The sequence below is a fragment of the Sulfitobacter sp. L-8 genome (assembly GCF_056859255.1).
Genome location: NZ_JBSXOD010000043.1, coordinates 1 through 56694 on the forward strand (window position 1 = coordinate 1; position 56694 = coordinate 56694).

The 56694-nt window shown below is 59.0% G+C and carries 57 protein-coding genes and 1 pseudogene (1 of these 58 only partly in view); 39 read left to right on the forward strand and 19 right to left on the reverse strand.

The window, feature by feature from the left end:
• Positions 1 to 248 precede the first annotated feature (248 nt).
• Entirely contained in the window at positions 249 to 479 is a 231-nt protein-coding gene (locus AC13DE_RS07120) for a hypothetical protein (RefSeq protein WP_483047486.1), read from the reverse strand.
• Between the two features lie 25 nt (positions 480 to 504).
• On the opposite strand from AC13DE_RS07120, the pseudogene AC13DE_RS07125 reads away from it, so the two are divergent.
• Positions 505 to 918 (forward strand): annotated as a pseudogene (locus tag AC13DE_RS07125) (transposase family protein); the annotation flags it as partial.
• Positions 919 to 1019: 101 nt separating this feature from the next.
• On the opposite strand, the gene AC13DE_RS07130 reads toward AC13DE_RS07125, so the two are convergent.
• From AC13DE_RS07130 to AC13DE_RS07150, 5 genes are all read right to left on the reverse strand, one after another.
• Positions 1020 to 1652: a glutathione S-transferase family protein gene (locus AC13DE_RS07130; RefSeq protein WP_027238702.1), complete on the reverse strand. Its 633-nt coding sequence runs from the start codon at positions 1650 to 1652 to the stop codon at positions 1020 to 1022.
• A gap of 20 nt (positions 1653 to 1672) precedes the next feature.
• Positions 1673 to 2569, reverse strand: coding sequence for an SDR family oxidoreductase (locus AC13DE_RS07135; protein ID WP_037931965.1), 897 nt, complete (start codon positions 2567 to 2569; stop codon positions 1673 to 1675).
• A gap of 28 nt (positions 2570 to 2597) precedes the next feature.
• The gene (locus AC13DE_RS07140; RefSeq protein ID WP_483047487.1) at positions 2598 to 3095 is read right to left on the reverse strand and encodes a luciferase domain-containing protein; all 498 of its coding nucleotides are present in this window, start codon (positions 3093 to 3095) and stop codon (positions 2598 to 2600) included.
• Positions 3096 to 3103: 8 nt separating this feature from the next.
• The gene (locus AC13DE_RS07145; RefSeq protein WP_037931959.1) at positions 3104 to 3919 is read right to left on the reverse strand and encodes a DODA-type extradiol aromatic ring-opening family dioxygenase; all 816 of its coding nucleotides are present in this window, start codon (positions 3917 to 3919) and stop codon (positions 3104 to 3106) included.
• A 63-nt stretch (positions 3920 to 3982) separates the two neighbouring features.
• The gene (locus AC13DE_RS07150; RefSeq protein WP_157802081.1) at positions 3983 to 4390 is read right to left on the reverse strand and encodes a DoxX family protein; all 408 of its coding nucleotides are present in this window, start codon (positions 4388 to 4390) and stop codon (positions 3983 to 3985) included.
• Between the two features lie 132 nt (positions 4391 to 4522).
• Between AC13DE_RS07150 and AC13DE_RS07155 the strand changes: the two genes are divergently transcribed.
• The gene (locus AC13DE_RS07155; RefSeq protein ID WP_224556225.1) at positions 4523 to 4876 is read left to right on the forward strand and encodes a winged helix-turn-helix transcriptional regulator; all 354 of its coding nucleotides are present in this window, start codon (positions 4523 to 4525) and stop codon (positions 4874 to 4876) included.
• Positions 4877 to 5113: 237 nt separating this feature from the next.
• Complete coding sequence (locus tag AC13DE_RS07160) at positions 5114 to 5716, forward strand: TetR/AcrR family transcriptional regulator (protein WP_036540318.1); 603 nt, start codon at positions 5114 to 5116, stop codon at positions 5714 to 5716.
• A gap of 141 nt (positions 5717 to 5857) precedes the next feature.
• On the opposite strand, the gene AC13DE_RS07165 is transcribed toward AC13DE_RS07160, so the two are convergent.
• Positions 5858 to 8809: a Tn3 family transposase gene (locus AC13DE_RS07165; RefSeq protein ID WP_483047488.1), complete on the reverse strand. Its 2952-nt coding sequence runs from the start codon at positions 8807 to 8809 to the stop codon at positions 5858 to 5860.
• A gap of 140 nt (positions 8810 to 8949) precedes the next feature.
• On the opposite strand from AC13DE_RS07165, the gene AC13DE_RS07170 reads away from it, so the two are divergent.
• The 7 genes from AC13DE_RS07170 to AC13DE_RS07200 all read left to right on the forward strand — a co-directional run bounded on the left by AC13DE_RS07170 (position 8950) and on the right by AC13DE_RS07200 (position 16404).
• The gene (locus tag AC13DE_RS07170; RefSeq protein WP_483047489.1) at positions 8950 to 9516 is read left to right on the forward strand and encodes a recombinase family protein; all 567 of its coding nucleotides are present in this window, start codon (positions 8950 to 8952) and stop codon (positions 9514 to 9516) included.
• Between the two features lie 53 nt (positions 9517 to 9569).
• On the forward strand, positions 9570 to 10124 hold the full coding sequence (locus tag AC13DE_RS07175) for a TetR/AcrR family transcriptional regulator (protein WP_483047490.1): 555 nt from the start codon (positions 9570 to 9572) through the stop codon (positions 10122 to 10124).
• Between the two features lie 13 nt (positions 10125 to 10137).
• The gene (locus AC13DE_RS07180) at positions 10138 to 11259 is read left to right on the forward strand and encodes an efflux RND transporter periplasmic adaptor subunit (protein ID WP_245737675.1); all 1122 of its coding nucleotides are present in this window, start codon (positions 10138 to 10140) and stop codon (positions 11257 to 11259) included.
• 31 nt (positions 11260 to 11290) lie between these two features.
• Positions 11291 to 14371, forward strand: a complete 3081-nt coding sequence (locus tag AC13DE_RS07185; protein WP_483047491.1) for an efflux RND transporter permease subunit — start codon at positions 11291 to 11293, stop codon at positions 14369 to 14371.
• Between the two features lie 37 nt (positions 14372 to 14408).
• Complete coding sequence (locus tag AC13DE_RS07190) at positions 14409 to 14816, forward strand: acyl-CoA dehydrogenase family protein (protein WP_348429968.1); 408 nt, start codon at positions 14409 to 14411, stop codon at positions 14814 to 14816.
• 49 nt (positions 14817 to 14865) lie between these two features.
• On the forward strand, positions 14866 to 15432 hold the full coding sequence (locus AC13DE_RS07195; RefSeq protein ID WP_074838768.1) for a biotin transporter BioY: 567 nt from the start codon (positions 14866 to 14868) through the stop codon (positions 15430 to 15432).
• A 138-nt stretch (positions 15433 to 15570) separates the two neighbouring features.
• Positions 15571 to 16404 (forward strand): MBL fold metallo-hydrolase, encoded by an 834-nt coding sequence (locus AC13DE_RS07200; protein ID WP_240672155.1) that lies wholly within the window; start codon positions 15571 to 15573, stop codon positions 16402 to 16404.
• Positions 16405 to 16467: 63 nt separating this feature from the next.
• Here AC13DE_RS07200 and repC read toward each other — a convergent pair whose 3' ends face one another.
• The 3 genes from repC to AC13DE_RS07215 all read right to left on the reverse strand — a co-directional run bounded on the left by repC (position 16468) and on the right by AC13DE_RS07215 (position 18855).
• Complete coding sequence (repC, locus tag AC13DE_RS07205) at positions 16468 to 17619, reverse strand: replication initiation protein RepC (protein ID WP_317389080.1); 1152 nt, start codon at positions 17617 to 17619, stop codon at positions 16468 to 16470.
• Positions 17620 to 17846: 227 nt separating this feature from the next.
• Positions 17847 to 18500 carry a hypothetical protein gene (locus AC13DE_RS07210; protein ID WP_111550074.1) on the reverse strand — a complete coding sequence of 218 codons (654 nt, stop codon included), beginning with the start codon at positions 18498 to 18500 and terminating at the stop codon, positions 17847 to 17849.
• An 85-nt stretch (positions 18501 to 18585) separates the two neighbouring features.
• A complete protein-coding gene (locus AC13DE_RS07215; RefSeq protein ID WP_068247338.1) occupies positions 18586 to 18855 on the reverse strand; it encodes a hypothetical protein in 270 nt (89 codons plus the stop codon).
• A gap of 197 nt (positions 18856 to 19052) precedes the next feature.
• Here AC13DE_RS07215 and AC13DE_RS07220 point away from each other — a divergent pair, with 197 nt between their 5' ends.
• The 24 genes from AC13DE_RS07220 to AC13DE_RS07335 all read left to right on the forward strand — a co-directional run bounded on the left by AC13DE_RS07220 (position 19053) and on the right by AC13DE_RS07335 (position 42789).
• Positions 19053 to 19394: a hypothetical protein gene (locus AC13DE_RS07220; RefSeq protein ID WP_009819929.1), complete on the forward strand. Its 342-nt coding sequence runs from the start codon at positions 19053 to 19055 to the stop codon at positions 19392 to 19394.
• Between the two features lie 82 nt (positions 19395 to 19476).
• A complete protein-coding gene (locus AC13DE_RS07225; protein WP_370001865.1) occupies positions 19477 to 20025 on the forward strand; it encodes a lytic transglycosylase domain-containing protein in 549 nt (182 codons plus the stop codon).
• Positions 20022 to 20306, forward strand: coding sequence for a TrbC/VirB2 family protein (locus tag AC13DE_RS07230; protein ID WP_037239483.1), 285 nt, complete (start codon positions 20022 to 20024; stop codon positions 20304 to 20306). Before AC13DE_RS07225 ends, AC13DE_RS07230 begins: the two co-directional genes overlap by 4 nt.
• 23 nt (positions 20307 to 20329) lie before the next feature.
• Complete coding sequence (locus AC13DE_RS07235; RefSeq protein ID WP_037239481.1) at positions 20330 to 20605, forward strand: VirB3 family type IV secretion system protein; 276 nt, start codon at positions 20330 to 20332, stop codon at positions 20603 to 20605.
• Positions 20595 to 22964, forward strand: coding sequence for a VirB4 family type IV secretion system protein (locus AC13DE_RS07240; RefSeq protein ID WP_317389034.1), 2370 nt, complete (start codon positions 20595 to 20597; stop codon positions 22962 to 22964). The genes AC13DE_RS07235 and AC13DE_RS07240 overlap by 11 nt, the downstream gene beginning before the upstream one ends.
• Positions 22965 to 23129: 165 nt before the next feature.
• Positions 23130 to 24218, forward strand: coding sequence for a lytic transglycosylase domain-containing protein (locus AC13DE_RS07245; protein WP_317389033.1), 1089 nt, complete (start codon positions 23130 to 23132; stop codon positions 24216 to 24218).
• A 79-nt stretch (positions 24219 to 24297) separates the two neighbouring features.
• Positions 24298 to 25017 (forward strand): type IV secretion system protein, encoded by a 720-nt coding sequence (locus AC13DE_RS07250; protein ID WP_483047492.1) that lies wholly within the window; start codon positions 24298 to 24300, stop codon positions 25015 to 25017.
• Positions 25018 to 25020: 3 nt separating this feature from the next.
• The gene (locus AC13DE_RS07255; RefSeq protein WP_072506894.1) at positions 25021 to 25509 is read left to right on the forward strand and encodes a hypothetical protein; all 489 of its coding nucleotides are present in this window, start codon (positions 25021 to 25023) and stop codon (positions 25507 to 25509) included.
• Positions 25510 to 25511: 2 nt separating this feature from the next.
• On the forward strand, positions 25512 to 26513 hold the full coding sequence (locus AC13DE_RS07260; RefSeq protein WP_089852530.1) for a TrbL/VirB6 family protein: 1002 nt from the start codon (positions 25512 to 25514) through the stop codon (positions 26511 to 26513).
• 2 nt (positions 26514 to 26515) lie between these two features.
• A complete protein-coding gene (locus AC13DE_RS07265; protein WP_238373086.1) occupies positions 26516 to 27160 on the forward strand; it encodes a VirB8 family type IV secretion system protein in 645 nt (214 codons plus the stop codon).
• A gap of 3 nt (positions 27161 to 27163) precedes the next feature.
• Positions 27164 to 27895, forward strand: coding sequence for a TrbG/VirB9 family P-type conjugative transfer protein (locus AC13DE_RS07270; RefSeq protein WP_111550066.1), 732 nt, complete (start codon positions 27164 to 27166; stop codon positions 27893 to 27895).
• A 2-nt stretch (positions 27896 to 27897) separates the two neighbouring features.
• Positions 27898 to 29355, forward strand: a complete 1458-nt coding sequence (locus AC13DE_RS07275; RefSeq protein ID WP_317389031.1) for a TrbI/VirB10 family protein — start codon at positions 27898 to 27900, stop codon at positions 29353 to 29355.
• A complete protein-coding gene (gene virB11 / locus AC13DE_RS07280) occupies positions 29352 to 30476 on the forward strand; it encodes a P-type DNA transfer ATPase VirB11 (RefSeq protein WP_483047493.1) in 1125 nt (374 codons plus the stop codon). Before AC13DE_RS07275 ends, virB11 begins: the two co-directional genes overlap by 4 nt.
• A 126-nt stretch (positions 30477 to 30602) precedes the next feature.
• Entirely contained in the window at positions 30603 to 30851 is a 249-nt protein-coding gene (locus AC13DE_RS07285; RefSeq protein ID WP_009819916.1) for a FitA-like ribbon-helix-helix domain-containing protein, read from the forward strand.
• Between the two features lie 3 nt (positions 30852 to 30854).
• Entirely contained in the window at positions 30855 to 31277 is a 423-nt protein-coding gene (locus AC13DE_RS07290) for a type II toxin-antitoxin system VapC family toxin (RefSeq protein ID WP_068247303.1), read from the forward strand.
• Positions 31274 to 34024 (forward strand): class I SAM-dependent DNA methyltransferase, encoded by a 2751-nt coding sequence (locus AC13DE_RS07295; RefSeq protein ID WP_370001806.1) that lies wholly within the window; start codon positions 31274 to 31276, stop codon positions 34022 to 34024. Before AC13DE_RS07290 ends, AC13DE_RS07295 begins: the two co-directional genes overlap by 4 nt.
• Positions 34021 to 34905: a hypothetical protein gene (locus AC13DE_RS07300; RefSeq protein ID WP_068247295.1), complete on the forward strand. Its 885-nt coding sequence runs from the start codon at positions 34021 to 34023 to the stop codon at positions 34903 to 34905. The genes AC13DE_RS07295 and AC13DE_RS07300 overlap by 4 nt, the downstream gene beginning before the upstream one ends.
• Complete coding sequence (locus AC13DE_RS07305; RefSeq protein ID WP_238373081.1) at positions 34902 to 35051, forward strand: hypothetical protein; 150 nt, start codon at positions 34902 to 34904, stop codon at positions 35049 to 35051. Before AC13DE_RS07300 ends, AC13DE_RS07305 begins: the two co-directional genes overlap by 4 nt.
• The gene (locus AC13DE_RS07310) at positions 35048 to 36520 is read left to right on the forward strand and encodes an ATP-binding protein (RefSeq protein ID WP_317389028.1); all 1473 of its coding nucleotides are present in this window, start codon (positions 35048 to 35050) and stop codon (positions 36518 to 36520) included. Before AC13DE_RS07305 ends, AC13DE_RS07310 begins: the two co-directional genes overlap by 4 nt.
• Before the next feature lie 1790 nt (positions 36521 to 38310).
• A complete protein-coding gene (locus AC13DE_RS07315) occupies positions 38311 to 38916 on the forward strand; it encodes a plasmid pRiA4b ORF-3 family protein (RefSeq protein WP_483047494.1) in 606 nt (201 codons plus the stop codon).
• Between the two features lie 116 nt (positions 38917 to 39032).
• Entirely contained in the window at positions 39033 to 39614 is a 582-nt protein-coding gene (locus AC13DE_RS07320; protein WP_114865614.1) for a recombinase family protein, read from the forward strand.
• Between the two features lie 23 nt (positions 39615 to 39637).
• The gene (locus AC13DE_RS07325; RefSeq protein WP_280323155.1) at positions 39638 to 41023 is read left to right on the forward strand and encodes an ISKra4 family transposase; all 1386 of its coding nucleotides are present in this window, start codon (positions 39638 to 39640) and stop codon (positions 41021 to 41023) included.
• 100 nt (positions 41024 to 41123) lie between these two features.
• The gene (locus AC13DE_RS07330) at positions 41124 to 41606 is read left to right on the forward strand and encodes a pseudomurein-binding repeat-containing protein (RefSeq protein ID WP_483047495.1); all 483 of its coding nucleotides are present in this window, start codon (positions 41124 to 41126) and stop codon (positions 41604 to 41606) included.
• A complete protein-coding gene (locus AC13DE_RS07335) occupies positions 41599 to 42789 on the forward strand; it encodes a GIY-YIG nuclease family protein (protein ID WP_168578274.1) in 1191 nt (396 codons plus the stop codon). Before AC13DE_RS07330 ends, AC13DE_RS07335 begins: the two co-directional genes overlap by 8 nt.
• Before the next feature lie 42 nt (positions 42790 to 42831).
• Here AC13DE_RS07335 and AC13DE_RS07340 read toward each other — a convergent pair whose 3' ends face one another.
• From AC13DE_RS07340 to AC13DE_RS07350, 3 genes are read right to left on the reverse strand one after another with little or no spacing between them, the layout of a single operon-like run.
• Positions 42832 to 44763, reverse strand: a complete 1932-nt coding sequence (locus tag AC13DE_RS07340; protein ID WP_168578273.1) for a type IV secretory system conjugative DNA transfer family protein — start codon at positions 44761 to 44763, stop codon at positions 42832 to 42834.
• Between the two features lie 12 nt (positions 44764 to 44775).
• Positions 44776 to 46650: a relaxase/mobilization nuclease domain-containing protein gene (locus AC13DE_RS07345; RefSeq protein WP_317389026.1), complete on the reverse strand. Its 1875-nt coding sequence runs from the start codon at positions 46648 to 46650 to the stop codon at positions 44776 to 44778.
• Complete coding sequence (locus AC13DE_RS07350) at positions 46643 to 47191, reverse strand: plasmid mobilization protein (RefSeq protein ID WP_121066454.1); 549 nt, start codon at positions 47189 to 47191, stop codon at positions 46643 to 46645. Before AC13DE_RS07350 ends, AC13DE_RS07345 begins: the two co-directional genes overlap by 8 nt.
• 677 nt (positions 47192 to 47868) lie before the next feature.
• Between AC13DE_RS07350 and AC13DE_RS07355 the strand changes: the two genes are divergently transcribed.
• Together AC13DE_RS07355 and AC13DE_RS07360 are read left to right on the forward strand one after the other, a co-directional pair.
• Entirely contained in the window at positions 47869 to 48660 is a 792-nt protein-coding gene (locus AC13DE_RS07355; protein WP_317389025.1) for a nucleotide-binding protein, read from the forward strand.
• Positions 48653 to 49342: a hypothetical protein gene (locus AC13DE_RS07360; protein WP_348429831.1), complete on the forward strand. Its 690-nt coding sequence runs from the start codon at positions 48653 to 48655 to the stop codon at positions 49340 to 49342. Before AC13DE_RS07355 ends, AC13DE_RS07360 begins: the two co-directional genes overlap by 8 nt.
• Here the strand turns inward: AC13DE_RS07360 and AC13DE_RS07365 are convergent.
• Positions 49299 to 49718: a hypothetical protein gene (locus tag AC13DE_RS07365; RefSeq protein WP_348429832.1), complete on the reverse strand. Its 420-nt coding sequence runs from the start codon at positions 49716 to 49718 to the stop codon at positions 49299 to 49301. The two genes, AC13DE_RS07360 and AC13DE_RS07365, sit on opposite strands and share 44 nt — an antisense overlap.
• Positions 49719 to 49821: 103 nt before the next feature.
• On the opposite strand from AC13DE_RS07365, the gene AC13DE_RS07370 reads away from it, so the two are divergent.
• The 3 genes from AC13DE_RS07370 to AC13DE_RS07380 all read left to right on the forward strand — a co-directional run bounded on the left by AC13DE_RS07370 (position 49822) and on the right by AC13DE_RS07380 (position 53880).
• On the forward strand, positions 49822 to 50001 hold the full coding sequence (locus AC13DE_RS07370; RefSeq protein ID WP_068247264.1) for a hypothetical protein: 180 nt from the start codon (positions 49822 to 49824) through the stop codon (positions 49999 to 50001).
• Positions 50002 to 50160: 159 nt separating this feature from the next.
• Positions 50161 to 50430 carry a hypothetical protein gene (locus AC13DE_RS07375; RefSeq protein WP_009819899.1) on the forward strand — a complete coding sequence of 90 codons (270 nt, stop codon included), beginning with the start codon at positions 50161 to 50163 and terminating at the stop codon, positions 50428 to 50430.
• A 471-nt stretch (positions 50431 to 50901) separates the two neighbouring features.
• Positions 50902 to 53880 (forward strand): TrlF family AAA-like ATPase, encoded by a 2979-nt coding sequence (locus tag AC13DE_RS07380; protein ID WP_238373074.1) that lies wholly within the window; start codon positions 50902 to 50904, stop codon positions 53878 to 53880.
• Between the two features lie 86 nt (positions 53881 to 53966).
• On the opposite strand, the gene AC13DE_RS07385 is transcribed toward AC13DE_RS07380, so the two are convergent.
• From AC13DE_RS07385 to tnpA, 5 genes are all read right to left on the reverse strand, one after another.
• Positions 53967 to 54197 carry a DUF6429 family protein gene (locus AC13DE_RS07385; protein WP_238373073.1) on the reverse strand — a complete coding sequence of 77 codons (231 nt, stop codon included), beginning with the start codon at positions 54195 to 54197 and terminating at the stop codon, positions 53967 to 53969.
• 31 nt (positions 54198 to 54228) lie between these two features.
• Positions 54229 to 54525 (reverse strand): hypothetical protein, encoded by a 297-nt coding sequence (locus AC13DE_RS07390; RefSeq protein WP_483047496.1) that lies wholly within the window; start codon positions 54523 to 54525, stop codon positions 54229 to 54231.
• Complete coding sequence (gene tnpC, locus AC13DE_RS07395) at positions 54525 to 56159, reverse strand: IS66 family transposase (protein ID WP_483047497.1); 1635 nt, start codon at positions 56157 to 56159, stop codon at positions 54525 to 54527. The genes AC13DE_RS07390 and tnpC overlap by 1 nt, the downstream gene beginning before the upstream one ends.
• A gap of 61 nt (positions 56160 to 56220) precedes the next feature.
• Positions 56221 to 56568: an IS66 family insertion sequence element accessory protein TnpB gene (gene tnpB, locus AC13DE_RS07400; RefSeq protein WP_483047498.1), complete on the reverse strand. Its 348-nt coding sequence runs from the start codon at positions 56566 to 56568 to the stop codon at positions 56221 to 56223.
• Positions 56565 to 56694 carry the 3' end of an IS66-like element accessory protein TnpA gene (gene tnpA, locus AC13DE_RS07405; RefSeq protein ID WP_483047499.1) on the reverse strand. Its footprint extends 227 nt past the window's final position, so the window shows 130 of its 357 coding nt (coding positions 228–357); the start codon falls outside the window, past its right edge; its stop codon occupies positions 56565 to 56567. Before tnpA ends, tnpB begins: the two co-directional genes overlap by 4 nt.

Consider the following 56694-nt stretch of genomic DNA (forward strand, 5'->3'; position numbering starts at 1 on the left):
TCGACCTGCGCCAAAACCTCCACGCGCTTCAACTCGCGCTCGCTCATAACCACCCATCCCATGCCCAATCTCCCTCAGTCTCGGAAGGGAGAGTGACATTCCTGAATTGCTCATGGGTGACATTTTAGCTTTGCGGCTACACGGCTCAAAAACGTATAAGCAAGCATATGTTAAGTTGGCTCTTGGCCAAGAGTGCGCATGACTCGGGCGCACCTGGGACGAATACTTCTCGGGCGAAAGCGGCGCGCCTAAGACCCGCAGCAAGAGTTAAGTCCGCTATCCGCGTCGGACCCGGGGTCATGCCAGCCAAGTTCGCAGAACGTCAGAAGGCCGCAAGCATGTGGACTAGGCCTTTTTCGATGTTCTTCCACGGCTTCTTGCCCACGGTATGTAAGAACCAATATCTGGTACCGCAGATATTTTTCGTAAAGAACTGCATGAAGCGACAACAGATTTTGTGACCCACAGGCCTGGATCAAGGACTTATGGAACTCCCAGTCATATCGGAATCAGGATCGGAGCGACCACGCCCTGCGCCAATGGCTGCGGGAACTGGCGAATAAACGTCGCCGGTTCGGATATCGTAGTTAGGGCATCCTTTTGGCCAGAGAGGGTTTTGAAGTGAACCATTAGAAGCTTTTCCGTCTCTATCGCGAGGAAGGGCTGGCCGTGCGCCGCAGGTGATCACGCAAACGCGCACTGGGTACGCGCAGGCCCATCCTAGTGCCGGATCGCGCCAATCAGCGTTGGTCGTTGGACTTCGTGTCCGATGCCTTTGCTAATGGCCAAAGGTTCCGTGTGTTGTGCATCGTGGATGACTGCACGCGCGAAGCCTTGGCGGCCACTGTGGTGGATCGCTCACTGTCAGGTGAGCGGATGATCCGCGAACTGGATGACCTGATCGGGAGGCTGGGTCAGTTGACTTTCTGACCCACGATCAGATCAAAGCGATGACAACGGCCGACCGTATCGTCAACCTCGGCACTCGTCAGGGGTATGTTACCCCCTGGATCACGACGTCAGCGGAAAAGCGCCCTTAGGGGTGCCACAGCCTCTTGCCAGCTGTCACGCGCTTCTAGCCGGTCGATCCAACTCGCAACTCCTGGGTACTGGTCCAGTAAAATCCCCGCTTGATCGCGATACATGAAGGTGGTCGCAAGATAGAAGTCGGCAAGGCTGAGTGCGCCTGCGATCCAGTCCTTGCCGTCGAGTCCGGTTTCCAGAACGGCAAGGAACTGATCTGTGGCTTTTCGTTCCGCTTCGACCACAGTCGGATCGGGATCGCCCATGCCGAATTTCTCTTTGAGAAACAGCTCAAAGGACAATTTCTGCATCGCCGGGCCAAGGTGGATCGCTTGCCACCAGGTCCATTGATCGACGAGGGACCGCGCCTTGCGGCCCTCAGGATAGAGGCCCGCCTCGGGCCGAAGCCCCGCCAGATAGGCACAAATTGCCCGGGATTCCCAAAGCACGAAATTCCCGTCCTCCAAAACGGGCACCTTTGCATTGGGATTGCGAGCGAGAAATTCCGCCGCGCGGTTGTCCCCGGCCCGGATGTCGACCTGGACGATTTCGAGGTCCACGCCCAGTTCGTGTGCCACCGCCCGCACACGCAGCGCATTGGGCGAGAAATTCGCGTTGTAGAGTTTCATGATTTTGTCCGCCTCTATAGTTACTGCGGCGCCCGAAGAAGCACCGCCCGGTTTTCGGTCAGGAAATCGGTAACCGACTGTCCGGACTTGCCGGTGAGCGTCTTGAGATCGTCGCTGGCCACATCAAGGTAGCCTTCGGCGATTGCCTGGTCGAAAGAGACGAAAACACGCGCCATGAACTCGGGCAGGCCATTTGCGATCATCGCCTGCACCATGTCTTCGGCCGGCATCGGAACGTAGGGGATGTCCTTGCCGGCGATGTCCGACAAAAGCGCCGCGATATCGGCCTGGCCGGTGGATTCGGGCCCGGTGATGTCCAGGACCTCGCGGTCGGTCGCATTCATCAGCGCGGCAGCGGCGGCGCGGGCGCAGTCGGCGCGCGTGACGTAACTCGCCCGTCCGTCCCCTGCCGCGGCAAAGAGCTGCCCCATGTCGATCGCCTGCGGTCCGCTCATAAGCAACAGATCCGTGTAAAGGTTGTTGCGAAGGATCGTGTAGCTGGCGCCGCTTTGCTCGATCAGCTTCTCGGTGTTCTGATGATCCTTGCTGAAAGTGATGGGGCTTTCGGGTACCGGGCTGGCAAGCGAGGTATAGACGATGTGGTCGATACCCGCCTCGCGTGCGGCGGTGATCGCATTGGAATGAGCCGCGAGCCGTTTGCCCGGCTCCAGATCGTCGGTGGAGATGATCAGGATCCGCTTGCCGCCCGCGATGGCCGGACCCAGTGTTTCGGGCGCGTTGAAATCGCCTTGGCGAACATCCACCCCCTTGTCCCTGAACTCGGCGAGTTTGTCGGCGTTGCGCGTGACCGCGATGATCGGACCGGCGCCCGCCTCGATCAGTTGATCGATTACCTGGCGTCCAAGCTGGCCGGAGGCGCCTGTGACGATAAATGGTCCGTTCTGAAAGCTTGCCATGGGCGTATTCCTGTTCTTTGAGAGAGAGTCAGCCGTGGATGTGAACCTGCGCGGGGTTGGCCAGCTTGCCGCGGGCGAAGTCCCAGCTCGTTGTCAGGATTTTGATCATGACGTCGACCTCTGACCCATCGCGCGGCGCAAAGGCCATGACGGCATTTGCCGGGATGTGTCCGGCCGACGCCATCGGGTGCGGTTCGCCCCATCCCTTGGCGATGAGTTCATCGACCGCCGCCAGCGGCAGCATCATGTGCGACGAACCGTCATAGGAGGGATGCACATGGGCCAATTCGCGTCCGATCATGAAGGCTTCACGCGGGCCGCAGGCATGCGCCACCGGCAAGACCAGTGCTTCGGCGCCGGGCACCGAGATGCCCGACCGGCAGCGCTCGACGAAGGGCAGGGCGAAGGCCTTCTCCTTGAAAAATGCGTGGATCTCTGCCGAGGAGTTCTGCGACACCTGCTCATGCGGGGCGCAATCGGTGGTGTCGGGGCGCGGGCCCTGCCGCGGGGGAAGTTCGAAGCTCATGGTTGGTCCTATCCAAATCTGAACGCGCTTTCGACCGCGCCCAACACGTGATCCTCGAGGGTCTTCTCCCCCCGATCCGCAAGCGCAGCCCCGGCCACGACGTGCAACGGGATCAGATGTTCCTCGCGCGGATTGGCATCGCGTGCGCCGGGCGCCTGATCCCACTCGGCCAGCATGGCATGGCGCACTGCGGGGTCTTCATGGGTCACCGCACTCGTGAGCCATCGGTCAAAGTCTCCGCCGTTCACCGGGCCGTCCGGTCCGCCCCTCATCGCCCGCATCATCTTGCCCATGTTATGATAGGTATTGCCGGATCCGATGATCAGCACCCCTTCGTCGCGCAAGGGCGCCAACGCGCGACCGACGGCAAGATGCGCCTCGGGGTCGAGATCGTCGCGCAGGCTCAATTGGACGGTGGGGATGTCGGCCTCAGGAAAAGCCACCTTTAGTGGAACGAATACCCCGTGATCGAAGCCACGCGCAGCATCGGCCCCGGTTTGGAATCCCGCGTCTTCTAAAAGTGCGCGTACGCGGGTCGCCAGCGCGGGCTCGCCCGGCGCGGGCCAGGTTAGCTGATAGGTATGCTGCGGAAATCCCTGATAGTCGAACAGCAGAGGCGGGGCGGGGTTGGTCTGCAAGGTAAAGACCCGCTCTTCCCAATGGCCCGAGATCACGAGGAGCGCCTTGGGCCTTGCCGGCAGGCTCGCAGGCAAGTCCTCAAGGAATTTGCGGTGCCGATCCCAGGCGTCAGGCGGATTCCAGTCCATGAAGAAACAGGGGCCACCCCCATGGGGAACAAACAATGTCGGCTGCTTTTCAGTCATGTTGTCGTCCTTTTAAACCCAAGTCCGAGGCTATGGGCACCCCCGTGGCAACTCCGCAGCAGATCAGATTGGCGCTGCCGGAACTGCCGGTGCATAGGCCGACTTGACCGCACGCACGCGATTGGCGGTCAGCCACGAGACGATCAGGAGTACCCAGGTCGCCAGAGCCGGCGACCAACCCGGATCGCCTGCGCCCACATGGGCCCCGAAGGCGAGCACCAGATGCCAGAACATTGCCGCATAGGCCCAATCTGCCAGCACCGCCGAAGGGCGCCAGAGGATCACAACGGCACCGACGATCTTCAAAATTGCGAGTGGCCAGATGATGTATGTGGGATAGCCCAACACCTCGCGATACATGCCCGCGACCATGTCGTGGGATGAGATGTAGAAGGCCGCCGCACCCAGATAGACCAATGCCACAAGGCCGGTCGCGATCCAGTAGACATATTTTGCCACGTTGTCACTCACTGCCGCTCTCCCGGTTTTCGGCGGGTTGTTAGGCTGCCGTTTTCCATATAGTATCATTAGGTGCCTTGCTTCATCAGTTAAAGTAGGCACTTAAAAGTAACTTACTTTCGTGGGCTGCGAGGGCTATCCACAATGAAAAGCGTCCAACCAGCTTCCTGCCCGATGGAGGCGCTGCTGCGTGTCATCACGGGACCTTGGACGATTTATATCCTTTGGGTTCTGTCCGAACAGGGTCCACAGCGTTTCGGCGCGACCAAACGGCTGGTGCCTGGAATTTCCACCCGGGTCCTGACTGAGAGGCTGAGAATGCTGGAACATGCCGGCGTGGTCTGGCGCGAGCAGGCCATGACCATCCCGCCCGCTGTCACATACGGGCTGACTGAACGCGGCGCGGAGCTGCGCGGTGTGCTGGACACCCTTGGATCCATTGCACGCCGCTGGGAGGCGGAGGGTGCTTTCGACGGGACGGCACGCTCGGCGGAATGATGACGTCCGTCCTGTTCGCGGAATAATCCCGCGCCAGAAAGCACCGCGAACGGAGCACGGCCCGAAGCTCATGACGAATTGAAAGCCGCGTTGGGTATGCCTGACAGGCGGCACTCACTCCGAACGATCCGCCCAGGTTTGCGGCTTGCCGCCACATAAAAATCAATTTACTGTACCGACTAGACGGTACAGTCAAGTTTGAAATCCCGCAATGCTGCACAGGACAGGAAGAGCGAGATGCGCGAGAGAAAAATGGCCGAGGTTTTGTTCGGCGCGCGGGAGGTCTTCTTCCGGTGCGGTTATGAAGGCGCCACCGTCGATGCCATTGCCGCCGAAGGGAAAGTGTCGAAGGCAACAATGTATTCGTATTTCCCGACCAAGGAGCAGCTGTTTCTGAGCGTCGTGGAATCCGAATGCGGTCGGCTTGCGGAAGAGATCCTCCGACCCTTGTCCGCAGGTCCCGAGCCGCGCGCCCAGTTGGAAAAACTTGCCCTGCGCATGATCGATCTCGTTCTGGACGAAACCTACATCCGCCTTCTGCGGACGTGTATCGGTGCCACCGAGATGCTTCCCGAGGTCGGGGAGGTGTATTTTCGTGCCGGACCGAAACGGGCACGCGAACTCATCAGTAAAGTTCTGGAACGCCTTTCCCGGGAAGGCGCGCTTGAGATCGACAACCCCCCGCGTGTTGCGGATCACTTCATACATCTTTGCGTTTCTGGACTGTTGATGCCACGCCTGCTGGCCGTGCAAAGAACAGTCGAGCGGGACAAGCATGCGGCCGATGCAGTCACTGCATTCCTGCGACTCTACGGGAGCGGACATAGAGTAGAGCTCTGAACTGACCTTGCTTTCCGACAACGGGGCAATGCTCCAAATCTCTCAATAAAATTGCCGAATGGACGGTGAATAATGACCATAGGCGGTATCGGAAGGTTTCTTCGTAGAACCACGCTAAGGGAGAACTTTCGAAGAACATCGTTAGGTTCCCCAGTCTCTGGTTGGCCTGATGTTCAGCGGCCGCGCAATTTTGCGGTCAGCGGCCCCAGAATGCCAATCGAAGTCGCCGGATAGGATGACGTGCTCCCACCCGAGCGGCGAGGTATGCGGAAGCAGCTTGGCGTCGTAGAGCGGGCTGGCCTGTGCGAGGTGGCTGGCCGCTTTGTCCATGTAGATCGTGTTCCAGAACGTGATGGCGGCGATGACGAGGTTGAGCGCCATGGCCCGTTTCTGTTGAGCCGCGTCAGAACGATCATGAATGCGCCCTTGTGAGTGGGCAAAGACGGCCCTGGCCAGCGAGTGCCGCGCTTCGCCCTTGTTGAGGCCTGCGTGGCATTCCATGCGCAGAGCGGCGTTCTCGATCCAGTCGAGCATGAAGAGCGTGCGCTCGATCCGGCCGATTTCACCCAATGCAAGGTAGAGCCGGTTTTGCTGGCGGTACGCCCCAAGCTTTCGCAGGATTTCAGACGGTTTCAGAGATCTGTCGCGGATGCTGGCCGCGAGTCGCATGACGTCGCCCCAATGCTGCCGGATCACCTCTTCATTGATAGGCTTCCCGATCAGAGGCGACAGGGTAGGCCACGCCTTCGCACCACCGAAGCACGCCAACCGCCGATCGGGAAAGTCGCGCAAGCGCGGGGCAAACGTCATCCCCAACAGATGGAACAGGGCAAAGACGTGGTCCGACACGCCGCCGGTATCTGTGTAGTGAACGAGGGGGTCAAAACTGGCCGGATTGCCCAGAAGACCGTCGAGCACAAAGGGCGCTTCGCCCGCCGTCGCCCCGATGACGCTGGAATGGAACGATCCGTACTGGCCCGACAGGAAAGAATAGATTTTCAGGCCGGGATCAGGCCCGTACTTGGCATTGATGAGTCCGCTGCCACGATTGGCAGAGAAGAACTGACCATCCGATGAGCTGTGCGCCGCTGCGCCCCAATGTTGCACGAAGGGCAGGCCATGATGACCATCGACAATGCGGCCCAGGGCATCCGCGAACGTCTCGGGCCGAAGGTACCATGTCTGCGCCCAAGTCAGCTGCGCATGGCTGACACGTGATGAGGCGTGGGCCATCCGCTCCAAGCCGAGATTGGTGGCCCCGGCCAGGATCGTGGCCAGAACGGCGGCGGGCTCATCGTGCTGCTTGCCAGACCGCAGGTCAGTGAAGGCATCGAGGAACCCGGTCTGTGCATTTACCTCCCAGAGCAATTCCGTGATGCGGATGCGCGGCATCAGGGCGTCAATCGCCCGTTCCAAGCGCGACGCAGCGGGCGGTGTGACCGCGTCATGCGGCGTAATTTTCAACCGCCCGCGCTCAATTCGGACACCAGAGATTGCATTGCGCTTCAGGGCACGATCCACTTGGCCCAAGCGTTTCGCCAGCGTGGCCCGCCGATCAGACAACCATGCTTCCGGATCTGTCTCAAAGCCCGCGTCCCGCATGGCAGTTTCCGCTGTGGCCCGTGGCATCAGGTAGCTGTCGAAACGGCGATACTCACGACTGCCGTCGACCCAGACATCCCCGGCACGCAGGCGGTCTCGTAAGATGGACACAATAGCGGTTTCATACATGCGCCGTTGTGGTTGGCCGTCCTGGATGATCAGCGATGGCCAATGCTTGGCGGCAAACGGCATGGGCAGATCATCTGGCAACTTGCGTTTGCCGGTGCGGTTCTGATCCCGCAGCAAGGCGATGGCGTCCTTGAGATCATCCCCCGCATCGGTCGCATTGAATTGGAAGGCCTCCAGAAAGGCAGGGGCGAACCTGCGCATATACGCATAGCGCTCGGCCGCCAGAGAAAGCGGGTCACTGGTTGCCAGCTCTCCGAAGCTGGCGATTTCGTCACGCTTGCCCAGGAGCGTATCCCACCCAACGTCCGCATCCAGCTCAGCAAAGGGATCTTGCCCCAGGTCTTGTGCGCGGGCCATGGCATCAATGGATGCGCCGAAGAGCTGCATCAGCTTGCCAACCTTGGTCTTACCCATACGCCAAACCTCCTCCTGATGGTTGCGGGATCTTGAGAAGAGCTGGCCGGTCAGTCGCTCGAACATGGCGATGGTCGCGTCGGTGATCGTGATGGATAAATCCGCCATCTGCGCCGCGAGTGTTGCGATCCGCCGCCGCTCGCCAAAGTCGTTCAGCAAGCTCACGGGCGCTACAGCACCCTCGCGCGCGAACTTGAGCAGCCGGTCCGGGTGCAGACCCTGGCCAAGATCTGGCGGTGGATTCAATGATCGCAGATATTTCAAACGGTCCAGAAGCGCGGCCATGCTGGCCAGGCTGGTCGAGTGCGGAAAGCCGCGCAACCACGTGAGCCGCGTTTGCCCTACGGACGGGTCATTCACCAAGAGCGCCTGCAAATGGTCACGCTGCTCCATTGAGAGGGCATCAAACAGCGCTGCGGCAGCCTCACGCCGGGCGCGCGCTCGGCCCTTCAAGGCGTGGCGCTCAAGCGTGTCTACGCTCGGTAATACCAGATGGTGCTTGCGCAAATCCGCAATCAGCGTCTCTACAATTTTCACGCCATGATCCGTTGCGAAAGCCGCCCTCGTGGCGATATCCTCTGCCTGCTGCACATGTTCAGGTCCGAAAGGGGACAGCCCCAAATGGCGCATCGCGAGGGCATGGTGTTCATGCCGCGTATTTCGCCTGACGGCATAGTCGTCGAGAGAACAGGTGCCGACCTGAAGTTGTTCGGCAAGCCAGGCGATCAGTTCAGCTGGCGGCATCATACCTTCGCTCCACCCCAAGCCGGGGTAGCGCAGCAAGCAAATATGTACCGCAACACCAAGGTGGTTTTCGGCGCGGCGGCGAGTACGGATCAGATCAATGTCATCTCCGCTCAGCAGATAGTGACGGATCAAGGCTTCAGAATCTGTCGGTACCCCGAAGAGGTCCGCATACGCGCGGGATGAAAGAAGTCTACGGCCCATAAGGTGTCCTCAAAACGTTGTTGCAAGTTTGAAGACACCGAATATTATAGAGACTGATAAAAAGACACATTTGACGTGCCAATCTGGGTTCAGAATGGTCATGTCAAATCAGGCCATAAAACGGCCGTTTTGGAGACACCATGCCACGCACTGGCGACATCCTTGGATACGCAAGGGTCTCAACCGCCGACCAAGACCTGTCCGGCCAAAAAGACCGGCTGCTGCAACACGGTGCCATTCGAGTGTTCGAAGACGTGATCTCCGGCAAGACGTTCAACCGGCCCGGTCTGGCGGCCTTGCTTGATCAGGCCAGACCCAACGATACCCTCGCTGTCATCCGCCTCGATCGCTTGGGCCGCTCACTCAAGGAACTTCTGGAAACCGTTGATGACCTCAAGGCCAGAGAGATCAACCTGATCAGCCTCGAAGAGCGGATCGATACGACTTCCGCCGCCGGAGAGCTCGTGTTCCATGTCTTCGGGGCCATTGCGCATTTCGAGCGCCGCCTGATCTCAGAGCGCACCAAAGATGGCCTGATCAATGCCCGAAAGCATGGTCGCAACCCTGGACGGCCGACATTGCCACCAGAGACAATCTCAGCCCTCCAAGATCTTGTCGGTGCCGGAAAATCCGTAGCCCAGGCCGCAAAACATCTCGGCATAGGCAGATCAACAGCTTACAAGGTCATCAGAAACACCACGCAGTAAGCCATGTTCAGGCTTCGTTCTCCCTTAGCGTGGTTCTACGAAGAAACCTTCCGATGGGGCCCATACAATCCAGAATGCAGGCAAAGAATGCGTCTCCAAGGATCCTCGGCGCTGCGCGGGCAATTGCGCACAGAGAGGGCGCGGGAAAGATTACGATCGACGCCGTCGCGCGTGAGGCCGATCTCAGTAAAGGCGGGGTCTTATACAATTTTCCGACTAAGAGAGCGCTTCTTGCCGGGCTGCTTGATGAGATGCTCGCAGAACATCGCGAACGCCTGGCATCAGTCCCGGAAGATCGCAGATCCCGCACCTTGCGCGGGCACCTGGAAGCGATCGTGCAAGCCAGAGCCGTCGATGACGACCTCTCGATGGCGATTCTCGCGGCTGCCGCGTCAGATCCGCGGCTGCTCGATCCGCTACGGGCTGAACTGACCGGCGACCTTGAGCGTATCCTGTCCGACACACAAGACACTTCGGGTGCTATGGTTGTCGTCCTAGCGATCCAGGGACTTCGGTTCCAGAAACTTCTGGGCCTTCCCGACGGTGGCGCGGGTCTCAGGGGGCGCGTCATCGAGCAATTGAGGGCCATGATTAATGAACTCGAATAGAGAGACACGAAGTTTGAAGCGGATCGTTTTTGTTATTGCGGTAGCGGCCGTGTCGGCCGTTGCCGTGCCGTTTGTTTCGCCGTTCCTGACCGATGTGCTGGCCCAGACCGCGACGAACACCGTGGAGGCAGAAGTCGACACAAGGCCTGCAGCGAGCGTGGAGCGACCAGTCACGGTCGAAGTGACCCGTGCGCTCAATCGCGTCGTAAGTCAGTCTCGCACCGTTGCAGGCCGCGTTGAACCTGCTCGAACGGTGGACCTTGCGTTTCAGATACCCGGGCAGATCATTCGCCTTGAGGTTGAGCCCGGCGACACGATTCGCGAGGGCGAGGTGATCGCGGAGCTCGACCAAATCGATTTCGAACTCGCCGTCGACCGGGCTCAGGCGTCCTACGACCTGGCGAATTCCGAACTCGCGCGCGCCTCGGACCTCGCCGATCGTGGCGTGGCGTCCGACGCGCGCCTCGACACGGCCCGCGCGCAGTTCTTCCAGGCAGAAGTCGCGCTCCGCGAGGCCGAGCGGCGCCTGTCCCAAACGAAAATCGTCGCGCCATTCGACGCGATTGTGGCGCGCACCTTCGTTGAAGAATATGTCAACGTCACGTCGACCGCGCCTGTCGCGCGTCTACAGGATGTCAGCGAGATGCGGCTCGTGATCTCCCTGCCAGAGGAACTTGCGGCCATTGCGCGGTCGGCACCCGATGCCTTCGAGATCGTTGCAACTTTTCCGGCTGTTCCGGGTTACACCGCGCCTCTGGTGCTTCGCTCGTTTGCGACCGATGCCGACCGGACGGCGCAGACCTACGACGTGGAATTTGCGATCACGGGTGATATCGACCCGCGTCTTTTGCCCGGAATGACCGCGGATGTGCGCATCTCCATCGCCGCTGAGGAAGATCGCCGGCGCTCCGTGATCGTTCCGGTTTCGGCGGTGGACACGACCAGCCGAACCGAACCGTCCATCTGGATCTACGAAGAAACGTCCGGCCAGGTCGAGCGTCGGACGGTCCGTCTGGGCCTTCCGATCGACAACGAGATCGTCGTTCAGGATGGCGTGGAGGCCAATGAATTGGTTGTTTCCGGCGGCTGGTGGCGGCTCAGGGACAATCAGACCGTGACAGTTTCTGGGCTCTGACCCCGGTTTTCGGCAGGACAAGAATAAAAACATGGCACTCAGCATCACACGAGCGAGCATCGAGCGTCCTGTGGCGGTCTGGCTCACCATCATCTTCTGCGTTCTCGGCGGCTATTGGGGGCTGAATACGGTCGGCCGCCTTGAAGACCCGAGCTTCACCCTCAAGACGGCACTCATCTTCGTGCCGTATCCCGGCGCCACGGCAATGGAGGTTGAAGAGGAGGTCGCAGACGTCGTCGAAAACGCGCTGCAGCAGATGAAGCAGCTCGACCGGGTGGAATCGAAATCGATGCCGGGCATGGCGCAGATCACCGTCGAGATCGAGATGACCTATGGCCCGGACGAGATCCCGCAGGTTTGGGACGAGATGCGCCGCCGCATCAGTGATATCGAGGGGGATCTTCCGGCAGGGGCGCAACCGCCCATCATCAATGACGATTTCGGCGACGTCTATGGCATGTTCTATGCGGTGACGACCGAAGGTCTGAGCCCATCGGAGCAAAGGGACTTGGCCACGACGCTGCGGCTCGGGCTGGTCACTGTCGATGGCGTCGCCAAGGCCGAGGTTCAAGGCCTCTCCGAAGAGGTGATCACCCTCTCGATCCCGTCTGCACGCCTCGAGAAACTGGGCCTTCCGCCGACCCAGATCCTGGGAATTCTCGCAGACGAAAACCAGGTGTTCTTCAACGGCGAGATCACCGAGGGCCCCGCCCGCATCGGCCTGTCCGTTCCGCCGGGCTATATCAGCCCCGAAGGCATAGAGGAGTTGCGGCTGGGCACGGCCGGAAATGTCGGCCAGATCGCCGTCAGCGACATCGCCACCGTCACACGGGAGGCGGCCGAACAGCCCAGCCAGATCATCCGGCAGAACGGCAAGGCGGCCTTCACCCTTGGCGTTTCCGCGTTGACGGACCGAAACGTGGTCGCTGTCGGCCAGGAGGTTTCAGCGCGGCTGGAACGGCTCAAGTCGGAGCTTCCCGAAAGTGTCGAGATCATTCCGATCTACGAGCAGCATGTCGTGGTGGACGAAGCCGTTTCAAGCTTTCTCGTCAGTCTCGGACAGTCGGTCGCGATCGTGGTCGGTGCCCTGATGCTGACCATGGGGTGGCGCGCCGGCCTCGTGGTGGGCGCGACCCTCGGACTTACCGTTTTCTCCACGCTGTTCTTCATGTCGGTGTTCGGGATACAGATGGAACGGATCAGCCTTGGCGCCCTGATCATCGCGATGGGTATGCTGGTCGACAACGCCATCGTCATCACCGAAGGCATGGTGATCGGCATGGCGCGTGGCAAAAGCGCGGAAGACGCGGCGGCCGAGACGGAATCCTCGACGTCCATTCCCTTGCTGGGGGCAACCGTTATCGGGATCATGGCGTTTTCCGGTATCGGGCTGTCGCCCGATGCGACGGGCGAGTTCCTGTTTTCGCTTTTCGCCGTGATCGCCATTTCGCTGCTATCAAGCTGGGTTCTGGCAGTCACGGTCACGCCGTATCTTGGCAAGCTGCTGCTCAAGGCCCCCAAGAACACCTCGGACGATCCCTACAAGGGCCCGTTCTACGGGATTTACCGCGGGGTTCTGTGGACGGCGCTGCGCGCCCGCATCCCGGTCGTTCTGACGATCATCGGGATCACCGTCTGGTCGGTCATGGCTTTCGCCCAGGTCAAGCAGGCCTTCTTCCCCGCCTCGAACACGCCTATTTTCTACGTCGAGTTCCAGATGCCGCAGGGAACCGATATCAACACGACCGACGAAGAGATGCTGCGGCTTGAGCGGATACTTCTGGATGAGGATGCTGTGACCGGGGTAACGGCCCTCGTAGGGCGGGGGGCAAGCCGCTTCATGCTGACATACAATCCGGAACAGGCGGATGCCAGCTATGGCCAGCTCATCGTCCGGGTTGCGGACGCCGCAACGATCCCGGCGATCGCGAGCAGGCTCAACCGGGATTTGCCAGCCGAATTCCCCCACGCTCTGATCCGTGTCGAAGAAATCGTGTTCGGACCGCCGGCCGGTGCCGATGTTGCAGTTCGTTTCTCGGGCCCCGATCCGGTCGTCCTGCGCCAGCTCGCGGATGATGCGATCAGGATATACGAGGAGGCAGGAACCATCACCAATCCGCGCACCAATTGGCGGCAGCGTGAAATCCTTGTCGAACCCGTCGTCGACGAGGCACGAATGCGGCTGGCCGGCGCGACGCGCGGAGCGATTTCGGATACCATCCGCTATGGAACGTCCGGACTGCGCGTTGGCGACCTGCGCGAGGACGACGTGTTGATCCCGATCCAACTCCGGCTTCCCGAGAACGAACGCGACGGGGTCGACCGCCTTCGTGACCTGTCGGTATGGTCCGATGGGGCAGGGTCCTATGTACCCATGGCCAACCTTGTCGAAAGGTTCGATCCCCGTCTTGTCGAGGCACTCATTCACAGGCGCGACCGAGAGCGGACAATCGCCGCCCTCGGCGGTGCCCGCAGCGATCTCACCGCGGATGAGGCATTCCGAAGCGTCCGCACCGAGATCGAATCCATCCCGCTTCCCGACGGTTATGCAATGGAATGGGGCGGCGAATTCGAAAGTGCGCAGATGGCTCAGGAGTCGCTTGGCAAGCAGCTTCCCCTGGGCTTCCTGGTCATGTTGACGATTTCGATTTTGATGTTCAACAAAGTCCGCCAACCGCTGATCCTGTGGCTCGTGGTGCCAATGTCCGTGACGGGCATGGTCCTGGGGTTGCTGTTCACCGGTCTGCCCTTCACATTTACGGCCCTGCTCGGCTTCCTGTCGCTTTCGGGAATGTTGATGAAGAACGCAATCGTTCTCATCGAAGAGATCGACTTTCTACGTGCACAGGGTGTGCCCGATTACAAGGCGGTGATCGACGGCTCAGTCAGCCGTCTTCGCCCTGTGGTGCTCGCCGCCGGCACGACGATCTTTGGCATGATTCCGCTTCTGCCCGATGCGTTTTTTGCCTCGATGGCGGTGACGATCATGGGCGGCCTCGCCTTTGCTTCGGTCCTGACGCTCGTCGCGGTTCCGGTGCTCTATGCGCTTCTGTTCCGGATACGGCCACCGAAACGGGACGCACAGTCGGACGGCCTAGCGGCGACCGCCTGACACAACGATCCTCCCTAAAATAGGATTTCGAGCCAATTTGAGGATAGCGGAATGGCCCAGAAAAAACAAAACCGGAGTGGATCGTCGCGAAGCTCCGGGAGTCCGACGATCCCAGGGCGCCTCGTGCGGTGTCCTATGGGACAAGCAGGTGGTGCGCCAGCGGCTGGCAGACTGCCAGACGAGGATCGCGGCGGGACGGCAGCTGGTCTATCATGCCGCAGGTCTGGACGCGGCGGGCCACGATTGCGTGCAAGAGGTCTCGATGGTCAAGGCCTATTGCGGCGAACTGGTAAACAGCGTGCTCTACGACTGCGTCCAGTTTCACGGCGGCATGGGCTATATGCGCGAAACCCCGGTTGAACGCATGTCGCGCGACGCCCGTGTTCAGGCCATCGGCGGCGGTGCGAGCGAGGTCATGCTGGAAGAAGTCGCCAAGCGCATGTGAGCTTCCCTATCCAGCAAATCAACGATCTACAGAAACAAGGACGAAACAGATGAATTTGGAAGCCACTCAACGCCAACCGGTCGCAAGACTGACCCGAGAGATCTCAATAATACTCATCGGCACAATACTTCTGACACTATCCGCCAAAATCGCGGTGCCGTTCTACCCGGTACCGATGTCAACACAAACCCTGGTGGTCTTGGGTCTCGGCCTTTTCCTGGGGCCGGTGCGCAGTAGTCTAGTTGTCGCTGCGTACCTTCTGGAAGGTCTGTTTGGCCTGCCGGTTTTCGCTGGCACGCCTCCCGCACCGGCGGGTCTGGCCTATTTTGCGGGTCCCACTGGCGGATTCTTGATTGGGTTTGCGCTCGCGGCGGCGGCTGCAGGATGGATGGTTCAAAAGCTGGCAGGGCTTCCGCCTTCAATCAGAGCATCTGTAGCGGTCCTCTCCGGTTCGATACTTATGTATTGCGCAGGGCTATTCTGGTTGGGTGGCTTTGTCGGCTATGGCGAAAAATTGCTGAACGCCGGGCTTTACCCGTTCCTGCTTGGAGACCTGACGAAGGCAGCAATTGCTGTAGTGCTGTATACAGGTTTCCATAATCGGGGTCACGCTTGACTGCTGGGCTTTGTTGCCTTGTTCCAGCGCCGGTTCTGACCGGCGCTGGACGCCAGCCCGAGGCTTCCAAAGCTATGCAAAGCAAAAGGCGGCTTTGCAAGTCCCAGACTTTTCACTGTCAGAAAGTGGTCGTATTCAATGACAAAACGCAGCATGTTTCACACAGAGCCGGAACCGTGTCGCGCGCGTGCAGAACAGGTGGCCGAGGGAATCCTGAGGATCGTTGCGAGCAATCCCGGGAAGATGACCTATCACGGGACGAACAGCTACATCATTGATACACCTGACGGTCGGTTCATTCTCGATCCGGGTCCAGCAGAAGACAGTGCACATTTCGAAGCAATTGTCGAGAATCTGGGAGGCAACCCGGCCGGAATTCTAGTGTCACACCACCATTCCGATCATTTCGGTGCCGTGCCGGGATTGCGCGAACGGACAGGTCTGCCCGTTTATGTTTCGCGTGCCTTTCCAGACGATGCATTTCAACCCGACGGGTTTTTGGAAGACGGGCAAAGGATTGCCGGTCTTACTGTCCTTCACACACCCGGTCACGCGAGCGATCACCTCTGCTTTGCGAGGCTGGATGGAGTGTTATTCACGGGCGACCACGTGATGAGTTGGAACAGTTCGATCGTCAGCCCCCCTGACGGCAACATGCGTGATTACTGCGACCAGCTTCAACGGCTTATTGATCGCGACGATAGGATCTGCCTGCCGGGTCACGGGCCCGTACTCCAGGATCCGCGCCCTTACATCGAACGGTTACTTGCCAACCGGATGCGCCGCGAGACCCAGATCCTCAAGCATCTCCTAAATACTTCCGATACAGTCCAGAATATCGCCGCTTCAGTCTACAAGAAATCTGACCCGCATATTGCAATGGCCGCCGAAAGGAATGTTGTGGCTCATTTACAGAAACTTCTTTCTGAATCGCGAGTGGCTCAGGAAGAAGGGATCTGGAGGGTAAATTAACATAAACTTCATTACCAGATTTTCAGCGCGTTTTTGGGCAAGTTCAGTTGCGGGTTGGAAACTCTACCTCACCCTATTGCGCCGTTTTTGCAGAGCCGCAACGCTTGCATTAAAGTCCAGCCTTCCTGCCTTGGCTTGACGGATCAGTTCGCGCATCAAACCGCCAGGATTGCGAACAGGGTAACTCGGGTGATCTCGCTGCGCATCAACCAATAGTAGGCAGAAAGCCAACCCGTGGTCGCCCAAGGTGCTCTGGCCCTCGTGCCAAACTGAAGCATGGATATCGAGCATCGGCAGCAACGCCCAGGCAGCCTCGATGATGTCGCGCTCTTTGAGAGGTCGGTTCTGATCTCGGCTCGCGTCAAGCATCATGCGTAAGCCGTCGCCGGCAATGCGATATAGATTCTCTGGCGTCAGAGCGGGTGGCGCGGGGCAGGGAATTGATGATGGCGGTTCACTCTGTGCGATTTCCGCGTGTCTTTCAGAGTTATCCACAGCGGGCGGCGTCTCTACAGTTTGAGTTTCTTCTCTGGTGTTTTGTGTAAAGGGCCGGAAGTTTTCCACTGGCTGGTCGGAAGAAAGCCCATGGTTTTCAAGCCAATCATCAAGGCTGTTGCACAGATCGGAACTGGCCTTCAAATGGGCGTTGAGCCGCTCCAGACCGAGACGGCTTAACGCATCGCTGCGTGGCCATTCATCGAAACTGGCCAGAATCTTGACGATCTCAGGATCGTTGATAGCCGAGGAGGGCAGGGCGGCGATGCACCGTTTCATGTGACGCAAACGAAGGGACCGAAGATCCTTCAAAGCGCGCAAATGCCTCCGTTCCGCACGGAGCCGATCGCGAAGGGCTATGAACTCTTCCAGTCGCGCGATCAGCGGAGTCAGTATCAAGCCTAGGCCAGCGCGACCAAAGCGGGCCCCATTCGCCGCGACACGTTTCACGATCAGCCCAAGCTTGGCCAGCGCGGCCTCATCCGTTCGCAACTGGCGCGACGTCTTGCCAAGTTCGACCGCTGCGAGATCTTGCGCGCCAAAAAACACCGGTTCACGATGGGGAGAGGTCCAGTCGGATGCGCGAGTCCGCCCGATGATGTAGTTCAGAACTGCGAGGCGCGCCGGGCGCAAGCCTATATGCGGGGCAACCTCTGAAATTAGTGCCATAACAGCACCTTTGGTCCAGCCTTCCGGCAGGGTGAGATGGGTTTGGATCACGTTCAATGTCTAGTCCTTGTGAATTGGGACAAGGCTGCAACAGGGCACCCGTGTCCCAGCGAGCGACACGTTTTTTCATTGCCTTGACTGTCGGGACTGCTAGAACGAGACCACGGTTTGATTTGATCTGGCGGAACGCCAATTCCGTTGTTCTTTGAGCCCCTCGCTTGGTTGCTGCCTTGCGGGGGTTTCTTCTTTTTTTTTCGTTTGCCTGTGACTGTTTGAGATCAGTAGTTGACTTGTTCGAAGCCATAGGTGCCCTCAAAATCCTCCCAATCGACGAACACAGCACGGACCCAGATATCGGGGCAGTTCTGGCCATATCGCTCGGCCCCTCGGAAGGCTGGAGGAAGGGCACTTATCGAGCTGTTTTGCCACCGGAATTGGCCGTCCTGATCATACGTGCCACGCCGCACAGAAGCATATCTGTTGCAATCGTCACGGCCCTCCCTCTGACGTGCCGTAACCTGAAAGACATCTATGGAGCGGATGAAATCAAAAGCAGGGTCCGTCACATCGATATCGGCGGCACGCCCGACAGCTTGGGCGAGCTGGAGCGTTTCTCGCTCTCGGGGCAGGGAGACTGCTGGACCCGGATTGAACCCCGCCAACCTGTAGAGGCGCTCAACCGGGTTCGGCGCTTCGAACTCAGCACGCATTGGACAACGCCAGATCTGCAGCGGTGGCTCAATTGGCCAGGGCGTGATCCGGCGGATAAACTCCGCGCGCGCCCGGGCACATGGGACCGAAGGCGGCCAACCGCCTGCGAGGCACAGGAGGATCGCACAATCGATCTGGTAGCCTTGTGCGGCGGCAGGTTTGGCAGCAAGCGGTGTAAGCCCGATCGCGATGATCGCGGCAGTTGACAGAAGCCGCCTCATGACAGAGCGCCGCCGCTAAAGCGTTGTCGTATAATCAGACTTATGTTAATTGTGTCATAATTACTGACATATTTTGCGCGTCGTTTCATTGGAACATCTCCTGGTAAGCGTCAAGCACAAGACGGACTTCGGCCTGCGCGGAAGCTGATGCTGCGGCGAGGCAATTCAGATAGGTTTGTGCCTCATCGAAGTAGGTGTTGAACTCGGCTCTGATGTCGTCGCCGTACTCGTTCAGGAGCGCAGGCGAGGCCGCCAGCTCCGGCCGCAACGGCAACACGCAGTCCATCGCCAGCGTCTCGGCATTTGCTGGGATCGCTAGGGCGATGAATGTGCTACATGCCAGCAACCGCGACATCTGGTGGTCTCCCGACAATCTGGGGGCGAATCGTGTGCCGGACCTATCACCGAAAAAATATCTTAATCAATCAAAAGATATCTATTGACCATCTAAAGGGTTTTCCGCTACGTCGCCGCATATCTTGTGACATGCACTGTTTGAAGCGGTGCAATAGCAGGTTACTTCCGTAGGAACTTCTTTCCTTCGGAGGCAAAATGGCAGGAACAAAATACCCCGTGATCCTAACATCGCACATGCAAGAGGCGATCGAGGGTGGGGCATGGATCGAGGTGGAATGCGTTGAAGCCCCGGAAAAGGGCGGCAACACGCATAGGGGTGGCTGGACGGTTTTCGTCTGCTCCAATGACGGTCAAGGCGGTGTGCACCGGTCGGTCTATGTGACCAACCGGGATCTGAAACCACGCGTCTTCAAGACCGCAGCAGGGCTCATGAGCTTCTGCCTGGAGCTCGACGCAAAGGTATTCAGCTGCCCTCTCCGAGAAGGTGAGAGAGGCACGTGGGAGTTTGAGACGACAAGGTATCCTACCAGCGGCTAGCCTCGTTCTCTGGGGGCTTTCAGGCCCTTCCACTTATGCACAATCCGTTATCGATCTCGATGCTCCAGACCGTGTTGGTCGACTGACCAGTAGCGTTCTCGACTTTGCAAGACCCCAACCCGAGCAAGGCGACATTGTCGCACGGTCTGAGGTCGTCCCTCTTGACTCACCACGCCTTTCTCCGCCTCGGGTCCCATCGGGCCGCCCTGCGGTCGAGACTATGATCCTTGATGTGGGTTCGGTCTACGCGGACCACCCGGCCCTGCGCAGGGCCGGGATGTCCTCTCGCGACTGGCTCGCATTCTTTCGCGCCAACATCGCTATCGAAAGCGCATTTGATCCAAGCGCGCGGTCGCATGTCGGCGCAATCGGGCTTGGGCAGTTGATGCCGGACACTGCACGCGTGCTTGGCGTCGATCCGCATGATCCTGAGCAAAACCTGCATGGATCCGCCCGCTACTTGCTGACACAACTTGATCGTTTTGGCACGCCGCAGCTTGCGCTCGCGGCCTACAACGCCGGCCCCGAAGCCGTGGCGCGCCATGGCGGGATTCCCCCCTACCGCGAAACCCAAGGCCATGTCCGCAAGGTCATGGCCGTCTATGCCCAATCCATCGGAGACCAGATATGAAACGCATCGACTATACCCGGGCGGCATTGGCCGCGTTGCTGATAGTGGCCGCAGCCCCGGCGCTCGCACAAGACCTTAGCCCGGTCTCTGACATGATCGACAACATCATCGACGCGGTGACGGGTCCGATCGGTCGTGGCCTCGGTGTGCTCGCTCTCGTGGGATCGGGTGTCATGATGTTTTTCGGGCGCCTCAACTGGCCGATCTTCGTCGCCGTGTTTGTCGGCGTGGTGCTGATCTTTTCGGCCGAGACCATCATCGACGGCTTTGCGGCTCCTTGATCTGACCGACCGCAGAGACCTCCATGCGCGACACACCACTCTTTCTGGGGCTGACCAAGCCGCCACGGATATTCGGTCTCCCGATCGGATATTTTGTGGCGCTGGTCTTCGCATCCGTGATCCCTTTCATTCTGGTTGACGACATGCGGTTCCTGCTGGTTTTCCTCGCGGGCTACCCACCGCTTTGGCTGGTCGCAGACCGCAATCCACATCTGTTTCAGATTTTGAACGTGGTGATGTCGCGCACCCCGCGAACGAGTGTGCGATCCTGTAATGGGGGCGATCTCTATGTCGCGTGAGTTTCGGGGGTTAATTGCCAGCAGCGCTGTTCGGGATGCACTTGGGGACAAGGTTTTGAAAGCCGAGCGTCTTGGGCGGCACCTACCTTACATTGCTGCGGTGCGAGACAATGTCATCCTGACGCGGCAGGGTGATCTAATGGCGTCGGTCACGCTTGGCGGGATCGACAGCTTCACCAGCGATGACGCCCGGATCGATGAGATCAGTGAAGGCTTTGCCCGGATCGTCAGTCAGTTGGGCGAGCGTTTCGGTTTCCACATCAACAAGGTATCACGCCCGGATGTCGCGGACCTTGCTGCGCCTGACGGTATGACTTTTGCAAATGCGGTAGACGCGGCGTGGCAGAGAAGCCTGCGCGCACGTGACCTGAAAGCCCGCACCTTGATGCTGACAGTATTGATGCGTCCGTCGATGCCGCAGGCCTTCTCGAAGGTTCTGGGCGCCCTTGGCGGCGGCCGCGATTTCCAGAAAGACATCGATACGCGAATTGTTGCCCTGGAAGAGGCCATGACGCTGCTCATGGCGATGTATTCCGACGCAGGTGCAGCGCGCCTGACAGTCTCGAGCGGGGACTGGCTTGCAGTGTTGGCCGCAGTTCACGGACAGAGCTACGGCAAAATCATCGCGGCCCCCGGGCAACTGTTGGCTGACACGATGAGCAATTTCGACGTCAGCTTTCAAGGCAAAACCATGCGGCTGGAAAGCGGCGACAGCGCACGATACGGCGCGATTTTCGGGATAAAATCCTATCCCAGTCGCACCTGGCCAACCATGCTTGATGCGTTGGAGCTGCCCTATGACATCACGATCACCAACTCTTTCACGCCGCGGCGCGCCAATGAGATGGTTGAGCGCATTCAACGCACCTTTCGTCAGCGGGGTGCCTCCGAGGATGCTGGTGTCAGCCTGACAGAGCAATTGATCGAAGCCGCCGACGCCGTGGCATCCGGTCGGTCGACCTTTGGGACACACCATGCATCCGTGCAGGTCTTCTGTGACAGCGCCGAGGAACTGGAACAGGCAGCTTCCGAGATCTGGCGGGCGGGGCAAGAGACCGGTGCCGTTCTGGTCCGGGAATCCTGGGCCGCAAAGGCACTCTATTTCGCGCAAGCGCCGGGAAACTGGGCCTACCGGATCCGTGACGGGATCGTTTCGTCGCACAATTTCGCGGAACTGGCCGCGTTTCACAAGACAAGGCCGGGGCGCGGACCCGAGGCCAGCCCATGGGGCAAGACGATCACGGCCTTCCCGACCGTGACCTCCAGCCTCTACCGGTTCAACTTTCACGAAGCGGGGCGCCGGACCGATGAGCCAAGCGTCGGGCACACGCTTGTTCTGGGCCGCACCGGGTCCGGCAAGACACTCGGCACGGCTTTTCTCATGGCGCAGGCCCGCAGAGTGGGTGCGCGGGTCATCGTTTTCGACAAGGATCAGGGGTTGGAGATGGCGATCCGCGCTTTGGGTGGCAGCTACAGCGAAATCAAGGTGGGCCAGCCCACCGGCTTTAACCCGATGACCACGGAGACCGATGCGCGGGGGGCCGCCTGGCTGACAGATTGGCTCGGCGACATTCTGGCCCGTCACCGTCCATTTGAGACGGTCCAGACCGCAGCACTGAACGAGGCGGTTCGTCAGATTGCCGCTGCGGAGCCGGGCCTTAGAACCTTTGACGGTTTGGCAAGCCTCGTGGCATCTACCGATGATGACGGCGACCTGGTGTCCCGCGTGCGGGAATGGACAGAAGCCGGCCGGTACGGTTGGCTTTTCTCAAGGCCCAGTGCCCAGTCGATTGCCATTGGCGAGGATGTCCTTGGTCTCGACATGACCGAACTTCTGGACCAGGACGCAGAACGCTCCGCCCTGCTCGCCTATCTCTTCCGCCGTATCGAGCGCGTGATCGAGGATCGCAGACCAACGATCATTGTGATCGACGAGGCGTGGAAGATGTTGGCTGATGATATCTTCGTCAAGCGCCTCCATGACTGGCTGGTTACCATGCGCAAGCGCAACTGCGTGGTGATGATGTTGACCCAGACACCGGGTCATCTGGACCAAAGTTCGGTCGGCCAGATCATCGCGGAAAGTGTGGCAACCCAGATCCTGTTTCCCAATCCACGGGCAAATCCGGAGGATTACAGCATCCTGCGCCTGAATGCGCGCGAGGCGGATTTTCTTTCCAGCCCGACAGCCGGGTTGCGGCTGGCATTGATCCGTTCCGGCGCCGACAGCGTGTTCGTCAATACGGATCTCGCAGGCTTGGGCGGTCTGGTTACTGTTCTTGGTGGCGGCAAGACCGGCGAGGAAAAGGCGCCTGCCAATTGGCGCAAGAAAGAAGAATTCTGGAAGGACATGATGTGAAAGCACGATTTTTTCTGTTGGTCGCCATGACGGTCCTGAGCGCTTGCGAAGGTGCATCAACAGGCGTGCGATCGCCCTGTTTTGAGCGGCCCGTTATGGCGTTCTCGGCCCCTGCTCCCGACCTTGCTTCACGGAATGCGCATTGTGATTTCCAGAGCTTCTAGAATGGCGATTCCGTTGGCCTTGGGTCTTGGCTCGCTTGCCTCCGCGCAGGGCGTGCCAGTGATCGATGGCTCCAACCTTGCCCGCGCTGTGTCTCGCGTCGAAGAGCTCGCACGCGACGCCTTGCGGCAGGGCCAGAAGCGCGACGCCCGCCAGGAACAAGCGGATATCTATCAAGAGCAGCTTGAAGCCTATGAGCGTTTCCTTGCGGAGACCACCGGTGTCACCGACCTGAGTGGGTTCGAGGCTGGTGGGCCCGGCTGGGCGAGCGCTGCAGAGACTTACCCAGCCCAGGAAGATCATCCTGATGCCGATCGCCTCTTCGGTGAGCCAAGCGACGTGGAGCGCATGATCATCACGGTGGCGCGGCGCTATGAGGGTCATCCCGGTGTTGCGGCCGCCGGTCTGACGCCACTGACATGGCGTATCCTGTTTCAGTCACTGATCAAGCAGGAAAGTCGTTTCAACAATGCAGCCGTCTCCCACGTGGGTGCGCGCGGTTTTTGCCAGCTGATGCCGGGCACAGCATCGGATCTCGGTGTGAACCCGTATGATCCTTGGGAAAACCTGGACGGTGGCGCACGCTACATTCTCACGCAACTGAACCGCTTCGGTCGGATCGATCACGCTCTGGCGGCCTATAATGCAGGTCCTGGCCGTGTTCTCGAGTATGGTGGTGTGCCTCCTTTCGAGGAAACCCAGACCTACGTCCGGCGCATCAACGGCTATTACAACGACTATCTTGGCACCATCACCGGCGTCGACATGACGGGGTCACTGGCGGGCTTCGATGGTGCCTCGGCCGCCTGGGGCAACTGGGCGGATGCCTCGGTCGGCTATGGCGCCTACATGGGCACCCAGATCGATCAGGCGATGACGAGGATCGCGGCGCTTTTGCGTGAAGATCCGCCCGGTAACGCAAAAGAGGCGCTGGACCGCTCCACCTATATGCTTGCTGAACGGGCGCGGCTCATGGCGCTGACGCTGCGTCTGCGCGCGGCCCACGTGAAAGTCGAAGCGGCACAAGGTTTGACCGAGGCCGCCGATCACCTGGAGCAATCCACTTTCTGGAGGTATTCCGATGAGGGCTGACACCCGCATTGCCGCAATTATTGTTGCGGGCACGCTCATGGCGGCACACCCGCCCCCAGCCTTCGCTCAGGGTGTGCCTGTGATCGATGGATCGAACCTCGCGCAGAATATCGAGCAGCTGCAGGCCGCGCTGCGCGATGCAGAAAACCAGCTCCAGCAAATCGAGGAATTGCGCACCCAGATCGAGCGCCTCACTGACATTCAGGGCCTTCTTGATGACGTCCTGGGTTCAATTACCGGCCTGAATGAAATCGCAGCCCTCTACAACGATGTGGAGGACCTGCGTGCCCGTGCCCAGAAGATCACCGATCTATCGGGTTTCATGGACAACCTGTCACTCGGGGATTTTGACAGCCTGCTGGACGATCTGCTCGATGGCGACGTCACCATGGGTGAGCGCCGCGCCGCAGATGCCATGCGCGAGACCATGGCCAGTGCGGGGTTCACCTCGGAAAAACTCACCGAGCTGAACGACGCCGGGAACCCGCAAGGTGCTGCCATAGCCGATCTGGCGGCTGCCAATGCCATGGTTATCGGGCAAGCCCAAATTTCCTACGAGGAAGCCGCCCAGAGCATCGAGCGTATCGATGGGCTGGTGGAAGCGATTGGCGAACAGGAAACGCTCAAGGAATCGATCGATCTCAACACGCGTATGGCCGCAGAGACGAATTACATGCTGGGCCAGATGTGGCGCCTGAATGCCGCCCAAGGCTTGGCGCAAGGTCAAAGCGGCATTGATTTCGCGGCCGAGCAGGCCCGCACACGCTCCTTCTTTGATTTCTCCGGCGCCGAGGACTGACCCTTGAATACATCACTCAAAGCACTTGCAGTTTTCATCGCCCTGGCAGGCAGTGCCTGGGCGGAAGACTTGCAAGACCTGCCCGACGATACGTTGCTCGGGGAGGTCGTCACTGCCACCGAAAATGGGGAGGAAGAGCGCCTCCTCGATCTCATGCGCGAGGTACAGGCAAGAGGGCTCTTGATGTTCCCGAAGCCGCAAACCTGCACCTTCAGCTATCCGGACACTGAGTTTTTCGGCAACGAGATTTTCCGTGGAGCGGTTCGATGGGGCTTCGGCACCGACCTGAGAGAGCTTGCAATGTCGCAGGGCTTCTGCGGCTGCATCTATGATCTCGGGTCGCTCGATGCGTTTACGCAGGAACGGATTGGTAAGGCGGCGCAGGATGCAACTACCAGCGATTTCAGCGTCTTTCGCAAATACCGTCGTAGCGATTGGTCAGATGTAAACGAGCGCTATCAGAACTTCCAATTGGAGCGGTGTGGTAGTTAAGGATGGCCATAATCGCTGAGGTTCTGGCATTGGTAGATGCCACTGTCGCGGGCGTGGCAGCTGACACGTATGCCGATACGGTTGCCGCAGTACGCCCGGTTGTACAGACCGCATCTGTGTTGGTGGTCGTTCTTGTAGGCGCAAATGTGGGTCTGCAAGCCGTGCCACTCTCGGTTTCCACAATCGTGTCGGTAGGGCTGCGCATTGTGCTGGTCAATGTGTTTTTGATCTACGCAAACCTTTCTGTTCCGTACGAAGCGCTGACAAATGCTCCTGCCGAACTTGGTGCAGGTATTCTCAACTCCCTCTCAGGTGGTGATGTCACAAACCTTTATGACGGCATAGACGATCTCTACTCCCAAGCTCTGAATGTCGGACAGGCGATCAGCCAGAATGGCGGCTGGCTGGCCGGTGCCATGACCAGCGTTGTCATGTTTCTTGTGGCCGCCGCCATGGCGACGATCACCATCATCGTTCTGTCGGCCGCCAAGATCATGTTGGCGGTATTGATCGCCATCGCACCTGTGGTCGTGGCTTGCACATTATTCAAACAATCGGCGCCACTGTTCGAGGCATGGGTCAAACTCGCCATCGGTTTTTCCTTCGTGCCGCTTTTCGTGGCTGCCATGGCTGGCTTCACCATAGCGACGGGTGAAGCTGTCGCACCTGATAGCCTCGACAGCGTCGAAACACTCGGGGACGCGATTTCGTTCGTCGTGGTGATGATGATCGGCGCTGGCCTGATGTTGCTCGTGCCAACTTTCGCGCAAGGGCTTGCCGCCACGAACATCGGCCTCGCCTCGATCGGTGCCAATGCCGCGCGGATGCCCGGGAACGCGTGGCGCAATACCGGTGCCGCGATCCGGGGCGGAGATGACATGCGACGGGGCTTCAACGCAGGACTTCAGGGACAAGGCGTCTCCGACCGATCGTCCAGCGCGGCCCGTGCCGGGAGCTATGCGGGCGGTGCGGTCAAGCTCGCCGGAAAGATGAAGAAGGGATAGTCATGAGTGATTTCGATATCGATTTGGTGATGGGTCCGCGCCGGGCAGCGCGCGCCGCATGGATCGTTGCGGGCTGTTCCTGCGCCGTATCCGTGCTGTTGGCCCTGACCATTACGGTTATGTTGCCCCTGCGCGAAACCGAAGTGTTTACGGTCCTCGTCGACAGCACGTCGGGTGCAGCAGAACGCATCTACCAGGTTCAGCCGACTGGTATCACCGATGAGGAAGCGATCAAGGAGTCCCTGCTTGTCAGCTATATCAGCGACCGCGAAAGCTATTTCAGGAACGGCATTCAAGAACGGCTCGAAAGTGTCCAGCGGCGCTCCAGCGGGCCCGCCCGCGCCTCGCTGATAGAACTCTGGACCGCGGGGTCGGAGAATTATCCACCGCGCAGCTACGGCGCGAATGCGCAGGTCGATGTCCGCGTGCGGGCGATCACCTTCCTGCAGGATGAAGTGGCTCAGATTCGGTTCGACAAACGTCTCACCCGACCCAACCAGACCCCCGTCACGCAAACATTCATCGCCACCGTAGGGTTTGAGTTTGCCCCCCGCCGCGAACGCTCCCTGACACGCGTTTGGGAAAATCCCCTTGGCTTCTCGGTGACCGCTTACCGGGTCGATGCCGAAACACTGACACGAGAATAGTTCATGAAAACCTTCATAATTGCCATCGCAACGGTCGGCGGGTTGCTCGGAACGCCCGCCTTGGCCGAGCGCGCACCGGTCACCATGGGTCAGGACGCCCGCGTTCGCCACGTGACCTTCAACCCTACGGATGTGATCCGGATCGACACCCACCTTCGGGTAAACACGTCAATCGAACTCGGTCCCGGCGAACGGATCAATCAAGTCCTGATCGGTGACTCCGCGTCCTATGAAGTGGAGGTTCTGTCAAACCGCAATACGATCTCGATCAAGCCTGTCGAGGCACGGGCCGCGACAAACCTGACGATCTTTACCAACCGCCGCGCTGTCGCCTTCTATCTGACAGAGGGACGCTCGCGGACACAGTCTTTCCGGGTCGTCGTAAACTTTCCCGACGAGCGACCCGCCGGGCGCCAGCTTGCGGCTGGAGGCCGAGATACCGGCTATCAGTTCGCGGGCAGCGGTGCGATCCGCCCGGTGCGGGTCTGGAATGATGGGCGCTCGACCTTCTTTGAATTCCGGCCCGGCGTGCGGCCCTCGATCTTCGGCTTGAACGCCCAAGGCTACGAGATCACCCAGAACAGCCAGACGCAAGGTGCGGTCGTGCGGGTCACCGGCGTGCGGGACGCCTACACGATCCGCATGGGCGACGATCATATCTGCATTACCCGTGAGACTGGCGGGTTCACGACCGAGGCTGCTGCCGTGGCCGCCCTGCGTGGACGGGAGTTCTGATCATGAGCGACGAGAAAACCGGGGAAAAGGAATACAGCTTCGCACCCAAGCGGCGCGCATCTCTCGGGCTCAGGCTTGGTTTGGGTGCGTTGCTTCTGGCAGGGACCGCCATCATTGCCTACCCGCTTGTGCAAGGCAGCGGCATCACGTCTGCCGTTGAAACATCGAAAGCCGACGACTTTCAGGATCAGGTCGACGGTGACGGGTTTGGCCGCATGACAACCGACGCGGAACCGACCGAACAAAGATCAGAGCCTAGGTTCGATCCCGGACCAATCGAGGATGAACTCGCGGCGCAGCGCCAAGCCCTCGAGGAACAGAACGCCAAGCTTGCGAGCGACGTGGTCGCCCTACAAGCCCAGTTGGCAAGACTGGCCGAGGCCCCTGCCCCCGACAATTCCGCCGAGCTGGCCGAAGCGCTGCGCTCGGTCCAAGAACAGAACACGGCGCTTATCGCCCAGATGCAAAGCGAGATGGACACCCGGTTGGCAGAAGCCGATCTTGAAGCGCAAAAGCGTATCGCTGATGAGGTTGCCGCACGCGCGCGTGTTGCCGATGGCCGGATGGAGCAGTTGATGGAGCAAATGCTCGGACTGCAGCGCCAGAACGACGCCCTGCAACAGCAGATCGATGACGGTATGAGTGACGCTCTACGCGCGCAAACCGAGAGGGATCAGCTCGCCGCCGAGGAAGCCGCGCGGCGGGCTGAACTGGACCGTCGGCGTGCCGAGGCGGCGGCGCTGCGCGACACACAAATCCGGTCCGAAGGGGTGATCTTTGATGCGGGCGGACAGACGGGCAGTCCGGCATCTGACCCCGAGAGGGGGCCCGCGGTCGGAGATGCGGCGGCGCGCGCCTTCGTGTTGGACGGTGCCCAGCCCGTTCAAGTCGCGACAGCGGAGGTAATCGCCAATCCTTCCAATACGGTTCTGCAGGGCACGCTCATTCAAGCGTCACTGGAAACCGCCATCGAATCCACATTGCCCGGACAGATTACCGCCATCGTGAACTACCCGGTCTGGAGTTTCGATCAGTCCCGCGTTCTCATTCCCGAAGGCTCCCGCCTCTTCGGGACCTACAATTCGAATGTCTCTTTGGGCCAGGCCCGCATTCTGGTTGGCTGGTCACGCATCGTCACACCCGAGGGGCAATCGGTTCAGCTCGCCGCATTTGGCGCGGACGATCAGGGCCGCTCGGGCGTGACGGGCTCCGTGAACTCCCGCTTTGGGCTGCGCTTTGGCACAGCTGCATTGCTCTCGATCATCGGCGCAGGACCGGCAATCGCCGCATCCGAGGCCAGCTCCGAGACCGGATCAGAAATTGCCGAGGATGTCGCGGGCAGTTTTTCGCAGGCCACCAATGCGGTGATCGGCGAATATGCCACCCTGCCTCCGGTTATCTCGGTCCAGCCAGGTGCTGCGATCAGTGTGATCGTCGACCGTGATCTCGAGTTCTATTGAGTGCGTTTCAGGTTCGACAAAATAATCATGTGCCGAAACACGCGTTCGACCGAAGGGAGAGGCCGCGTGTCTCAAAACAACACAAACCTGAAACGCACAGGCGGCCAGCCATGAACCCGTCGGCAGAAAAGACCAGTTTTCTTTCGACCTATCTAAAACCTCTGGCTGCACCGATCGCCGATCCCTGCGTGGTCGAAATAGCGGTCAATCCCGATGGAAAGGTCTGGGTGGAAACCCGGGGGGCTGAGCATATGGTCGGCCTCGAAGGTGTGTTTTTCTCCCCTTCCCAAGCTCGGGACCTTGCAACATCCATTGCCAGCGCCACCCACGGACAGATCAGCGAGAAAAAGCCGCTCGTCTCCGGCAAGATCGAGATGAACGGCAAGCCGATCCGGGCACAGGTCGTCTATCCACCGGTCGTGGATGGCGGGCCGTCGATCACCTTGCGCCGCTACAGTGAAGACCAACTCACCTTGGGCGACATCGGTCTGTTGCACGGTGCACTGGTGGATTTGGATGCCGAACGACAGGCAAAAGCCGAACGGGTGATCGCACTGACGCAGGCGGGGGATATTCGAGCCGCCATGAAACTCTGCATCGATGAGCGGTTGAACATCATGATCAGCGGCGGGACGTCCACGGGCAAAACGACTTTTGCCCGGGCACTTCTCGCGCTGGTGACCGAGGCGGAACGTATCGTGACCATCGAGGACGCATTCGAGCTCTTTCCTCCACAGCCCAATCGCGCGATGCTCAAGGCTGACCGTATCCCCTCAAGTGAACGCACCGCGGCCAAATTGCTGGAGACCTCTTTGCGCATGCGTCCTGACCGGATAATTCTTGGCGAATTGCGCGGCGATGAGTGCAAGACCTTCCTCGACGCGATCAACACCGGCCATTCAGGCTCTTTCACCACAATTCACGCCGATACCGCGCAGAAGGCGCTCGACCGCCTTGCCCTCATGGTCATGTCGGTGGGCATCAATATGAGTTTTGAGGAGGTAAGGCGCTATGCCGCCTCCAGCATCGATGTCGTGGTGCAGCTTGGTCGGAAAGACGGAAGACGTGGGGTCGAACAGGTGTGGGTGCCTGGTATCTTAAAATCAGAAGTGACCAGCTGAGGGATGTTTGGAAGGGTGCGCATTGAGCACTATCGGACGGTAACCTCTCCCGTCTTGTCACAACATGAACGCGTTTGCGCTTGATCGCATTGATTGCGATGATTACACTCCTCTCAGGAGGACATCATGGCAAGCATTACCATCCGGAACCTTGACGATGACGTGAAGCGCCGCCTTCGCATCCGCGCAGCCGAACATGGCCGTTCAATGGAAGAGGAGGCGCGCGAGATCTTGCGCCACGTCGTCGGCGAAGCGAAGCCCTCCCACGATCTTGCCGCGGCGATACGTGCGCGGGTCGCGCCTCTGGGCGGCGTTGATCTGGACCTTCCGCAGCGTGAGGCCATGCGTGAACCACCCGCGTTCGACCGGGCCTGACGCATGATCATCCTCGACACGAATGTCATCTCCGAGCTTTTGCGCCCGGCCCCGGAGCCCAAGGTCGAACACTGGTTGTCGGCTCAGGAAGGGCTCAACGTTTACCTGACCTCGATATCGGAGGCGGAACTGCGCTTTGGCCTCGCAATCATGGGGAACGGCAAGCACCGCGCCGCGCTGGTTGACGCCGTGGACCGCATCCTGCGCGAAGACCTGGCCGGGCGCATTCTGCCCTTCGACAGCAACGCCGCGCAGTCCTTCGCTACCATAGCAGCGGCACGACGGTCCGCCGGGCGACCGATCGCTCAGGCCGATTGCCAGATCGCTTCCATTGCCCACGCCTGCGGCGCCACCGTCGCCACGCGCAATACGCCTGACTTCGAGGGTTGCGAGATCGACCTGATCAACCCCTGGACAGCCGCATGAACGCCGTTGAAATCGAACAAGCTGTTTCCGAACTCGCCGAGCAGCCCTTTGATGCTGCCGAGTTCCCATATGCCTTCCTCATGGCCTTCGGCAACAAGGACACGACCATCAAGCGGCTGCGCACCGGCGCGTCGAACAAGTCCGACCTCGGCGGCGTCCTGCAGACCAACAACATCCACCTTGCGACCTGTGCGCCGGGCGATATCGCGGCAACGCTCACCGCCTTGCGCGACAGCCCAACCACCACCCGCGCTAAGGCCAAGTTCATCCTCGCTACCGATGGCATTGATCTGGAAGCCGAAGATATCACCACTGGCGAGACCATCGCCTGCCGCTACACCGATTTCCCCGACCATTTCGGCTTCTTCCTGCCGCTCGCCGGTATCTCCACCGTCAAGCAGATCCGCGAAAGCGCCTTTGACATCCGGGCGACCAGCCGCCTCAACCGGCTCTATGTCGAGCTGATCAAGGACAACCCCGATTGGGGCAGCGCCGAAAAACGCCATGACATGAACCACTTTATGGCGCGGCTGATCTTCTGCTTCTTCGCCGAAGACACCGACATCTTCGTCAGCGACAACCTGTTCACCGCGACCATCGACCAGATGGCGAACCGCGACGGGTCGAACACGCACGAAGTCATCGGCGAGATCTTCCGTGCGATGAACACCGCCATCCCCAAACGGGCCGAGGCCAAGCTGCCCCGCTGGGCCGATGCCTTTCCCTATGTGAACGGCGGGCTCTTCTCGGGCAGCACCGATGTGCCGCGCTTTTCCAAGATCGCGCAGCGCTACCTGTCGCATATCGGCAGCCTCGACTGGACTCAGATCAACCCCGACATCTTCGGGTCCATGATCCAGGCCGTCGCGGATGAGGAGGAACGCTCGGTCCTCGGGATGCACTACACCTCCGTGCCGAACATCCTGAAGGTGCTGAACCCGCTCTTCCTCGATGACCTGCGGGCAGAGCTGGATGCGGCAGGCGACAACGCGCGCAAGCTGGCCAATCTGCGCGCCCGGATGGCCAAGATCCGCGTCTTCGATCCCGCCTGCGGGTCGGGCAACTTCCTTGTCATCGCCTACAAGGAAATGCGCGCCATCGAGTATGAGATCAACAAGCGCCGGGGCGAGCCGCTGCGGCGTACCGACATTCCCCTGACCAACTATCGCGGGATCGAGCTGCGGGATTTCTCGGCCGAGATCGCGCGGCTGGCACTGATCATCGCGGAATACCAATGCGACGTGACCTATCGCGGCCAGAAAGAAGCACTGGCCGAATTCCTGCCGCTGGACGCGCAGAACTGGATCACCTGCGGCAACGCCCTGCGGCTGGACTGGCTGTCTGTCTGCCCGCCTACGGGGACGGGGGTGAAGTTTCAGGCCGATGACCTGTTCATGTCACCGCTGGATCAGGCGCAGATCGACTTCGCGAACGAGGGGGGCGAGACCTATATCTGCGGGAACCCGCCCTATCTGGGGTCAACCTGGCAAAGTACCGAACAGAAAGAGGACTTGCAGCGCATATTCGAAGGGCGCACGAAAAGCTGGAAGTCGCTCGACTATGTCGCGGGCTGGTTCATGAAGGCCGCCGATTACGGGCTGCACACGCCCACCGTTTCGGCATTCGTGTCCACCAACTCGATTTGTCAGGGGCAGCAGGTGCCGATCCTCTGGCCGCTGATTTTCAAGACAGGGCACGAGATCGCCTTTGCTCATACCAGTTTCAAATGGGCGAACCTTGCCAGCCATAATGCGGGTGTGACGGTTGCGATTGTGGCAATCTCCAACCATGCAGCGCCGATGCGCAAGCTGTTCACGCTGGCAGATGATGGCGGGTCCGTTGTGAAGGAAGCGGAAAACATCAACGCCTATTTGGTGGCAGCGCCAACAGTTATCGTGGACGGTAAATCACGCTCGCCAAGTGATCGTGGCTACATGGTTTGGGGAAATAAGCCGACCGATGACGGCAATTTGGTTCTCTCATCAGACGAGCGACAAGAGTTGGTTTTGACCTATCCAAACGCTGAGCAGTTCATTCGCCGATACTACGGCGCGGCAGAGTTTATCAGAGGTCTCGAACGTTACTGCATCTGGATCGAAGACGACGAGCGGACCATAGCAGAAGAAATACGACCAATACGCGAGCGAATTCAGAAAGTTCGTGAGTTTCGCTCAAACAGCAAGGCTGCGGAAACTCGGCCTGCGGCAGCATTTCCCCATCGGTTTCGTCAGATACAGTCCGTTGCAGAACGTATCACATACATCGTTCCACAGGTCAGTTCAGAGAGCCGAGATTATCTACCAATCGGCCTACTCCCTGAGCGGTCAATCGTTTCAAACCTTGCTTTCGCCCTCTACGACGCCCCGCTCTGGAACATGGCCCTGATCGCCTCGCGCCTGCATCTTGTCTGGATCGCCACTGTCTGCGGCAAGATGAAAACCGATTTCCGTTATTCCAACACCATGGGCTGGAACACCTTCCCAATCCCGAAACTGACCGAAAAGAACCGCACCGACCTGACAGCGGCGGCGGAAGGCATCCTTCTGGCCCGCGAGGCGCATTTCCCCGCCACCATCGCCGACCTCTACGACCCTGAAAAAATGCCCGCCAACCTCCGCGCCGCGCATGACCACAACGACGAGGTGCTGGAACGCATCTACATCGGCCGCCGCTTCCGCAACGACACCGAACGGCTGGAAAAACTGTTCGAGATGTACACGAAGATGACGACGAAGGTGAGCGTATGAGCAACTTCAATAGCATGACGCTGATGGCAGCGGGCGAGATGATTGCTGAAATGTCGACGCAAGCCGCGTTCTCATCTCTTATTTTAGGGTGGGGTGTAGAGGAATTCTGTGGCTCTGGATCGGTAGCATCGAAGGCCAATGATTTGGTTAGGTTCGCCAAAAGCAGTATGGGACAGCGTTCTGTTCCGACGGTCAATGGGAACTGCGACCTGCGTAGGGCGATGGTTGAACATGCAACTACCGCGTCCGATCGAGACAAACAAAACAAGCCTGACGTCTGGTTGCGTCTTGTTGCTGGTCTGAAAATGGATGGCTTCGAACTTGTGGAAGAAAGGGTTCCGGATCCGATGGGCGGAACTTCAATCTTCGACGATGCTCCAAGGATGATCAAAAAAATCGTCCTAAGGCGGATGCTACCTGAGGATGTGCCTGAGGCAGACTTTCGTGAAGCGACAAGCGAAGTTGAGGCTCTGCTTGATCGGCATGGGTTTAATGTGGCCAAGGGACACTTGGCGCAAGCAACTCAGAATTTTTCGCAAGGGAATTGGTCATCTGCAAACGCGATGATCCGAGATTTCTATCAGGAACTGCTGGACAAAATTGCGGAGTATTTTGGATGTGATCCTAAGGTTAGTGATGATGCGAAGAGGCAATATCTTGCAGATACAAAATCGGGACCATTCCTACTTCACGAATACAATGAGTGGGAGAACGACAGAGGCAAACCCGCATACGTATTGGGGTTGTGGGCAAGATTGCATCCCCACGGCAGCCATCCGGGTCTATCAGATGAAGAAGATTGTGCTTTTCGGTTTCAAATAATCCTGATCACAGCCCGCATATTTTTAAGACGTTTTGATAAGCGAGTGAAAGATCAATGATCAAAGGTTTTCCCTCCATTTCGATTATTTATGCCACCAACGGTAGCCCGGCCAAGCCGAACGATCAGCGTCGTCGGGACATACAGGAATGCGCCTACGAAAAACGCTGCCCGATCGTGATGGGTCAGAAAGTGAACACACCATGACGCTTGACCCTGTCATGAGCGCGGAACGCACCCGCAGGCTGGTGGACGATCTGCGCGCCAAACCAGCGGAAACCACCTGGATCGAGTTCAAGGAAAACAATGCTGACGGACCGTTGATCGGCAAGCTGATCTCGGCCTTGTCCAATGCCGCACGTCTGGCCGATCAGCACTTTGCCTATGTGGTTTGGGGGGTGCGAGACGGTGATCATGCGGCTGTCGGCACGGTTTTTGAGCCGACAGTGAAGAAGGAGAAGGGGCAGCCGCTCGAACTGTGGATTGCGAACCACCTGTCGCCAAGCATCGAGTTTCGTTTCGAAGAAGTCGATCACGATGGGGGGCGCCTGATCCTGCTGACCATCCCCGCCGCCGCAACCGCCCCGGTAGAATTTGACCGCACAGCCTATTTGCGCATCGGCAGCGCCACGCCGCGCCTCTCCGACCATCCGGAACGCCTGCGTTCCCTCTGGGCCAAGTTGCAGCCCTACGCTTGGGAGACAGGGATCGCAGCGCAGTTCCTAACCGGCGACGACGTTCTTGAGCGGCTGAATTACGCCAACTACTTCGATCTTACGGGCCAGCCGTTGCCGGATAACAGGCAGGGGATCTTCGACAGGCTATTGGCGGATCGCCTGATCCAGAAAGATGTAAGCGACCGTTGGAACATCACCAATCTGGGTGCAATCCTGTATGCCAAGAAACTTGCCGATTTCGGCCCCTCTGTAGAGCGCAAAGGCGTCCGTTTCGTGGCCTATGCTGGCACCGGACGTGCAGATGACGTGAGTCACCGCCAGGATGGCCAGCGCGGCTATGCAGCGGGTTTTCAGGGTTTGGTGGACTATATCGACGGTCTTCTGCCCCGCAACGAACTAATTGGTAAAGCGTTCCGCGAGGAGCGACCGCTTTACCCGTCGATAGCGATCCGCGAATTGATCGCCAACGCATTGATCCACCAAGACATGACAATCACCGGCGCAGGACCACTCATCGAGTTGTTCAGTGATCGAATGGAGATCACGAACCCGGGCGCCCCCTTGGTTAGCCCCGACCGGTTTTTGGACTCGCCGCCGCGTTCCCGAAATGAAGCTCTTGCTTCCTTGATGCGGCGCATGAAACTTTGCGAAGAACAAGGCACCGGCATCGACAAGGTGATCTCGGCGGTTGAGCTACACCAGTTGCCACCACCGGATTTCCGCATGGAGGGAGACGCCGTGCGCGTGGTTCTGTTTGCACCACGTCGATTTGCGGACATGACACCGGAAGAAGCCGTGCGAGCGTGTTACCAACATGCCGCGCTCAAATACGTAGGCGGTCAAAAGATGACGAACGCGACACTTCGGGAGCGGCTTGGCATCGACGACCAGAACGCTGCGCAGGCATCGCGGGTTATTCGCGCAACGCTGGATGCTGATCTGATCCGTCCTGCGGATGCTGAACGCCCTCGGGCCGGATATGTCCCCTCATGGGCGTGACAGGGACAACATTTGATCGGGTTTTGATTGTGCGTATGTGGGCTAGAGGGCGTAAATTGGAAAATACATATAAATCATGCTGTTACGATAGGAAGGGTGCGGTATCGTTACTTGATCGGGTTTTGATTGCCTGCCCCAAAGCGAATGATTCCGCGCCCCTCAGAAGGAAAATATCATGACACAGCAGGTTCCTTCCGTCTCTGTAAATTACGCGGCCAATGGAAGCTCGACCAAATCGAACGAGCTTGGCATGCGCGAAATGCAAGAGGGTGCCTATGAGAAGCGGGGCGAGCAATACCTGCTGATCAAGTCGCCCCCGGCCTCGGGCAAGAGCCGCGCGCTGATGTTCATCGCGCTCGACAAGCTGCACAATCAGGGCCTGCGCCAGGCCATCGTCGTGGTGCCGGAAAAGTCGATCGGGTCCAGCTTCAACGACGAGCCGCTGAGCAAGTACGGCTTCTGGGCAGACTGGACGGTGCAACCGCGATGGAACCTGTGCAACGCTCCCGGCGGGGATGATGGCAAAGTGGGAGCTGTCGGCAAGTTCTTGGCGAGCGACGACAAGGTTCTGGTTTGCACCCACGCGACCTTTCGGTTCGCCGTGGACAAGTTCGGGATTGGATCGTTTGATGATCGGCTTATCGCGGTAGACGAGTTTCACCACGTCTCTGCCAACCCTGATAACAAGCTGGGCACGCATCTGGGCGCACTGGTCGCGCGCGACAAGGTGCATCTGGTTGCGATGACCGGGTCCTATTTCCGCGGCGATGCCGAAGCCGTTCTGTCGCCTGAAGATGAGGCAAAGTTCGATACCTTCACCTATACCTACTATCAGCAGCTGAATGGTTACAAATACCTCAAGACGCTCGACATCGGGTATTTCTTCTATTCCGGGTCCTATGCGGACGACATCCTCAAGGTTTTGGATCCGACCGAGAAGACAATCCTTCACATCCCGAACGTGAACTCGCGCGAAAGCACCAAGGACAAGCATCGCGAGGTCGAGCATATCATTGACGCCCTGGGCGATTGGCAGGGAGCGGATCCCATCACGGGCTTTCAGCTGGTCAAGACGCCCGACGGGCGAGTCTTACGCATCGCCGATCTGGTGGACGACGAGCCATCCAAGCGTGACAAGGTTTCCGCCGCGCTGAAAGACTCCACGCAGAAGAACAACCGCGATCATGTCGACATCATCATCGCCCTGGGTATGGCGAAAGAAGGGTTCGATTGGATCTGGTGCGAACACGCCCTGACGGTGGGTTATCGCGCCAGCCTGACGGAGATCGTGCAGATCATCGGCCGCGCCACCCGCGATGCCGAGGGCAAGACCCGAGCGCGGTTCACCAACCTTATCGCGGAGCCCGACGCCGCGGCCGAAGCCGTGACCGAGGCAGTCAACGATACACTGAAGGCGATCGCTGCAAGCCTGCTGATGGAGCAGGTGCTGGCCCCACGTTTCAACTTCACACCCAAGACCGTGAAAAGTGGCCCTGTCGAAGGGTTCGATTACGGCGAGGGCGGCTATGACCCCAACAAGGAGAACGTTGGCTTCAGCGAGGCCAGCGGACAGTTCCAGATCGAAATCAAAGGCCTGGTCGAACCCAAGAGCAAGGAAGCCAAGCGCATCTGCCAAGAGGACCTCAATGAGGTGATCACAGCTTTCGTTCAGGGAGAGTACCGCAAAGTGTGGGGCAGTTGCTCGGGGCAGGCGTTGATGGCAAGTTCGGGTCATGGCCCTTACAGGAGAAATCGTTCAGTTGAAAGTCCGGCTGCTCGGGATCAGTCCCATGATCTGGCGGCGGTTGCTGGTGCCTGCATCGATGACCTTGCAGGAGCTTCACGGCGTTTTGCAAGTCGCGATGGGGTGGGAGGGTATCCATCTTTTTTCGTTCGATATTCATGCAGTGGGGTACGGGTCATTCGAATTGTCGTTGGCGGATCCCCGTGTTGCTCTCGGCAGCTTTGATCTTCGCAAAAATGACAAGGTCTCCTACGTTTATGACATGGGTGACCACTGGGAGCATGAAATCCGAGTTGAGGAGTTCGGAAAGTCTGCGCCAAAGAAATCTTACCCCATTTGCATCGGCGGATCCGGCACGTGTCCGCCCGAGGATTGTGGCGGACCGCATGGCTTTCTTGAACGTCGTGACGAGGCGGACGGCTATGACGCATGGCAGGATATGGGCCTGATGGTGGAATGGCTCGATGATGTGATGCAAACTGCGAACCCACACCAGACCGTTCGCGATGTGCTAACTGACGACATCGAGGCGGCTATGCATCGTGTCATCGCGCGCGAGCCGTATCAGACAGGCAAGTTTTCCCGGAAACTGGTCAACGAGGCATTTCGCGCCGAGCGACACCGCGAATTGATGCATCAGCAGCTTGCCTGACCTGTTCAGAAAGGACCGGTTACGTACATGTGCCCCCGATATATCCTAAAATTATATTGACGGCATATTGAACATGCCTATGGTTCTGGACACCCATTTCTTTACAGTGTGCGTCCATGTCCAGAACCTTTGCCTATACCCGGGTCTCAACCACAGAGCAGACCCCGGAAAACCAGCTTCAGGAGATCGAAGCGGCGGGTTTCAAAGTCGAGCCGCACCGTGTTGTTACGGAAACCGTATCCGGGTCCGTGGCTATTGCGCGCCGCAAAGGGTTCAGCCGGTTGCTGGACAAGATGGAACGAGGTGATGTGCTGATCGTAACCAAGCTGGACCGCCTCGGCCGGGACGCCATCGATGTCAGCACAACTGTGGCCAGGCTCGAAGATATTGGTATCCGAGTTCACTGTCTTGCCCTAGGCGGCGTCGATCTGACCAGTTCGGCGGGAAAGCTGACCATGGGTGTGATCAACGCTGTAGCCCAGTTCGAACGTGATCTCTTGATTGAGCGCACCCAATCCGGTCTGGCGCGCGCCAAAGCGCAGGGAAAACCACTCGGGCGACCGACAGCGCTGACGACAGATCAGCAAGCCCATGTGCGTGAACGGATCGCTGCTGGCGAAACCGTCTCGGCCATAGCCCGCGACATGGGCACAAGCAGGCAGACGATCATGCGCGCAAGGGATGCGCAGCCGACATAAAATAAGAGCAGGCAGGAAAACACATGGACATCGAGATCGAGGTCAAGATCACCGGGCCGGACGGCATGGCACATACGGAGAAGATTGCGACTTTCAGCAAAGGCGCCGAGACCATAGGCGAAATCGGTCTCTCAATCGCCGAAAGCAAAGACCTTTTGTTGCAGCTCCAGCAGGAGATCGTATCCGCGCAATGCGCGGCTCACTGCGCGAAACGTTCCTGTTGTCCGAGTTGCGGGAGAAAGCTGCGGTGCAAGGGGCGCGGGCGTATCCGGTATCGCACGGTCTTTGGAGATGTCACCGTCCCGAGTTCACGCTTCTACCATTGCCAATGTCACGATGGCCCGGCCAGCACCTTCAGCCCATTGACTGAACTTCTGCCGGACCATGTCGCGCCGGAGCTGCTCTGGCTGGAAACAAAATGGGCATCTTTGGTGTCATTCGGCGTGACGGCTGACGTTTTGAAGGACGTCCTGCCGATCGATGCGCGGCTCAGCCCGGACACCATCCGCAGGCACCTTGGCCGCGCCGCGACACGGATGGAAGGTGAGTTGGCCGAGGAGCGGTTCAGTTTCATCGAGACCAGCGCCGTATTGCGGGAGCAGCTTCCCAATCCGGAAGGACCGATCACCGTCGGGATCGACGGCGGGTATGTGAAGTCACGGGAGGAAGGGCAGTCCCACTTCGAGGTGACAGTGGGCAAATCGGTCCCCACGGATCGCCCGAGCCGATATCTCGGCCTCGTCCAGAGCCAAGACGCCAAACCCAAACGCCGGCTACATGAGGTGCTGAAGGACCAGGGTTGGCAGGAAAACCAGCCAGTGACCTTCATGACCGACGGCGGCGACACCGTGATCAACATGGCCCTGCACATGGCTCCGGCCTCGGAGCACATCCTCGACTGGTTCCACATCACCATGCGGCTTACGGTCATGCAGCAATACGTCAAAGGCCTGGCCCACCATAACGAGGCGGATGCCGAGAAGCTGGCCAGGTTGCTCCGCCAGATCAAAGGCTTCCTGTGGAACGGGAACCTGCACGACGGGCAACTGGTGGTCGAGGATCTGGTCATGGACCTGGACGAAATCGAAACGGATTACGCCAGCATCAAGGCGCTGCGCAAAACGGCTACCGAGTTTGAAACGTACATCGCCAACAACAAGGATATGATCCCGAATTATGCGGAGCGCCGACGCTACGGCGAGCGCGTATCCACCGGCTTTGTCGAAAGCACTGTCAACACTGTCGTCGGGAAGCGCTTTGGCAAGAAGCAGCAGATGCGCTGGTCAAAACAAGGAGCCCACCTCATGCTCCAAACCCGGGCCCGCGCGCTTGACGGGACTCTCCGCGCCAAGTTCGAGCAGTGGTATCCCGGTCTGAAATCTCACGAAGAAACGCAAATGGTGGCCTGATTGCCCCGCACTTTGCGGTGCTCTCCTTCAGGACAAGACTACGATCGAACGGGGTCTCTTCGACGAAGAGCTGGTGCCGGAGGAACTGACGCAGGTCCGCATGGGCAAGATTGTCGGTGCCAGGTTCCCAGAGCTAGATGCAGAGGATCAGGAAGCGGTGCGCCAACACGCAGTTGCTGCGCTGAACCTGACCCAGAAGGCGAAAGAGATCGCGCTGTCGAACCGCGATGACACAGAAACAACCGGCAATACCGCCTTGATCGACGGGGTGCGCAAATTCGCAATGGACGTGCGCGAACTCGACATCGATCTGATTGATCGCATCAACCCGTTCGGCGAAGCCTACTCGATTCTGGCAAAGACGATGAGCGAGGAAAGCCTTCGGCAGGTCCAGGCCGTCATCTCTGCGAAAAAGGTGCAACTGTCACCGGACGAGGCGCGAGATCTGGCGAAACGCGCCGTCAAGTTCAAGCAGGAGCGGGGCCGTCTGCCTTCCATCACATCGCCTGATCCGTGGGAGAAGAAAATGGCCGAAGGCGTCGCCTATCTCGCGCGCATGAAGCAGGAGGCTGCCAATGGCTAAGGGTTTCACCGACGAAGACGACGCCCTTCTTGCTGAGCTTGGCGTCGAGGTCGAGGTCAAGAAGCAGTTCAGCCGCACACCACGCGAAGAACGCATCATCGCAGGTTTTGAGGAAATCTTGCGATTTGCAGATGAGCATGGCCGGCCTCCCCAGCACGGGGAGGATCGTGATATCTTTGAACGCCTCTATGCGGTGCGTCTTGACCAGATCCGTCAATTGCAGGAGTGTCGCGACTTGCTGGGCCCACTGGACGAGCACGGTCTCCTAACAGACACCCCTCCGCCTTCAGCGTCAGACTCCGATGACCTCGATGACGATGCCCTCCTCGCTGAACTGGGTGTGGAAGTGGCTAGATCACCCCTCACGGAATTGAAACATGTCCGGTCGACAGCCGAGAAAAAGGCTGCCGATGAAGTCGGAAACCGCGAGAAATGCGAGGATTTTGCCACGTTCAAACCCTTATTCGAGCAGGTACAGAAAGAGCTGGATAGCGGCTTGCGCGAAACCCGCCCGTTCGAGATGAAAGCCGAGATTGAGAAGGGACGCTTCTTCATTGTCAGCGGTCAAAAAGCCTATGTCGCCGACAAGGGCGAGACCATCACCAACGAGCAAGGTCGCACGGATGCGCGTCTGCGGGTGATTTTCGACAACGGGACCGAGAGCAACATGCTGATGCGCTCGCTTCAGCGCGCGTTGAACAAGGACGACGCCGGACGGCGGATCACCGATCCATCGGCAGGGCCACTTTTTTCCGATCAGACACTCGACGGTGATGAGGCGAGCGGGATCATTTATGTGCTTCGCAGCAAATCCGATCATCCACTTGTGGCCGAAAATCGCGACCTCGTACACAAGATCGGCGTCACCAATATGAGCGTTGAAAAGCGGATCGCTGGCGCACATCTGCAACCAACGTTTCTGATGGCGAACGTCGAGGTGGTTGCGACTTATGAACTCTACAACATCAATCGGACAAAACTGGAGAACCTGATCCATCGCATCTTCGAGCCCGCGCGGCTCGAGATCGAGATCATGGATCGCTTTGGTAGGCCCGTGATTCCGAGAGAGTGGTTTCTCGTGCCAATATTCGCGATAAAGGATGCAGTTGAACGGATCAAGGACGGGACGATTTCGGGCTATGTCTATGACCCGAAACAGGCGCGATTGGTATCTGTCTCATAGCTGGCGCATGGCAGAACAGCACAGCCACATTCGATTTCCAGATCATCCCCTCGCCTTTGCGTCCGAAGAGCGCGCCCGACCACCAAAACGTGTTTTCTTTGGCTTTGCCCTCGCGGCTTCTGCGTATCCCTGTAGCGCGCCTGTGTAGGTCTGCACCGCAGTCTCGAATTCCTTGTCGCCCATGGAGACCGCCGCGGGTGCTGCAGGTTCTGAATGCTCGAGGGTGATTTTCTTCGGCCTGTTCGAGACTGGCGCTGCAGCAGGAGGATAGGGCAAGGAATGCCCCTGCCGTGCTTTGTCGATCTCCTCAAAATGCCGGTCCGCATAGTAGCGGATGTGATCCGCCTTGATTGGATATTGCCCCTCAGGCAGGACTAGGACCTTGTCGAGCGGGAAACGCAGCAATTCAGCGGGGGATACCAGCGCCCGTTCTTCCGAGCGACGGCTGATATTTGCGCTCTCCGAGAGCTTGCGCACGGTTGCCTGTGATCTGGTCTTGCCCACGATCGTGCGTTTGCCGAGGGCTGCGGACAGCACGTCTGCGGTGCGATCATCCTGCGGGGTCATGTAGATCTGCACACCAGCGCCGGCCTGCAGAGCGCGGCGGTCGGTTTCGCCGTAGATGCCCTCAAGACCGGGGATCGACTGCGAGATGATAAACAGCCGCCCGCCATAGGAGCGGATCGTCTTGATGCTCTGCAAGACCAGGGGTTGTTTGCCCAGTTGGTCGAATTCATCCATCAGGAACATGACGGGATGTGCCTCGTCCGGTCCGGGATGCGCGCGCTGCAGACATGCGATGGCATCGGCGAACAGGAGCCGGATCAGGGGGGCCAGTGTTTTCAGGTGCTCCGGCTGCACGACAATATAGAGCGACTGTGGCTCTCGTCGGAACGTCCCGAAGTCGAAATCGCTTGCCTGTGTCGCTCGGTCCACCGCCGGATCGAGCCAGAGTTCCAATCCAGCCCCGCGGATCACACTGACATAGGAATCGAGAATCTTGTCCACTTCGTCGGCCATGCTCAGGAAAATCTCTGCCACCACCGGGTTTGCAGTCTGCATCGCGGCCCGTTTGTAGAATTCCTTTTTATTGCCGCCGCCAGTCATGATCCGCAGCGCCTCACCGATCGTCGGCTTTCCGGTCTCGATGGCATAGAGGCAAGACGCCACGAACAGGCTGCGTCCGGCCTGGAAAAAGCTCTGCGCGTTCACGCTTTCGACGATGAGGAACAAGTCCGCCATGGTGTTGACGGCGGTGTATTGCTGCTCGGGGCTGGGCAGATCGGCAATGCGCTGGAGAGGATTGAACCGGTGCGTGCGGGTCAGGACGGGCCCGTTCTTGCCCTCGGGCTGAACGTAGTCATAGGGCGAAAAGTACCAGACCTGATTGTTCAGCGCCTTTTGGCGGTGGATGGATGTCTTCTCGAAATTCTCGCCCTTGACGTCGAGGATCACGGCACTGCCCTGGAAGTGCAAAAGGTTCGGTAAAACGAAGCCTACCCCTTTGCCCCGGCCCGTTGGCGCGATCATCATTGCGTGTGGGAAGCGATCTGGCGTGGCCGACACGAAAGGCGCGCGGGACGCAGGTGACCCGAGCTTGCCGAACAGAAAGCCGTTCTGGGAAAGAGACGCCGACATACGGTTGCGGCGGAGCTCGGGACGCGACTGGAAATGCGCATCATCATAATCGGTGAGCGACCCGCGATGAACGGATGTCGCTCCTGTCGCCGCCAGAAGCAGGGCAGGAAGTGCCGTGATGAGCCACGCAGTATGTTCCACCGCAGGGTTTGCCTTGACCCGTGGATCAGACAGATTGAGCAGCCAAAGTTCGAAAATATCGAACCCACCCAGGTCTTCGCCAAATCGCGCCATCAGATAGAGCGTGGCGATCGCGGCACCGATCCAGGTGCCAACACCGAGACCGAGCAGGATGGCGATTGGATACCGCCAACGGCTTTCCATTGCATGCAGCATGTTTTGAATCCTCTAGAGGCCGTAATCGCCACTGGTATCGTCCCGGTCGCGCCCCCGCACCTCGGCGCGCTCGAAAGCCTCGATCCGGGTCCGGTAGGTGGCGGCTGGTTCGCTGTCGCGCCCGGTAATGTCATCACCCGCATCCACTGCGGCGATGGCCTTTAGCTCCGAGAACACGGCTTGTCGCAGACCAGGGTCTTCGATGCGGTCCATGAGCGGATCGATCCGGCCAGCGGCCAGCTGATCCATATCCCCGTCGCGCAGGTCTTGCCGCACGTCGGAGATCAGCTTGTCCAGCGTGGCGATGTCGGCAAGGCGACTGCCCTGCCCCGCGTCAAGAATATCCTGACGCGCCAGATCCGCCAAAAGATCACGATCCATGTGCAGCCCCGCAAAAACATCACGCGCGCGCGCCTGCAGGTCGCGTTCGAGCCCAAGCCAGTCCGAGCGCTCCTGGGCGTCCACTGGGCGTGAGGCTTCGAGTTGCGCCTCGCTGCGATGGGGTGCGGTGAAACGGGCAGCAACTTCTTCGATACTGCTGCCCGCCTCCTCGAGTCGTGCCTCCATCGGTGCCAGAACGCGCGCCAACTCCGCTCTGAAATGACCCAATGCAGCATCGGCCTCGGCGACGAGCGGATTGCCCTCCTCTGCTGCCCGTGCAGCCAGCCTCGCAATCCCCTGAACACTGTAGGGATCGCGCTCGGGCGACACCGATGAAGAATGATCCGCAAGAAAGTCGCGGCCCAGAAGCGTGCCCATTTCGCGGGCCTTCCCCGCAAAGAGCTGTTCCAGTTCGACCTTTTCGGCACCGGGAGCCATGTCCTGAATGGCGCTCCACGCGGTGTCGGCTTCCGCTTGCAATGTCTCGCGGGCGGCGATCAGACGACCGATCACATCCGCTCCGGCAGCGGGGATATCAACCCCTTCGGCAAACCCTTCTTTCACCGGCATTCCTTTCATCAAGTTGGTGGCGGCAAGCTCTGCTCCCTCCGCGATGCGCCCCATCCATCCATTCGGAGGGGTGTCGGCCTCCAGGCCCATCCCCGCAAGTTGCGCCAGCTGCCGATACCCCTCGGCGTGTCTGCGTATCTCGGCCTCTCGCAGAGCGCGGCTTTCAGGATCCAGCGGGGCAACCACTGGCTCCCGTCCCTCCTTGCGGGCCGCCTGCAAATCAGTGTCCCGCGGGGCGTTTTCCATGATGCCGCGCGACAGACGGGAAGAGGCGTTCAGCACCAGCCCGTGCTCGCCCGCGATCTGCGCATGCAGCTCGCGCATCATGTCATAGCTGATCTCGGAATGGCGGCTGATCGAGAGGAACTTGCCGTCCTCCATCCCGACCTTGTCGACAAGAACATGGGCATGCACATGGTCTGTGTTGCAATGGAGGGCCGCCACATACCGATATCGATCCCGGTAACCCCCGCCGAACACCTCCTGCGCCCATTCGCGCGAGATGGCTTCCGCCAATTCCGCCTCGGTTCCCTTGGGAAAGGACAGGATGATGTGATCGGTGTGACCCCGTTTCGGGGCCCCGCACCAGGAAGCACTCCAATCGGCAATGACATTTTCCATGCCGCGCTCGCCAAAGACACGATCGATGCCGATCTGGTTCGACCAGGCTGCGACCCGCGCCTCGTCGCGCAGAATGTATTTCATCTGTCGGCGTAACTCTTTTGGCGAATGACACCCGCCCGTGCCGACACGCTTCACCACGCTTTGCGGCACCCGCAGCGCGTTCCAGGACATTACCGCAACTGCCCCGCCGGACGTGCCACGCCGACGGCCCGACGATACGCGCGCTTCGCCTGCCATGGCTGCAGACCGCCGCCCCACATGAGGCAGAATCTCGCCCAATACCGCCTGCTGGAGGGTGCGTGTTTCAGCCATCGCGCTGCCCCTCCCCAACGTCACGAAAATCGGACACCCGGACGAAGGACCCGCGCAGCGAGGCCGCGCGCAAAGCCTGCACGGCCCGGGCAACCTCTTCGGCCCGATCCGCAAGCCGACCGACCATTGCCGCGTCGCGCGCGTTCCACCGCAGCTTGCCCGCATGGGCAAGCTTCAGCATCTGGACAAGATTGCGCGCCAAGGCATTGAGCTGATTGGCCGACGCCTTGAGCGCCGTGACCTCGTCCCGGCGAAACGCGACAATGCCGGATGAGAGACGGATCATGTGCCGGAGCAAACCCGACGTGGTCATGCCAGTCTCAGCCACAAGCGCCTCGAATGCTTCGGCCTCACGGGCGGACACCCGAACCTGCAGCACGCGGCCCTTTGTGGTTCGATCCGTCACCACACCGCGCGCCCGCACGCGGGCGACAGTGGGTCGGGAGCAGCCAACACGCACGGCGATCTCCCCATCGCCAAGCCCTTGAGCGGCAAGCCGGAGAACCTCCTGTCGGGCTATGGTGGAGAGGCGTTTCGACATGGGCGGCAAGATTTATCATTAGATAGTTTTTGTAAACACGAAAACTCTAATGAGTCGCCGCACAAGTTTTGTCATACACAATACCGTTCCTGTCAACGTCCCTTCGGTCCGTTGTCGCACCTTCGGTGATCAGCAGGCAGGGCCTTGGCCATGCCTGCTGTAAACCCCACGCGACAACGAACAGACCGAAGGGACACCGCCTCCCCCGCGCCGCGATCCGGGACCCCAGCCCGGATCCTGAACAGGCGCGGGAATGACGTCGGCGCAGCCGACACGATATCCCTTCATTGGCGTTGAATGCTCAAAGGGGTTTTCCCGGAAGGAGAAGAAGACCTTGTGGGATTGGAACGCCTGCGCAGTACCGCGCGTACTACCTCGGCGCTGATACGGATAGTCGATGGTCAGGTGACCCGACACCTCGAAGGCTGATGGCAGCATTGGGAAATTGTCACAACGACGCGATGGAGAAAAGAATGAACGCTGCAATGAGGGTCGGCGTGAGTGACCTGCTGACCGATTGACCGAACGCGTACACAGATGATCGCCGAAACAGCACATCGCCACAGCAGCTGCACATCTGTCCGACCCAAAGGTTGAACGCCTGTATCGCGCAAGGTCTGGACGCCATCCCGAGGCATCGCCATAACGGCACAAAATATACGTTATGGAGACATTGAATGCTTGTTGTGACGGCCATCTCCGCGAAGGGCGGTTCGGGAAAGACAACTCTCATACAGATGCTTGCGTCCGCCATGCTGGCACGCGGCCGCCGTGTGCATGTCATGGATGCGGATGCTGACAAGCAGATCCTCGAATGGGAATCAAAAAGCGCGCGCGCCGACTTCGGTGATCTGCCACGCCTTCCATGGCCCACGGGCTTGACCGTGGCCGATGCCCCCGAGACCGTTGAAGGCCTTTACCACGCGCTGGACAGCTTTGAGGCTGAAGGTGTTGATCTGGTTCTGATCGACACCCGCCCCGGCGAGCATCCCGACACCGAAACACTGGCGCTGGCCTGCGACATGATCCTGGTGCCGGCCGTGCCGGTACAATCGGATTTCGTGGCGGCCCTGAAAACCCTGACATGGGTAATGCGCATGATCGAGACCCTCGGGCCGGATGACCCCGCCCCGCTGTTTTCCGCGGTATTGATGAACGCGGACAAACGCGCGATCGATTTCGTGACCGCAGGCGATGACCTTGAGCGTGATGCGGCAAGACGCAGGGTTCACCGGCAGGACCTTGAGGTCTTCGAGGTGATTTCAACCCTGCCACTTCTGCCCACGCCGGTGCCCCATCTCGCCGCGATCCAGCGCATGCCGCTGACCGGGCCACTGGGATATGTGCGGGACATTTATGAACAAGATCTTCGTCATCGGTTGCAGGCGGGGCATCTTTCCTCCGCCCTCGCCTTGTGCAGTGAGATCCTTGGCGACATCGAGGCCGTGGTGGATGCTGCCAATGGCTAGGAAGATTCCAAACCGGTCCGGGACCGCTGTCTCGAACGAAGACAGGCTGACGCGGTCGCGGCAGTTCGCCACGAGCGCCACGAAATATGCCGCGTTCGATCAGAGTACGGCGGAAGCGGTCGCGACAGAAGGCCCAGCGGTAAAATCAGTGGTCAAGAATGAACCCCGGAAAGGGGAAAAGGCAGCCGCGGCTGAAACGGCGCGCATCAACTCGGGGGTATCCACCCAGCCGGTGGCGGATGATGCTTGCAGCACTCGCACCGAAGGGCAGTCTCGAACCTATTACGTGCGCATCGGAGCTGAGGATCAGGCACGGATTGAGGCGCTGGCAGAACGATCTGGCCTTGATCCGGACTACGTTCGGCGTGCCTTGATCAAAGCGGTTCGCGCCCGCATGCAAAACCTGCGCGACACCGCGACCTGGCATGAGGTTGCCTCCGCTGCACGACCACGCCTGGCCGAGTCCAAAGGCACTGGTGCACCCTTCATGAAATCGATGATCAGGCTCGACGCCGCCCATATGGCGGCGTTGCAGACAAGCATTGATGACCCGCTCAACGTCTATGGGGTGACGCTGCTGTTATCCGCCTTCGGTAAGGCGCTGCTGCACTCCGAGATCGAAGAGCTCGCTCAAAAGATCAGCGGCATCGAAGCCCGGGCAGCGCGTCCTGATCCAGCGTAAAGGCATCGCGTGCGGTCACGACAGCAATCTGACCGCCCGCCTCGATCATATCGATGAGCTGTGCCCATTCGGCAGGATCAGCATCCCGTTGCGTTGCGATCCCGTCCTGCACTGAAAAGGCAGCCTGCTCTCCGGTCGCCGCGAGAAAGACAATGCGTTGTGGCGCTTTGTCATCGCTGTGACGCGACAAAAAGTACGCATGGCTCTCGTTTGGGTTGTAGACACGGTCAGGATCGCAAACTAAGAGCAAGGTCCCGTCGTTTGCAGTCGCAGCATAGGTCTCCAGACCTCGCGACAAGCCGATCTCCCACTCGGCAGCGACAGCCGATGAAGCCGCGCCCAGAAAGAGCGCAATATGTAGAGGCCTGTAAAGCAAGTTACTAAACTCCGTTTTGTGTTGGCCAAGCATATATAGGGACAGGCAGATACCTGCCACCAGATTACTGCGGCTCCGACCAAATGGAGGTCAGGAGAAGAGCATGAAGAAGTATGCGGGATACCCCGTCGAAGTCATTTGGACGACGGTAAACGGTGAAGACGTCGAGGTCGGCGTCGTATTCCAATGGAGCTGCGGCATGCGCCGTACCAGATGGTCCGATGACTTTGATCAGGCGGACGGCGCGAACCTGAGGTACGAGCCCTATGAGGACGCGGGATAGACCGCCTCCAGCCCTAAAATGCTCGCAAGCGACCGGAGCAGGACACGATTGTGATCTGGGCCAATGACACCGAGAGAGGGAACACGCGGGGCAGAGATCGTTGCAAAGGCGACGACGGTTTGTAACGCTGCCAAAGAAGACCGATAGGAGACCCATGAGATGAAAGAGATTTTCAACGTTGGCGAGACAATCTTGCTGGACGGCGCGCCGCTTGCACTGGTGACCCCCGATGGCGTCAAGGCCTGGATCGAAGACGGCGTTCAGCACAGCTTTCGCTATGACCAAGTGCGCGATCCGCTCAGCGGCCAGATGAAATACCGCTGTCTCTACGAGAAGTACGGGTCGGATATGCCGTTCGTGCTGGTAGGCAACCCTGACAGTGAAGAAGGCGCGCACGTTATTCTGTTCGACCAGAAGCCAGACGCATAGCCCTTCGGAGTCTTATGCCAAGTGGCGAAGACTAGAGCCCCTCGGCTTCGCCTGGCGGCAGCGTCCGCCTTGCAAGAGGGATGCAGACCCGTCAGGGCTCAAAGCGGATCGTGAAGGCGACCATGTGGCAAACGTTTTGGGATGGCTCAGGATGAGACAGACCAAGACGTATTGGCACAGGAAGACAGCAAGGTCAGAATTCAGGGCGGAGCCCCAGCAGCCCGGCCCCGCTTGCGGGGCTTGCCCATGTCAAAAAGAGCCCAGCAGCGAAATTCAGACAGGCCGCAGCGTGCAAGGCCGCTTCGCAGGTGAAGCATCGTGCTCACCCAAAAGCCGCCGTTTGGATTCTACAGCACGCCGCAGCGCGGCTTCCCCAGATCGGTCATTCATGCTTGTCGCAGAAAATTGCGCGGTACAATGTATCCCATGTGACTTGAAGCGCTTCCTCTATGCGCAAGTGGATTAAAAGCAATGACTATTGATTACAAGAAAGATGGGTCGGGATGGCATCGGTGGGATCTCCATCTTCACGGGCCAGGAACCAAACTGGCAAATGGCTACGGCGATACCAGTGAGGAAAATCTCCGCGCCTATCTCGAAGTGCTAGAGGGCTCAGACGTTCAAGTATTTGGGATCACAGATTATTTCTCCTTTGACTCTTACTTGGCCGTTTCAGAGGCGTATGAGCGCCTTTACCCACACGGCACAAAGGTTTTTATCCCGAATTGTGAATTCCGGCTCATGGAAACCGTGAGTTCGGACGGCCGCAATGTTCACACCCATGTCCTGATCGACCCTGCGCTTGCTTCCGTAACGAAGCTGCGCACCTTGCTCAGCGATCTGCATACGCACAAAACTCGGGAAGGGCTGCGCCTTCGCTGCAGTGAGCTCACATCGCGCGAAGAATACGAACAGGCCACAATCAGCCTGTCCGATCTTCAAACGGCTCTCAAGAAGGTGTTCCCCGACGAGACGGCCTATCTGATCGTCACGGCGGCCGGCAATGATGGTCTGCGCGGCGTTGACACGAAATCCGCCCGCAGCAAATCGATCTCGGATGAGCTAGACAAGGCCAGTCACGCTTTTTTCGGGTCAGACAAGAGCACTGGCTATTTCCTTAGTACGGACCGCTACGAAGACGGCAGCCCTTCCGAGAAGAAGCCCGTCTATTCAGGTTCGGACGCTCATGCGATGGCCGATCTTGGCAGGCTCTCCGGCGACGAGGCAGGATACCCGCCGACCTGGATCAAGGCCGACTTGACGTTTAGAGGGCTCCGTCAAACGCTCTTTGAACCAAAGGGTCGCGTGCATATCGGCGAGCATCCCACCGTGTTGGAACGGCTCAATCAGGATGCAACCCGTTTCATCGCGGGGCTGCGCATTGATCAGATTGCGGGATATGCGGGAGCCAAAGGCTCCTGGTTCAGGAATGTTGCGATACCCTTCAACCCCGAGCTAACGGCTATTATTGGCAACAAGGGGAGCGGCAAGAGCGCCATCGCCGACATTCTTGGGCTCCTCGGGGAGTCGCGCCAGCAAGAGCATTTCTCGTTTCTGACCGACGAAGCCCGCAACCGAAAGTTCCGCCAAAAAGGCTACGCCGAAAATTTCACGGCAACTCTGACCTGGGCGAGCGGAACCGAGCGGACGAAAAAGCTCGATGAGGATGTTGATGCGCTCCGGCCCGAAGCTGTGAAGTACCTTCCCCAGAACTACTTCGAAAGCCTGACGAACGAGATCGAGGTCAAAGCGTTTCGCAAGGAGATAGAAGAGGTTGTTTTCTCGCATGTGGAGGAATCCGACCGCATGGGAAAATCGACGTTTTCAGAACTCGAAGACCTGAAGACCGCGCAGAGCAAGAGCGACATTAGCGCCCGAAAGGTACGTCTGCGCGAGCTAAATATCGAGATCATTGAACTTGAGCAGCAAGCAGATCCTTCGACCAGCGCCCGGTTGAAAGAGCAGTTGAAGCAACGGCGCGAAGAGTACCGCGTCCTTGAGAATTCGAAACCTGCGGCTGTCGAAAAGCCGGAGGAAGAAACGCCCAAGCAGCGCGCCGTGTCCGAGGAGATAGAACGAACGCGAGCCCTTCAAGCGACTATCACAGAACGCGGCAAGCAGGCGGTCGACCGACTATCGGCTATCAAGACCGACCTGACGTCGCTCGGATCGCTGAAGGAGTCCATCAACGCTCTCGACGCTCACGTGAAGCAAGGTAAGGAAGAGCTTAGGCCCATCTGTACAAGCTTTGGTCTGGATATTGACCTCATCGTTTCCCACAGGATCAGCACCGAAAGCATCGATGCCAAGGCTACCGAACTTGCCGCCGAAGTGAAGGCGCTGGAGGCCGAGCACGCTGGCGAGTTTACCGAGGGCACGGACTTTGCCGCGCTCACCAGCGTCCCCTCTCTACGCAAAGCCCACCAGTATCTCGCTGATAAACTGAAGGCCTTGCAGGAAACTCTGTCCGCGCCGCAGCGCCGCTATCAGCGCTACCTCCAGACCCTTTCGGAAATCAATAAGAAGATGGAAGATGTCATGGGGGAAGATGAGAGCCCCAAGCCTGGAACCTTCAAAGACTTGGAGGCCCGTATCCGCTACATCGAGGAAGACCTGCAGGCGCAACTTGATACCCGTTATTCCGACCGCGACGATCTCGCGCGTTCGATTTTCACCTCCAAGGAAAAGGTGCGCTCTTTCTACGAAGGCCTGAAATCCAGCGTCGAAGAGAAGCTGGCAACCGTAAGTTCGGAGGCATTCGATGTATCGATCGACGCGTCATTTGTGCCGTCGCACGAATTTCCGGGGCGCTTTCTGGAACTCGTGACCCAGACGGCGCGCGGGCCGTTTCGCGGTGCTGTAGAGGGGCGCAGCGATCTGGAAAAGCGCATGATAGACGTGAACTGGAATGATGTTGAAACCATCCTGAGCTTTGCCAAGACCATCATTGCCGACATCAAAGCGGAAGATATCTCGAAACAGATCAAGGACGTTAAGCGTCTCTACGATCTGCTTTTCTCGCTGGAATATTTCGAGCCGCGCTATGAGCTTCGATTGGGCGGAAAAAACCTGAACCAGCTTTCCCCAGGTGAAAAAGGTCTATTGCTGCTGGTGTTCTACCTGCATCTCGACAGAGAAAAAACACCGCTGATTATCGACCAGCCGGAAGACAACCTCGACAATGACAGCATCTTTACCGTGCTCGCGCGTTGCATTCGCGAGGCTAAGAAATCTCGGCAGGTGGTACTGGTCACTCACAACCCGAACCTCGCCGTCGGGGCCGACGCCGAGCAAATTCTTTACGTGACGCTCGACAAGGCCGACAACTACAAATTCACCTATGAAAGTGGTTCGATTGAAAACCCGCGCATCAACGATGCCATCGTCAAAATTCTGGAGGGCTCCAAACCCGCGTTCGTTCAACGACGACTGAAATACCAGATAAAATAGAGTGTCCGCGTTGTAACGATGCTGCGGATGCGAGCAAATTGCACGCAGATGCAGCGAACGACTGTAAGGTCCCGCAAAGCCGCCCGTCACTCGGCCTTGCTGAACTCCCGCGCGAGAATTTCCCGCGCATGCGCGACCCCTTCTGGGGTCAGGCTCAGCGATTTCGCCTTGTTTTTGGGATCAAAAATCAGGCCTTTCTCGAAAAGCCGGTTGGTGATGGTCCAATCGATTCCCTTCCAGACCTGATCGCCGTAATGCAGCGTCAGGCTAAGGATCGCGAGAGCCGCATCATCGATCTTGTCAGTGTCGAGTGCCATCTCCCCCTCGTTTTCCGTAACCGCTCCATTGTTACCGCTGTGATCTAGCCTTTATGCGGGCGACAAGTTCAGCGTCATCGACGAAGTCATCAAGGAATTCATACCAGGTTTTGGTGGTGATGCGAGCATCGCGGATCATGTCCTTCAGCTCCGCGATGCCGTCGTCGGTCAGCGCGGTGACGGTTTCGTCAGCACCAGCATAGACGCTGACGGTGTTGCCATAGGTGACGTTGTCGTCGTTGGAGATGATCGCTTCAAGAAGTTCGACATCTTCGTTCAGCATTTTAGCGATGTAGTCGATTGTGCATACATGGGTTATCGCAGCCATCAGGCAGCTTCTGAATGGGCAGCGTTCAGCGGTTCCCAGTTCCATGGCAACAGTTCATCCAGCCGGTTGTTTTTGTGATCGTGGATGCGGTTCAGGATGTCGGCGAGATAGGCTTGCGGGTCGAGGCTGTTGAGCTTGGCGGTTTCGATGACAGTCATGGCCCGTGCCAAGGTTTCCGCGCCGGTGTCGGCTCCTGCAAAAAGCCAATTTTTCCGTCCTATGCCAATTGGGCGCAGGGCGCGCTCGGCCGGATTGTTGTCGATGGCCACACGACCGTCCGACAGGAACAGGCTGAAGGCATCCTTGCGGCTCAACCCATACCTGAAGGCTTTGGCTAGATCACTTTTGCCCGGAATGCGCAGGAGTTGTTGTTCAGACCAGGCAAAGAAGGCATCGACTTTGGGCTTGCTCAACTTTTGCCGCGCGGCATGGCGGACGTCAGCGGGTTGACCGTTGATATCACGCTCAATGTCGTAGATCTTGCCGATCCGGTCGAGCGCCTCGCGGGCGATCTCGGACTTGGTTGAGGCCCAAAAATCATGGAAGTCGCGCCGCAGATGCGCCCAACAGGCTGCTTCGCGCAAACGGGGCACGCCACTAGCTTCAGGCTCATAGAGTTTCGCATAGCCCTTGTAACCGTCCGCTTGCAGAATGCCCCGTGCGTCAGCCAGATGGCTCAGGACATGCTCTTCCTTCCAGTTCGGCGCGAACCGATAGACGGCACCGGGTGGAGATGCCCCCGCCCACGGCCTTTGATCGCGTACATAGGCCCAGATCCGGCCTTGCTTGACCCCTTTGCCAAGCCGCTTGTCGCGCCTTGAGCGGTCCAGCACCCGGATCGGCGTATCATCTGCGTGCAGCAGGTCGCTGCCCATGATGTCGGCCTCAATGCGCTCAATCAGCGGCGACAGGGTTTTCATGGCGCGTCCGCACCAACCCACAAGCGTGCTTTCAGGAATGTCGGCCCCCATGCGGGCAAATATCTCGTGCTGGCGATACAAAGGAAGGTGATCGTCAAACTTCGACACCAGTACATGCGCCAGCAAGTTAGGCCCTGCCATGCTGCCGGGAATCGGGCGGCTTGGCGCGGGCTCCTGCACCATCTTTTCGCAGCGGCGACAGGACTTCTTGATGCGGGCGATCTGGACCACCTTCATCTGGGCAGCGATCATATCGAGCAATTCGCTGACATCCTCACTCACCACGCGTAGATCGCCACCACAGTCGGGGCAGCATGTGCCGGGATCAAGCTCGTGGCGTTCACGCAAGGTCGCATCAGACACACGCGGGCGACGGCGCAAAGCGGGCGCAGAAGGCTCCTCTGGTAGAGGTGCGTCGTGCCCTTCGTCAATGGGCGCGTCATCGTCTTCGGCGACGGCGACCAGTAGATCTTCGAGCGCCAGTTCTAACTGCTCGATTTCGCGCTCGACCTTCTCAGAAGATTTGCCAAAAGCCAGTTTCTGCAACTTGGCGATCCGTAGGCGAAGCGCCTGAACCAGTTGATCATGGACCCGCAGCGTCGCCGACATCTTGGCGTTTTCCGCAGCGATCTGGGCATTCTCTGCCTGCAAAACAGCGATCATCGCCCTCAATTCGGCGGGATCATTCGAGAGGTTTTCAGCAGGTTTCGACATGCGCCCGACTACCAAAAAACAGGCAGAAGCACCATATAAATAACGCTCATACAGACGTAAATCACCCCACACGCGCGGGCGGAGCGCCCCAATCCGGACGCCTCCAATCGATCCCTTCCCAAAGCATCGCCAGCTGCGCTGAGGTCAATCGCGCAGAACCATCTTGGGCACTTGGCCATGGAAATCGGCCGCGTTCCAGAACCTTGTAGTAAAGGCAGAACCCCTGGCCATCCCAGTAGAGCAGCTTCAGTCGATCACCACGTCGCCCACGGAACGCAAACACCGCACCGCTGGCAGGTTTCTGACGCAGCACATCCTGCGCCAGCGTTGAAAGGCCCGCGATGCCCTTCCTCATATCCGTGACGCCACAAGCCAGATAAACCCGAACCCCAGTTCCTGGACCAATCACGCGGCGTCTACCGCTCGGATCAATCGTGTCAACGCTGCTGTATCCACGCCAGTATCAAAACGCAAACAACGCCCACTGGACAACCGTAGCTCCACCGGGCTGGGAGGGCCCGGTTCCGCCATTTCC

What these genes read in the sequence shown, in the direction of transcription:
- AC13DE_RS07130 (WP_027238702.1), bottom strand. Translation starts at nt 1,652, where the DNA reads ATGAAACTCTACAACGCGAATTTCTCGCCCAATGCGCTGCGTGTGCGG.
- AC13DE_RS07135 (WP_037931965.1), bottom strand. Translation starts at nt 2,569, where the DNA reads ATGGCAAGCTTTCAGAACGGACCATTTATCGTCACAGGCGCCTCCGGC.
- AC13DE_RS07140 (WP_483047487.1), bottom strand. Translation starts at nt 3,095, where the DNA reads ATGAGCTTCGAACTTCCCCCGCGGCAGGGCCCGCGCCCCGACACCACC.
- AC13DE_RS07145 (WP_037931959.1), bottom strand. Translation starts at nt 3,919, where the DNA reads ATGACTGAAAAGCAGCCGACATTGTTTGTTCCCCATGGGGGTGGCCCC.
- AC13DE_RS07155 (WP_224556225.1), top strand. Translation starts at nt 4,523, where the DNA reads ATGAAAAGCGTCCAACCAGCTTCCTGCCCGATGGAGGCGCTGCTGCGT.
- AC13DE_RS07160 (WP_036540318.1), top strand. Translation starts at nt 5,114, where the DNA reads ATGCGCGAGAGAAAAATGGCCGAGGTTTTGTTCGGCGCGCGGGAGGTC.
- AC13DE_RS07165 (WP_483047488.1), bottom strand. Translation starts at nt 8,809, where the DNA reads ATGGGCCGTAGACTTCTTTCATCCCGCGCGTATGCGGACCTCTTCGGG.
- AC13DE_RS07170 (WP_483047489.1), top strand. Translation starts at nt 8,950, where the DNA reads ATGCCACGCACTGGCGACATCCTTGGATACGCAAGGGTCTCAACCGCC.
- AC13DE_RS07175 (WP_483047490.1), top strand. Translation starts at nt 9,570, where the DNA reads ATGGGGCCCATACAATCCAGAATGCAGGCAAAGAATGCGTCTCCAAGG.
- AC13DE_RS07185 (WP_483047491.1), top strand. Translation starts at nt 11,291, where the DNA reads ATGGCACTCAGCATCACACGAGCGAGCATCGAGCGTCCTGTGGCGGTC.
- AC13DE_RS07195 (WP_074838768.1), top strand. Translation starts at nt 14,866, where the DNA reads ATGAATTTGGAAGCCACTCAACGCCAACCGGTCGCAAGACTGACCCGA.
- AC13DE_RS07200 (WP_240672155.1), top strand. Translation starts at nt 15,571, where the DNA reads ATGACAAAACGCAGCATGTTTCACACAGAGCCGGAACCGTGTCGCGCG.
- AC13DE_RS07210 (WP_111550074.1), bottom strand. Translation starts at nt 18,500, where the DNA reads ATGAGGCGGCTTCTGTCAACTGCCGCGATCATCGCGATCGGGCTTACA.
- AC13DE_RS07215 (WP_068247338.1), bottom strand. Translation starts at nt 18,855, where the DNA reads ATGTCGCGGTTGCTGGCATGTAGCACATTCATCGCCCTAGCGATCCCA.
- AC13DE_RS07220 (WP_009819929.1), top strand. Translation starts at nt 19,053, where the DNA reads ATGGCAGGAACAAAATACCCCGTGATCCTAACATCGCACATGCAAGAG.
- AC13DE_RS07230 (WP_037239483.1), top strand. Translation starts at nt 20,022, where the DNA reads ATGAAACGCATCGACTATACCCGGGCGGCATTGGCCGCGTTGCTGATA.
- AC13DE_RS07235 (WP_037239481.1), top strand. Translation starts at nt 20,330, where the DNA reads ATGCGCGACACACCACTCTTTCTGGGGCTGACCAAGCCGCCACGGATA.
- AC13DE_RS07240 (WP_317389034.1), top strand. Translation starts at nt 20,595, where the DNA reads ATGTCGCGTGAGTTTCGGGGGTTAATTGCCAGCAGCGCTGTTCGGGAT.
- AC13DE_RS07245 (WP_317389033.1), top strand. Translation starts at nt 23,130, where the DNA reads ATGGCGATTCCGTTGGCCTTGGGTCTTGGCTCGCTTGCCTCCGCGCAG.
- AC13DE_RS07260 (WP_089852530.1), top strand. Translation starts at nt 25,512, where the DNA reads ATGGCCATAATCGCTGAGGTTCTGGCATTGGTAGATGCCACTGTCGCG.
- AC13DE_RS07265 (WP_238373086.1), top strand. Translation starts at nt 26,516, where the DNA reads ATGAGTGATTTCGATATCGATTTGGTGATGGGTCCGCGCCGGGCAGCG.
- AC13DE_RS07270 (WP_111550066.1), top strand. Translation starts at nt 27,164, where the DNA reads ATGAAAACCTTCATAATTGCCATCGCAACGGTCGGCGGGTTGCTCGGA.
- AC13DE_RS07275 (WP_317389031.1), top strand. Translation starts at nt 27,898, where the DNA reads ATGAGCGACGAGAAAACCGGGGAAAAGGAATACAGCTTCGCACCCAAG.
- AC13DE_RS07285 (WP_009819916.1), top strand. Translation starts at nt 30,603, where the DNA reads ATGGCAAGCATTACCATCCGGAACCTTGACGATGACGTGAAGCGCCGC.
- AC13DE_RS07290 (WP_068247303.1), top strand. Translation starts at nt 30,855, where the DNA reads ATGATCATCCTCGACACGAATGTCATCTCCGAGCTTTTGCGCCCGGCC.
- AC13DE_RS07295 (WP_370001806.1), top strand. Translation starts at nt 31,274, where the DNA reads ATGAACGCCGTTGAAATCGAACAAGCTGTTTCCGAACTCGCCGAGCAG.
- AC13DE_RS07300 (WP_068247295.1), top strand. Translation starts at nt 34,021, where the DNA reads ATGAGCAACTTCAATAGCATGACGCTGATGGCAGCGGGCGAGATGATT.
- AC13DE_RS07305 (WP_238373081.1), top strand. Translation starts at nt 34,902, where the DNA reads ATGATCAAAGGTTTTCCCTCCATTTCGATTATTTATGCCACCAACGGT.
- AC13DE_RS07310 (WP_317389028.1), top strand. Translation starts at nt 35,048, where the DNA reads ATGACGCTTGACCCTGTCATGAGCGCGGAACGCACCCGCAGGCTGGTG.
- AC13DE_RS07315 (WP_483047494.1), top strand. Translation starts at nt 38,311, where the DNA reads ATGATCTGGCGGCGGTTGCTGGTGCCTGCATCGATGACCTTGCAGGAG.
- AC13DE_RS07320 (WP_114865614.1), top strand. Translation starts at nt 39,033, where the DNA reads ATGTCCAGAACCTTTGCCTATACCCGGGTCTCAACCACAGAGCAGACC.
- AC13DE_RS07325 (WP_280323155.1), top strand. Translation starts at nt 39,638, where the DNA reads ATGGACATCGAGATCGAGGTCAAGATCACCGGGCCGGACGGCATGGCA.
- AC13DE_RS07330 (WP_483047495.1), top strand. Translation starts at nt 41,124, where the DNA reads ATGGGCAAGATTGTCGGTGCCAGGTTCCCAGAGCTAGATGCAGAGGAT.
- AC13DE_RS07335 (WP_168578274.1), top strand. Translation starts at nt 41,599, where the DNA reads ATGGCTAAGGGTTTCACCGACGAAGACGACGCCCTTCTTGCTGAGCTT.
- AC13DE_RS07340 (WP_168578273.1), bottom strand. Translation starts at nt 44,763, where the DNA reads ATGCTGCATGCAATGGAAAGCCGTTGGCGGTATCCAATCGCCATCCTG.
- AC13DE_RS07345 (WP_317389026.1), bottom strand. Translation starts at nt 46,650, where the DNA reads ATGGCTGAAACACGCACCCTCCAGCAGGCGGTATTGGGCGAGATTCTG.
- AC13DE_RS07350 (WP_121066454.1), bottom strand. Translation starts at nt 47,191, where the DNA reads ATGTCGAAACGCCTCTCCACCATAGCCCGACAGGAGGTTCTCCGGCTT.
- AC13DE_RS07355 (WP_317389025.1), top strand. Translation starts at nt 47,869, where the DNA reads ATGCTTGTTGTGACGGCCATCTCCGCGAAGGGCGGTTCGGGAAAGACA.
- AC13DE_RS07360 (WP_348429831.1), top strand. Translation starts at nt 48,653, where the DNA reads ATGGCTAGGAAGATTCCAAACCGGTCCGGGACCGCTGTCTCGAACGAA.
- AC13DE_RS07370 (WP_068247264.1), top strand. Translation starts at nt 49,822, where the DNA reads ATGAAGAAGTATGCGGGATACCCCGTCGAAGTCATTTGGACGACGGTA.
- AC13DE_RS07375 (WP_009819899.1), top strand. Translation starts at nt 50,161, where the DNA reads ATGAAAGAGATTTTCAACGTTGGCGAGACAATCTTGCTGGACGGCGCG.
- AC13DE_RS07380 (WP_238373074.1), top strand. Translation starts at nt 50,902, where the DNA reads ATGACTATTGATTACAAGAAAGATGGGTCGGGATGGCATCGGTGGGAT.
- AC13DE_RS07385 (WP_238373073.1), bottom strand. Translation starts at nt 54,197, where the DNA reads ATGGCACTCGACACTGACAAGATCGATGATGCGGCTCTCGCGATCCTT.
- AC13DE_RS07390 (WP_483047496.1), bottom strand. Translation starts at nt 54,525, where the DNA reads ATGGCTGCGATAACCCATGTATGCACAATCGACTACATCGCTAAAATG.
- tnpC (WP_483047497.1), bottom strand. Translation starts at nt 56,159, where the DNA reads ATGTCGAAACCTGCTGAAAACCTCTCGAATGATCCCGCCGAATTGAGG.